Source organism: Bacillus sp. AP50, assembly GCF_040492675.1.
Taxonomy (GTDB): domain Bacteria; phylum Bacillota; class Bacilli; order Bacillales; family Bacillaceae_G; genus Bacillus_A; species Bacillus_A cereus.
The window spans coordinates 1-57,671 of the sequence record NZ_JBEUTW010000146.1 but is presented as its reverse complement, the minus strand read 5'-3'; the positions used below and the strand labels follow the sequence as shown (position 1 = coordinate 57,671).

Sequence of the window (57,671 nt, the reverse complement as noted above, 5' to 3'; positions counted from 1 at the left end):
ATGCGTGAAAGAGTAGAATTAGTTGGTGGAACAATTAAAATTGTAAGTAGTAATAAACGAACGAGCGTAAAAGTAAATGTACCATTATGATGTGAAAATGAGGGAAGTTTGTGAAAATAAAAGTATTGTTAGTTGATGATCATACAGTCGTTTTAAAAGGATTAGCATTTTTCTTAAGTACACAGGAAGATTTAGAGTTAGTTGGAGAAGCGAATAATGGGAAAGAAGCGTTAGTGAAAGTAGGAGAAACAACTCCCGATGTTATATTAATGGATTTATACATGCCTGAAATGGATGGTGTTGAGGCGACGGCATATATTAAAAAAGAGTATCCAAATGTGAAAGTAATTGTATTAACTAGCTTTTCTGATCAGGCGCATGTGTTACCTGCATTAAGGGCTGGAGCAAGTGGGTATATTTTAAAAGATGTAGAACCAGATCAGCTTGTTGAGGCTATTCGAAGCGCATATAAAGGTAATATTCAATTACATCCGGATATAGCAAATGCTCTTCTCTCTCAAACGTTACCTGTAGAAGAAAAGGAAGAAGAACCTTCTATTCAAGTGGATGTGCTAACAGCGAGAGAAAATGAAGTATTGCAGCTATTAGCGAAAGGGATGAGCAATAAGGAAGTTGCATCTGTTTTAGTTATTACAGAAAAGACGGTTAAGGCGCATGTAAGTAGCATTTTGAGTAAGTTGAATTTATCTGATCGTACGCAAGCGGCATTATATGCAGTGAAAAATGGAATTGTATAAGACGAAAGTCGTAAGACCAAGTTCGCCTTTGGAAGGTGGACTTTTTTTATGGAAAAATACGTCTATGTGAGGACGAAATTGTCATTATATAAAGATAAAATATGTTTGTAAGCAACAAAACAACAATTACAAGGGATACCTTTTTTGAAAGCATATAACAACATAAGAGTGAGTACTAGGAGGAATAAATAATGGCAACAGTTTTATTCGTTAAAGCAAATAACCGTCCAGCGGAACAAGCAGTTAGTGTAAAATTATATGAGGCATTTTTAGCAAACTATAAAGAAGCACACCCAAATGATACAGTAGTAGAACTTGATTTATATAAAGAAGAATTACCATATGTAGGCGTAGATATGATTAATGGTACATTCAAGGTAGGTAAAGGATTTGATTTAACAGAAGAAGAGGCAAAAGCAGTAGCAGTTGCTGATAAGTATTTAAATCAATTCCTAGAAGCTGATAAAGTTGTTTTCGGCTTCCCATTATGGAACTTAACGATTCCAGCAGTATTGCACACATATATTGATTATTTAAACCGTGCTGGTAAAACGTTCAAATATACGCCAGAGGGTCCAGTTGGCCTAATCGGAGATAAGAAGATTGCATTATTAAATGCAAGAGGCGGCGTATATTCAGAAGGTCCAGCAGCTGAGGTAGAAATGGCTGTTAAATATGTAGCAAGTATGATGGGCTTCTTCGGCGCAACAAACATGGAAACAGTAGTTATTGAAGGGCATAACCAATTCCCAGATAAAGCAGAAGAAATCATTGCTGCAGGTCTTGAAGAAGCAGCTAAAGTAGCAAGTAAATTTTAATTAAAAGTATAATCGTCACTCGAAAAAACAGCATTAACATGTAAACGTTAATGCTGTTTTTTTATATTTTTAGTTCATCAGCAAGTTTTTCTAATGTATTTCGATCTTGTATATAATATGTTCGGCCTTCTTTTCTTAAATAATTTTGTTGGCAAAACTGATTTAATACATATAAAAGATGACGGTAGCTGACATTTAAATATTCCGAGGCCTCGGTATGCTTTTCTATATAACAATTATTTTGCTCTGTTAATAAAATAAAAGCAGCTAATCGATTTTCAAAAGGATAACTATAGTTTTTTGCGTGATTTTCAGTGCGAGTAATTGTCTTTTCTCCAATAAATTTACATAAGTGCTGTAAAAACGTTGCATCTTGTAATAAAAGTTGCTGACAATCTTTAAGAGGAAGTGTCAAACACACACAATCTTCTAGTACTTCAACGGACTTAGTAATATTTTCTACTCCTATTAATCCTAATTCCCCGATAAAAGATGGTGCTTGAATAAAATTAATTAATGAAACCTTCCCGTTTTTATGACTCATATATATTTTTGCTTTCCCAGAAATTAAGTAATAGAGATAAGGGAGAGCATTTCCTTCGCTACATATCATCTCTTTCGTTTGAAAAGAATGCAGCTCTACATATGGCAAGACATGAAATGAAAATAGGGTATGGAATTGATGGATTCGCATGTATTGATAAATTTCTTCCTCATTTTTGCTGATTTTCATATTTTCACCCCCATGTATAGTATGAGATATCTCCTATTATCTTTACAAGAAGGAATGATACGATTTATGTAAATTTGTTTTTGTAGAAAAGAGAGTGTGATGAATTTATGAAAAAATATAAAACATTGTTATTTGATGTAGATGATACATTACTAGATTTCCAAAAGGCTGAAAAAGTGGCTTTACGGGTGCTTTTTGAAGAGAAGGGAATCCCTTTAACAGACGAGATAGAGGCTCGTTATAAAAAAATAAATAAAGGTCTTTGGGATGCTTTTGAAAAAGGAGAACTATCACGCAATGAAGTTGTAAATACAAGATTTTCTCTGTTGTTTAAAGAGTATGGAGAAGAAGTAGATGGAATATTATTGGAAAATAATTATCGTAACTACTTAGAAGAAGGAAATCAACTCATGCAAGGTGCGTTTGAATTTATAAATCAAATTCAAGGAGAGTATGAATTGTATATAGTGACAAATGGTGTTTCTAAGACGCAAGATAAACGTTTGCGTAATGCAGGTTTACATTCATTATTTAAAGATGTTTTTGTTTCGGAAGATACAGGTTTTCAAAAACCGATGAAAGAGTATTTTGATTATGTTTTTGAACGGATTCCTAACTTTGCACCTGAAGCAGGGCTGATTATTGGGGATTCATTAAGCGCTGATATGAAAGGTGGATATGTAGCGGGAATTGATACTTGTTGGTTTAATCCAGAAAGGAAATTAAATGATAGTGGGATTATACCGACATATGAAGTGCATAATTTTGAGGAGTTAGAAGCGTTATTAAAGCAGCATGTGTAATAAAAAAATAGGCAGTGGAGCTTTCATCCCCACTGCCTATTTTTATTAATTTTTATTTTCGTTATGTTTTGGGAGCGGAAAGGCATTCCCGATAGCAGCTGCACCAAGCATGGGCAATAGTAAATTAAGCGGGAAAAACATAAGTAATAGTAATGTTATAGCTATTGGCTTTCGTAACGCATAGCTTGAAATTGCTGTCGTTACGATGGCAACAGATGCTACTGGATCTATAGGAAGAATAGATGCTACAGCGTATCCGATACTTGACCCGGAAAATATAATTGGGAAGATATGTCCACCTCGCCACCCTGTGTTCAAACAAACGGCAGTAATGCACAACTTTAAAATCCCTGAAAGAAGTAGTATCCAAAAAGATAAATGGCTCCATTCAACAACTAATTCTTTTAATTGATGTTCACCTGAAAATAATGTGTACGGAAGAAAAGTTCCCGCAATTCCTAATAAAATACCACCGATAATTCCGAGTGTCAGTTTGTATTCCCTAAAAGGGTGAATTAACTTCTCTAATGTGAATTCTAACTTGAAATAAAAGAAACCAACTATAGCACCGATACTAGCAAGTGGAAGAAATGCGATCCATTCATTGAAAGAAAGTGCACCTTCCCCGAAATCAACAATAAAGGATCCACGATTATCGAGTTTACTCAGTAGTAAATAAACAGAAAAACCTGCGAAAGTAGTAGCTAAGTATACAATCGCCTTTTTTCCTTTAGAAAAAGCAGCAATTTGTTCCCCCTCATTTTCATTTGGTGCTAAATAACCGAATAATGGTGCGTTAAAAATGACACTTAAAGTAGCTCCAATTCCGATCTCGGTTAGCTCATTCATACTCTTTAAGGCAAATTTAAAGCGATCCCCTACCCATGTGCACAGTCCGCCTATAATTCCAACTAGTGCGGCTTCTGGACCAAGACTAGCACCGAAAATTAAAACAATAATCGCTGTTAAAGTAGCCTGATGGACAAAGCGATATTCGATTCGACCAGTTTTTTTATATTCAGCCATCACTTCAGGCATAAGGCGTGGGTATGTACCGAAATGTTTTTGTGATAGACCAACAAGGACCCCGCCAATTATTGTTACGCAAAGGGTGTAATAAGAGGGAAAAGAGAGAACTTCAGGCAAGTATCCCCAAATAAAGTGGATTCCAATATTTATTGTGACTAAAAATAACCAGACTGTAGCTCCTACTATAGATCCTAGAAGAATGCCATATAGAGCAAGTATGTACTGCATATCTTTTTTATTTGTCATGTTATACCTCCGTTATGTAAATCTTAGTAGGTAAAAAAGTGAAATATACTAGTGAAAAATGGATTGAATATATATAGTATCTTTTTGAGAAGATGGCCTATTCAACATATAGGCTAACTTTAGGGGAATTTGAATTTATAGGTTAAATTACTTATTTAATTTTATAGACTGATTTGAGGTTTTTAAAGGTCTTTTTTGAAATAGACTAGAATATATTTCTTTTGTTGCTTTATATGAAACTGTTAACATTTATTTTAGAACATTCAGAAAAACCGTTTGACATTAGGAAATTATTGCTATAAAATCAACGGTAATTGCATAGTCTTATCAAGAAAAGGTGGAGGGACAGGCCCGATGAAACCTTGGCAACAGCCGTATAACGGAATTGTGCCAAATCCTGCAGGTAGTAATCCTGAGAGATAAGAAAGAGCCTTTAGAGCGTGTTTTCAAACTGCTCCTTTCTTGTTTTCAGGAAAGGGGCAGTTTTTTATTTTGTATAAAAGAAAGGAGAATGAGAGATGGGAGAATCATGGGGAAAAGGAACAATTTGTGTGCAAGGTGGCTATACGCCAAAAAATGGTGAACCACGTGTTTTACCACTTTATCAAAGTACAACATATAAATACGATACTTCAGATGATTTAGCAGCCCTATTTAACTTAGAGGCAGAAGGATATATTTATACACGTATTGGAAACCCTACTCTAGCCGCATTTGAGCAGAAGTTATCAGATTTAGAAGGCGGTGTAGGAGCTGTTGCAACGGCTTCTGGGCAAGCAGCTATTATGCTCGCAGTTTTAAATATTTGTAGTAGTGGGGATCATTTACTTTGTTCTTCAACGGTTTACGGGGGAACGTTTAATTTATTTGGAGTGAGTTTGCGTAAACTGGGCATTGATGTTACGTTCTTTAATCCAAATTTAACGGCAGATGAAATTACGGCGCTTGCTAATGACAAGACGAAACTTATCTATGCAGAATCGTTAGGAAATCCAGCGATGAATGTTTTAAATTTTAAAGAATTTTCAGCTGCTGCTAAAGAATTAGAGGTACCTTTTATCGTTGATAATACATTAGCAACTCCTTATTTATGCCAGGCGTTTGAACATGGGGCAAATATTATTGTTCATTCTACGACGAAGTATATCGATGGGCATGCGAGCTCCTTAGGCGGTATTGTAATTGACGGTGGAAACTTTGATTGGACAAATGGAAAGTATCCTGAACTTGTTGAACCAGATCCAAGTTATCACGGTGTAAGTTACGTTCAAAACTTTGGTGCAGCAGCGTATATTGTGAAAGCACGTGTTCAGCTATTAAGAGATTATGGAAATTGTATGAGCCCATTCAATGCATATATTAGCAATATTGGCTTAGAAACATTGCATTTACGAATGGAACGTCATAGTGAAAATGCTCTTGCAGTTGCTAAGTGGCTTGCTAATCATGAACGTATTGAATGGGTGAATTATCCGGGCTTAGATAGTAATGAAAATTACTCATTGGCACAACAGTACTTGAAAAAAGGTGCTAGTGGTGTTTTAACTTTCGGTATTAAAGGCGGATTAGAAGCAGCAAAAGAATTTATCGCAAATGTAAAACTAGCAACTCTTGTAACACACGTAGCTGATGCACGAACTTGCGTTATACATCCTGCTAGTACGACGCATAGACAATTAAATGCTGAAGATCAGCGTTTAGCTGGTGTTACATCTGATTTAATTCGTTTATCAGTTGGTATAGAAGATGTTTCTGATATTATTGCAGATTTGGAAGCAGCTCTAGTTGGGGGCAAAACACATGCCGATCATAATTGATAAAGATTTACCGGCTCGCAAAGTGTTACAAAAAGAAAATATTTTTGTAATGACGAAGGAGCGAGCGGAAACACAAGATATACGCGCTTTGAAAATTGCTATATTAAATTTAATGCCAACGAAGCAAGACACAGAGGCACAATTACTTCGCTTAATTGGAAACACACCGTTACAATTAGATGTTCATTTGCTTCATATGGAATCACATCTATCTCGTAATGTAACGCAAGAACATTTAACAAGCTTTTATAAAACGTTTCGTGATATTGAAAATGAAAAGTTTGATGGGCTCATTATTACAGGAGCGCCAGTGGAGACCCTTGCTTTTGAAGAGGTAGATTATTGGGAAGAGCTTAAACATATTATGGAGTATTCAAAAACGAATGTAACATCTACGCTCCATATTTGCTGGGGAGCACAGGCTGGCTTGTACTATCATTATGGTGTTCCAAAGTATCCCCTTAAGGAAAAAATGTTCGGTGTATTTGAACATGAAGTTTGCGAGCAACATGTGAAATTGTTACAAGGATTTGATGAATTGTTTTTTGCTCCGCATTCTCGTCATACAGAAGTACGAGAGAATGATATTAGAGGAGTGAAAGACTTAACATTGTTAGCAAACTCTGAAGAAGCAGGTGTTCACCTTGTTATTGGGCCAGAAGGAAGGCAAGTGTTTGCCCTTGGACATAGCGAATATAGTTGTGAGACGTTAAAACAAGAATACGAACGAGATCGTGACAAGGGATTAAATATTGATGTGCCAAAAAACTATTTTAAACATAATAATCCAGATGAAAAGCCGCTTGTTAGGTGGAGGAGTCATGGTAATTTATTGTTTTCTAATTGGTTGAATTATTACGTGTATCAAGAAACCCCTTATATATTGTAAAGAAGGATTGTGTAACACGTGGCAACGTTTTCCTTGTAAAGATTAACCTTTATTTTTCCGAATGTTCAAAATACATTGTTTTTCAGATTTTTTACTCATATAATTTCATCTAAACACAATTTTTGAGGGGTGGACAGTACTATGAAAGAAATTCAAGTTGGGTTATTAGGTCTTGGGACAGTTGGCAGTGGTGTGGTTCGTATTATTACGGATCATCAAGAACGACTCATACACCAAGTAGGTTGTCCAGTGAAGGTAACGAAAGTATTAGTGCAAAACATTGAGAAAGAGAGAGAGGTAGAGGTACCTTCTACTCTATTAACACAAGATGCAAATGAAATTTTAGATAATCCAAATATTGATGTTGTCATTGAAGTGATGGGTGGCATTGATGATGCAAAATCATATATTTTACAAGCTTTAAAAAGCGGAAAGCATATTGTAACTGCAAATAAAGACTTAATGGCATTACATGGAGCTGAATTATTAGCGACAGCAAAAGATAATAAGGCTGATTTATTCTATGAGGCGAGTGTGGCAGGGGGAATTCCAATTTTACGCAGTATCGTAGAAGGACTTTCCTCAGATCTTATTACGAAAGTAATGGGAATTGTAAATGGAACGACAAATTTTATTTTGACGAAAATGTCAGACGAAGGGAGAGCATATAACGACGTGTTAAAAGAAGCCCAACAACTTGGATTTGCAGAAGCAGATCCAACATCAGATGTAGAAGGTTTAGATGCAGCAAGAAAAATGACGATTTTAGCTACTCTCGGTTTCTCTACAAATGTAGAGCTTGGAGACGTGAAAGTAAAAGGGATTACCTCTATTACAGAGGAAGATATTGAATATAGTAAGAGCTTAGGTTATACAATTAAATTAATCGGTCTTGCAAAACGAGATGGTGAAAAATTGGAGGTTACAGTTGAACCAACTTTACTTCCAAATACACATCCTCTTGCGGCAGTACAAAATGAATATAACGCTGTGTATGTGTATGGTGAAGCAGTTGGGGAAACGATGTTTTATGGACCAGGCGCAGGAAGTTTACCAACAGCGACAGCTGTTGTTTCGGATTTAGTTGCTGTAATGCAAAATATTAGATTAGGGGTAACAGGAAATAGTGCTGTAGTCCCACAATATCAAAAAGTATTAAAAGAGCCAGACGAAATTGTCGTGAAAAAGTTTTTAAGACTGCATGTAAAAGACGAAATTGGTGTATTTGCAAAAATTACTTCATTGTTCTCTGAGCGCGGAGTTAGCTTTGAGAAAATTATTCAAATGCCGCTTGAAGAGAAAGGAAAGGCTGAAATTGTAATTGTAACGCATCGTGCGTCTCTTGCTGATTATGATTATATTCTACATACGTTGCAAGGGTATGAAGAAATAGATTGTTTGAAAGCGAACTATCGAATTGAAGGGGATGCTAAGTAGTATCCTTACCATAAAACAGAAAGAGCCTATTAAGCAGCTTGCTTAATAGGCTCTTTTCTATTTAAAATCTGCGTACCAACTTGAATAAATGCTTGGATAATCCAGCCTGTTGTAAAGGATAAGATGATTGTTCCAAAATAGATAGGTCCGTCTAATAAAAAGCTTAACGTTAAAAATAAAAAGGCTAATGAAATCTCTGTTCTTCTAAACGTCCATTTTTTCTTCTCAGCAACCGTTAAAACGAAAGCTTCTTGAGGCGCTGCGCAAAGGTTTGTAGAGACGTAAAGACCAATTCCAGCTCCAACGAATAGATTTCCGCAAATAAGTGTTATATATTTTGGAAGAGAGCGGATAGCGTCCATAATAGTTGTAATGGAACCAATCCAATCAACAAAAAGAGAAATAAGAACCATCGTTACAATTGTACCGATTGTAATTTGTTTTTTATTCCAAAAGAGTACGATAAGTGTAAAAGCAAAGTTAATCATGAAAATCCAAAAACCAATACTTATGCCAAAATTTTGATATAGTGCAATAAAGAAGGAATCATAAGGGCTAAGTCCAAAGGAAGTAATTGTCGTCATCATATTAATACCGATGGCAAGAATGAGTAAACCGCCAATGAAAAATATATATTCTAATTTGAATCGAAGCATAGTTGTATATCCTTTCTAAATGTATTTGCTAGGAAAGGATATATTGTGGAAAGCTTACCAGGTCAAGGGAGAATTTTTGTGAGAAGGGGAAAATGAGATGACAAATATAAGAAAGATTGCTGAACTTGCTGGAGTATCTGTTTCAACTGTTTCACGTGTACTAAATAATCATCCGTACGTAAATGAACAGAAACGAAAAGAAATTTTAGCGATTATAGAAGAATTAAATTACACGCAAAATGTGAATGCAATTCATTTAGTGAAAGGAAAAACGAATGTAATTGGCGTTTTATTGCCACACGTAAATGATCAATATTATAGCGCTATTATCGAGGGGATATCAAAAGAGACAGCAAAGAATAATTATAATATGATGCTTTGCCAGACGAATTATAGCGAAGAAAGAGAACTAGAAATTTTAAATATGTTAAAAATGAAAAAGCTTGATGGGGTTATTATTTGTTCTCGGGCAAATAGTAAGGAGAAGCTTGAAGAATATACAAAATTCGGCCCGATTGTTATGTGTGAAGAAATAGATTCAAAATGTATTTCAAGTGTCCATATCGATTACTACAAAGTATTTTCACTTGGGATGAAAAGCTTAATAGATGCCGGTCATACACATATTGGATATTGTATTGGAAGAAGTAATAGTGTTAATAGCCAAAGACGAAAGAAGGCATATGAAGATTCGCTTCAACAGAGTATCGTAACACCGTTAGAGACCTGGAAATTTGAGGGTTGTTTTACAGTGGAAGATGGACGCAATGTAATTAGAGAATGGGCTCATATGTCAGTAAAACCGACGGCGTTCCTTGTATCTTGTAACCATATTGCAGCGGGGATGGTTACAGAAGCAAAAAAACAAGGAATTCGTATTCCAGAGGATATTACGATTATCGGGTGTGATGATCAAGAGGTGGCAGATATATTGGGTATAACGACGATTTCGCATTCTAGTAAAAACGTTGGAGTAAAAGCGTTTGAATTATTATATGAAAAGATTAATGAAGAGAAATTAGATGTGAAGCATATAGAGTTATTACCAGAGTTAGTAAATAGAGAAACGACGTAATTGAGAAGGTGTGAAAATCGCTTTTCAAAATTTCGTTTGGTATAATTATGGACAATCTATGAGGGCTAAAAGGGGTTTTGATATGAGATCAAAAGTAGTAAAAGTAATTCTACTCATTACAATTGCATCTTTCTGTTTATTTGCATATGGCTTTGTTTCAGGTGTAAATGATGTATTAAATCCGAAAGCTTCAAATTTAATTAAAAAGACCGATGTAGTGGCAAAAGAGAAAAAGAAAACGGGAACGTTACAAATCGTTAGTTTAGGTGATTCATTAACGCGTGGCGTTGGTGATAAAGAAGGAATTGGCTATGTTGGGCGAATGAAAGAGGATTTACAAAAAGATTATAAGCAAAAAATTGCATTAACAAATTTAGCAGTTAGTGGTGCAAAAATGCCCGATTTATTAAAACAAATTGAAAGTAATGGCGCTCAATATTCAATTAAGCAAGCAGATGTAATCGTGTTAACGATTGGTGGGAATGATTTGTTCCCAGGCTGGGAATCGCTTGGGAAAATAGATTTAGAGACGTATCGTCCTGACACAGAAACGTTTCAAAATGAAGCAAAGAAAATTATAGAAGAAATTCGTAAATTAAATACAGATAGTCCGATTTTTTGGCTTGGTTTATACAATCCTTTTGAAGATGTAGAAGATTTAAAAGGGTCTTCAAACATTGTTGTGGACTGGAATGCATCTTTAGAGAAGTTAGCGCTAAACGATAAAAATGTGTATATTACACCGACATTTGATTTATTCCAAAACCGTGGGAAAGATTTATTATACTCTGATCATTTTCATCCGAACGAAGTAGGTTATACGTATATGGCAGAACGTTTAGTTCAAAATGTTGTAAGTAAATTAAAACTAGAACAAGGAGGGGTAAAATGACGACGATACTTTCCGTACGAGATTTGAAGAAGGTAATTGGAAAGAAGACTCTTGTAGAGAATATTTCCTTTGATGTAAAGCAAGGAGAAGTGTTCGGGTTCTTAGGACCAAATGGTGCTGGAAAGACGACTACCATTCGAATGTTAGTCGGATTGATTAAGGCGACAGAAGGTACGATTTCTATTGGTGGTTATTCGATTAAGGAAAATTTCAGAGAAGCGATGCGTCAAATTGGGAGTATCGTTGAAAACCCAGAGTTGTATACATATTTAACGGGATGGGAAAATTTAAAGCAATTTGCTCGTATGTTAGGTGATATATCAGATGAACGTATTATTGAAATTGCTGAAATGGTTCATTTAGATGAAAGAATTCATGACAAGGTAAAAACGTACTCACTTGGTATGAAACAACGCCTTGGAATTGCGCAGGCGCTCCTTGGGAATCCGAAATTGCTCATATTAGATGAGCCAACGAATGGTTTAGATCCAGCAGGGATTAGAGAACTTAGGGAATTTATACATAAGCTTGTAAAAGAAGAAAATATGAGCGTGTTTATTTCAAGTCACTTGCTAAGTGAAGTGCAAATGATATGCGATCGCGTTGCTATTATTCATAAAGGAAAAATGATAACAGTTGCCAAGGTTGAAGAATTAATTAAAACAGCAAGTGATCGTGTAGAATGGATTGTTACACCAATTTCTAAGGCGAAAGATATGCTAGAAGCGGCCGAAGAAGTAAGGGAAGTGAGTGTAGAAGGCGATCGATTACTATGCCGCATGGATATTGCATCTATAAGTAGTTGGAATAAACACTTTGTCGAAAATGAAATAGATGTACATAGCGTTAAGGAGCTTGTATTTACGCTAGAAGATTTATTTATTGAACTCACAAGGGGTGAGCAGCATGCGTGAATTTGCGAATCTAGTTTTAAATGAATCAGAAAAGATTTACCGCAAGAAACGTATTTTTGTTGTCATGCTTATTTTAGCAATCTTGATCCCGCTTTTTGTGTATGCGCAGTATCGTGAAATAGAAACGACACAAAAAAGACTCGGTACAACTGATTGGAAGGTTTCATTGCAACAGCAAATTGTTGATTCTCAGAACCGGTTGAACAATTCTAGGTTGCCAGAAGAATGGCGTGATTGGTTAAAGGTAAGAGTTGAGCAACAACAATATTATTTAGATCATGATATTAATCCGATGGCACCGGGTGCACCGACTTTTGTCAGAGCATTTATTGAACAAGGAATTACATTATTTATTCCGCTTCTTGTAATGATTGTAGCCATTGATATCGTTTCAGGAGAACGAAGTGATGGGACGATGAAGATGTTACTTACGCGGCCAATTCGGCGTTGGAAAATACTCCTTAGTAAATACGTGACGATGTTATTTTTCATTTCGCTCATACTGTTTCTTGTAGGTTTGTTTGCTTACATATTATCAGGGCTTGTATTTGGATACTCGGGATGGAATTTACCTGTTTTAACAGGATTTGTTATTGATAAGGAAACGCTAAATACGAACTTTGTGCATCTTATTCCGCAGTGGCAATACATCTTAATGGCGTATGGACTAGCATGGTTTGTTGCTATCGTTGTCGGAACTATATCATTTATGGTCTCTGTTTTAATTCGTAATACACCAGCTGGTATGGGCGTTATGCTAGCTGCATTAATTGCAGGCGGTATTTTAAGCTCGTTCGCAACATCTTGGGAAGGCGCCAAATATATTTTTAGTGTGAATTTATCATTAACGGATTATTTATCAGGAAAATTACCTGCATTACAAGGTTTATCGATGGGATTTTCTTTGATGAATTTAACTGTTTGGGCAGTTGTTTCTCTTGTTATTTCGTTCGTAGTATTTACAAGACAGGATATGGTGAATTAATTAGACAGGAAGTGACAGTATGGAAAATGTTTTAAAGAATGATTGGGAGCCACTATTGGCACCAGAATTCGAGAAAGAGTATTATCTTACTCTATCCAGTTTTTTGACAGAAGAATACAGCACGCATGTTGTTTATCCGAAGGTAGAAGATATTTTTAACGCTCTTCAGTATACAAGTTATGAAAATACAAAGGTTGTTATTTTAGGACAAGATCCATATCATGGACCGAATCAAGCGCATGGTTTAAGCTTTTCTGTGCAACCTGGTGTTAAAACACCACCGTCATTGTTAAATATGTATAAAGAACTTCGAGATGAATATGGTTATGAAATCCCGAATAACGGTTATTTAGTAAAATGGGCGGAACAAGGAGTATTATTACTAAATACCGTATTAACAGTTCGTCAAGGCGAAGCAAATTCTCATAAGGGAAAAGGATGGGAGCACTTTACAGATCGTGTAATTGAACTGTTGAATGAACGTGAAAAGCCAGTTATTTTCATATTGTGGGGGCGCCATGCGCAGGCGAAGAAGAAGTTAATTACGAATCCGAATCATCATATTATCGAATCTGTACATCCAAGCCCATTATCGGCAAGACGTGGTTTCTTTGGTAGTAAGCCATATTCTAAAGTAAATACGATTTTAGCTAATATGGGCGAAAGAGAAATTGATTGGGAAATTCCAAATTTATAAATAGAAAAGGTAGTTAACAGTCGTTAACTACCTTTTTATTATTATTGTTGCTCGTTCTTTAATTTTGCATCTAGTACAAAAGTGCCAAATGGGATAACTGATGAAACAAATGCTCCAAGTGCCCATAAAATTGATTTACGGTGTACGATTGTTACTTGAATTACTGCAAAGATGAATAGAATAAATAGAACACCATGAGCCATGCCTGTAATTTTAACAGCTGTTGCAAATCCTGCGAAATATTTCAATGGCATTGCTACAAATAATAGTAATAGGAAAGAAATACCCTCAACTAGTCCAATTGCTCTTAATCGTCCGATTGGTGTAGATAACATAAAGTAGCCTCCTTTAACGTATGCTTGTATATAGTAAATTTGTATTCTTTTTCAAAATAAAATAGTCTATTTTGTTTCATTATATACAAAAAGAAAGTTTACACTACGAGAATAGTGCAAAGTTCAAAATATAGTCACAAAAGCATGAGAATTTAAATAAAAACCTATTTGAAGTATTTGACTTCAAATAGGTTTTGTGAATGAAAATATTAAACAAGTACATCCGTTTTTAAAACGAATTTCTCTACAACTTTTGCAACACCATCGTTCATATTTGTATCTGTTACGTAGTTTGCAATTTCTTTAATATCATCAGGTGCATTGCCCATTGCAACGCCAAGACCAGCAAATTCAATCATCGCTTGGTCGTTATAGCTATCGCCCATTGCGATAACTTCTTCACGCTTAATGCCAAGCTTTTGGATCAGTTTGTTTAAGCTCGTTCCTTTTGTAACACCAGCTTCAGTAAATTCTAAGAAGAATGGTTTCGAACGCATCACGCTTAATTGGCCTTCTAGCTGTTTTTGTAGTTTTTTTTCAACTTCAACAAGGCGTTCAGCTTCTTTATTCATTAATACTTTTACTACAGGCTCTTTAACTGCAGCTTTAAAGTCATCTACTACAACAATTGGCATACCAGTAATATCGCCCTCAATTTCAGTATAAGGATTATTTTCTTCCGTTACGATATCATCGCCCATATAAGTATGAATCCATACATCTTCAGTTTGACTAATTTCAAATAGGTTGTGAACGATTTCAGGAGATAGTGTACTACTAAAGATTTCTTCGTTTGTTTTACAGTTAATAATTTTTGCACCATTAAAAGATAAAATGAAACTGCCGTATTCTTCTAAACGAAGTTCTTTCGCTACATTGCGCATACCGAACGTTGGACGTCCAGAAGCAAGTACAACCTTTACGCCTTGCTCTTGTGCAGTCATTAACGCTTCTTTCGTACGAGGTGAAATAGTATGGTCATCACGTAATAAAGTATCATCTAAATCTAAAACAATCATTTTATAAGTCATATAGAAAATTCCTTTCTTTAATTGAAATCAAAATACATGTTCATGAAGAGATTGAGGAATAATAGTAAGACATCAAACCTCTTTGAAAAGAAGTAGATAAATTATTATGAGTGTGTTGCTCATAATATTGGTTAATAATCATTGGGGATGAATAAAACCCCAATGATTAAAGTTTGATTTTATCGTAACAACTCTAAAGGTAGAGTGCAATAATGGAAGTTTTCCAATTTAAGATATTTGTTTTGCTGTGGAACGAGAAAATAGTATTTCTAGCAAGATTGCCATTACAGATCCAAGAACGAGACCATTACTTAAAAACGATGCTAGAAATGGTGGAAGTGTGGAATATGCTCCTGCTGGAACAAACATAACTCCGACTCCCGTAAAGATTGAAAGACCGGCTACTTTAAATAATCGTTCTTTATCCTGGACAGTTTCGTATTCTCGAAAGGCGAGGCCAATCATGCTTGCGAATACAGGATAAATAGCGGCATAACCAACTGCAACAGGGATTGCTGCAAAGAATGAAGTAATCTTTGGAAATATACTAACGACAATAATAAAGCTTGACCCTAATATAAACGGGAGACGTTTATAAATATTAGTCGTTGCAATAAAACCTGCTGATCCAGAAATAGCGACAGGCCCAATAGCTGAAAATAGGCCGCCTAGCAATTGGTTGATTCCTGTTATAATGCCAGCTTGTTTAAAACGATCTGATGCAGCGTTTTCTTCATATTTAGAGACAACCTTTTGTACAACGCGAATACTTGCTAACATATTTGTTAGAAGTAAGAGCGTAACGAAAATGACCGTAATTACCATGTTCCATTCAACACGAGGCATTCCGAAAACAAATAAGGATGGAAAACGGATTATGTCTGTCACTGGTGTTATTGGATTAGATAATCCGAAGCATGCGAATAATATCCAGCCGCATACGATACTGAAAAGAACGGAATATTGTCCAATAATAGGTAGCTTCATGATGAAAAAGGATAGTAAAATAACAATGAGTGAAAGAATAAATACGTTAGGTTGTACTTCTGTATGTTTTCCATCAAGGCCAAACATTCCCTTTAAGAAGGAGCCACTAAGCTGCGCGACAAGAAGAAATAAATACGTTCCAATGACTGTCGGTGTAAAATAGCGAACGAGTTTATCAATAAGTCCAAAAACGCTAAGAATAATACAAATAATACCACTTAATAAGAAAGCATATTGAAGAACTTTAAGTGTCTCATTATTTGATCCAAATAGTACGACGCCTAAACTTGCGTAAAGGGAGAAAATTCCCCACCAAAGGCCAGCAGGACCTTCTTGAATAGGAAGTTTATGCCCAAATATAGCTTGCAAGAGACCAGCAAAACCTAGAACAAATAATGTTCTTTGTACAAATGCGATGGCTTCAGCGCCATTAAGACCATAACTAGTTGCGACACTAATTGGTACAATAAGGCTTCCAGCTAAAATAAATAGTGCCCATTGTAAGGCGGAAAGAAATGTCTTCATTATATCAACCTCTTTCATAGATTCCGTATCTAGTATATACGTATTTTATTTCCACTGGCAAAGATTGTAGATAGAGAAAAGAGTTGAAACACAGTATGAATGCACGTAAGCAATTATGGATAGCAGTTATATGTATGACTTTTGTTGTAATTCTAGGAACGATAGGATTTATGACGATTGAAGAGATTAGTTTGTTTCAAGCATTTTGGATGACAATGATTACTGTATTGACTGTTGGATACGGAGATGCCGTTCCTGTAACGCAAACGGGGAAAGTATTTGCGCTTCTTATTATTCCTGTTGGCGTAGGTATTGTTACGTATGCAATTGGGGTAGTGGCAGCTATGATTATTGAAGGGAATTTATTTCATGCAGTACGGAGGAAGAAGATGGATAAACAAATAGCGCAGTTGAAAAATCATATTATAGTATGTGGTTGCGGTAGAGTGGGGCTTCAAGTTGTACATGAATTGCAAGAAAAGAATATTCCATTTGTCGTTGTTGATAAAGATGAAAGTATATTGGAGCAGGAAAAGCTTTTATTTGTACATGGAGATGCAACGGAAGATCAAGTATTACATAATGCCGGAATTTTAAAAGCAGCTGGTTTAGTTGCTATTGTTGCAAATGATGCCGAAAATGTATTTATTACATTAACAGCAAGAGGGTTAAACGATACGATTAAAATTGTGGCGAGATCTGAAAAGCCAGAAACTGAAGAGAAATTAAGGCGTGCTGGTGCAAATAAGGTTATTAATCCATCTAGTATGGCGGGTATTCATATCGCAAAAGGTATTGCAAATCCATTAACCGTTCATTATATTGATACAGTGTTGTATGGAGTAGAACAGTCATTTGTCATTGAAGAAATTCTAGTTGGAAAAGATTCAATATTAGTTGGTAAATCGTTACTAGAGAGTAATGTAAGGAATCAGTTTGATGTAACAATATTAGCGATTTCAAGAAATGGGAATATTATACATAATCCGGCGGGGCAGGAAAAATTGAAAGAACGTGATATGATAATAGTATTTGGTTCAGTAGAAAAATTGGGACAATTCGAGAAAGAATTACAAAGTACGAGGTGATAAGGAATGCAAATATCTAGCGACAAGATTTTAAATAAAATGGCGAATGAAATTGCGAAGGCAAAAAGTAGTGAAGGACAAAAGTCAAAAGAACATTTATTAGTTGTGCGTGCTTTATGTGACTTATTATTAGATGAACAAGTTGAAACATCTACATATAGAGAACCGAAAATTCAATCGCAAGTAATTGGATCACAACCAGTAACAACTATGCAACCAATTGCACCTGTTTCTGGGGAGCCAGTATATATAAAAGAAAGTGATGCAAACGGTAATTCTTTATTTGATTTTTAGAAGATAAATCGTTTGGCTTATATGCAAAAATTGCTTATGATAAAGGTAAAAAAGGGGAATTAAGATGAAAATTTTCTTTTTACTAGGTTGTATTGCAGCGGGGCTATCTGTTGCGTTAGGGGCCTTTGGAGCACACGGTTTAGAAAATAAAATTTCTGCAAAAATGTTAGAAGTTTGGAAAACAGGCGTTACATATCAAATGTTTCATGCAGGTGGACTATTCGTAGTTGCTTTATTGATGGATAAGGTTCAATCATCACTTTTAACTACTGCTGGTTGGCTAATGGTAGCTGGAATTATTATGTTCTCAGGTAGTTTGTATGCATTAAGTACGACAGGCATTAAGTTCTTTGGTCCAATTACACCTCTTGGTGGTGTAGCGTTTATTGTGGCGTGGATTCTAGTAGGGACTGCAGTTGTAAAAGGATTATAAAAAAACAAAAGCTGGCATTTGCCAGCTTTTTTTATGGTCTTGGAGTATAAGTTGCTTGTTGACTAGGTAAATACGTAATTTCTTCTGGAAACTCTACGTAATCTAAGTAGATCATTAGTAGTAAATAGCGTTTTCCTGATTGCGGTTCACTAATAACAATATGGTCACGGCCAGCTGCTTCAATAATACCTGTATAAGATTGTGTACCAAGGGAACTGCCACGTTCATAAGTCATTACAACCGTAGCTTGCTTACCTTTGTTTAAACGAAGGATATTTTCAATATAGGATTGCTCTAGAGGTAACATGCCTTGAGAAATTGCATATTGAGCTTGCGCAGCTTGAGCTGTTTGTTGTTGCATCGCTTGCTGCTGTTGTTGAGTCATTTGTTGCGGTTGTACATAAGTTCCAGATGGTTGATAAAAACCTGTTCCATAGTACGGATTTTGTTGCTGTGCCATTCAAAAATCCCTCCTCATTTTTATTCCTTAATATACGCTAGGGCAGTCTCCAGCAGATGGCTGGAAGAAGCAGTGCTTTTTAAAGCGACCAGAGTTTTGTTGGTTATACCAAGTTGGTGGACATGCCCCTTCAGGTCTAAAGAACCATAAGGCAAAGTTGGCAGGCCAAAAACGTTGCCCTTGAATGGTCCGTCTTGCTAGGGCAATATCTTGTTCACGTGCCCGTTGATAAAAGTATCCTTTTTGCGTTGCTTCAAAACCGCCGGGGTTTTGATAAACCATTTGACGTAAATTACGAATGCTTTTAAAGTCTAAACAATTTCCGCGGACACGATTTACCCCAACGTTTCCGACCATTAACATTCCTTGTTGTCCTTCTCCTTCGGCTTCAGCACGCATCAGTCTAGCTAACAACTTTACATCTTCTTCGTTATAAGCAATAACTCCCATTATGTGTCACCTCTCTTTTTGGAATACCTTTTGGAAAGAGGTTTATCTCTAGATGAAGTGTGTAACAATTACTAGTTCATACGTATGAGGAAAAGGGCTCAGATATGACAACCAAACGAAGTTTTACATTGAGAGTGGAAAATAAAAAAAAGCTAGCGTGAGCCAGCTTTTTTATTAAAAAACTTTAGACCATAAGTTTGAGAAGAAATTACCAATAGAGCGCATTGTTAACACAAACCAATTTGCTTTTTCAACTTCCTCTGTCGTTTTTGCAGTAACTTTCATACTTTTACTACCGTCTAAGAAACCATATTTATCAGTTGATTCTAAAGTAATTGAGCCTACTTTGGCATCTTTCTTAATAGGAGCAACTAAATGTCCATCTTCAGCAAGAGATTTATCTAATTCAGTCCCAATTTTATAAGGTTCTTTGCTACCTTTTTTCGCAATTACTGTTATTTCTTTTTCGGGTGCAACAGTTACTTGGTCTTCTTTCCCTTTTACTACAGAGATTGTATTGTTCTTATTAACTTTTAGTTTTTGTTTTTCAAAGTTATTAAATCCATATTCGATTAATTCACGAGATTCTGTGAAACGTTCATCCATTGATTTTGTTTTAATAATAACCGAGATAAGACGTACATCACCACGTTTAGCAGTAATAGTAAATCCGTATCCAGCTGTATCAGAACTTCCAGTTTTTAAACCATCAGTACCTTCATAAGCGAAAGCAGCTCCTGGTAACATCCAATTCCAGTTTTCCATACGAATTGGTTTTGGGTGATTGTCTGGGAAGTTTCTAAATCTTTGTTTTGTATCCTCTAGCATTTCTGGATACTTTGTAATCATTGCTTTTGAAAGCATACCCATATCACGAGCTGACATAGAGTTTTCTGCATTTGGATCAGTACCCTCAGGATGTTTTCCTTTTAAGTCAGCGTTATTTAAGCCCGTAGCGTTTACAAATTTATATTTCTTTAATCCTAGCTTTTTAGCATGTTCATTTGCAAGATTTAAGAAGTTTTTCTCACTTCCTGCAAGAAGTTCTGCTAAAGCGATACTAGATCCATTTGCAGAGAATATAACAATAGAATGATATAATTCTTTTACAGTATATTGACGTCCTTTTTCGAACGGTACATTAGAGAATTCATTATTACGAGAGACTTCATAAGCGTAATCAGAAATATTTACTTTCGTATCCCATGTGATTTTTCCTTCTTTAATTGCTTCTAAAACAGCGTAAACAACAATTAATTTCGACATACTAGCAATAGCTAGCAATTCATCTGGATTTTGCTCGTGAAGTATTTTTCCTGTATCTGCATCAAATAAAAGTGCAGCGGCTGCCTCAATATGTATTTTTTCTTCCGCATGGGATGTTGTTACTCCTAAGGAAGAAATTGACAATACAAGCAATAGTAAAATAGACAAAATTTTTTTCATATAGATTATCACCTTCGCATCGTTATTTAGCATATAGCTCGTATCATTTTAGCATATCTTTACATATAAAAAGGTTACAATTTTACAATAAATTTGAAAAAATGTCGGTTTTTCTTCAAAAGTGCAGAAAAAAGGGGATTTTTGAGGATAAATATAGAGAAGAATAAAAAAAGGAACGAATTTCGTTCCTTTTCACCATTTATATGTGTAAAAATTTCTCTACTTTTTCGTCTGGTAAAATGTTTCCAACGAAGAATGTTCCAAATTCACCATAACGAGCACTTACTTCATCGAAGCGCATTTCATATATAAGTTTTTTAAATTGAAGAACATCGTCAGCGAATAATGTTACGCCCCATTCGAAATCGTCGAATCCGACAGATCCTGAAATCACTTGGCGTACTTTACCTGCGTATTGACGGCCAATTTTACTATGACTGTACATCATTTTTTTACGCTCTTCCATAGGAAGCATGTACCAGTTGTCATCACCTTGGCGACGCTTATCCATTGGATAGAAGCAAATATGATTTGCTTTCGGCAATTCAGGATATAAGCGAGCTAAAATTTGCGGGTTTTGGTATGGATCCTCATCAGCTGGAAGATAGTTGCTTAATTCAACAACAGATACGTAAGAATATGCAGGAACCATATATTCAGCTAAAGTTGTTTTATTCAATTCTGTCTCAATTTCATTTAACTCTTCCATTGTTGGACGTAAAATCATAAGCATAATATCAGCTTTTTGGCCAACAACTGTATACATTGCGTGACTACCTTTTTTCGCAGTAGCTACTTCGTTCCATTTTTCAACGACATTTAAAAATTCAGACACTGCTTGTCCGCGTTCGTCGCTAGATAATGTTTTCCATGCAGCCCAATCAATAGAACGTAAATCATGTAAACAATACCAGCCATCTAACGTTGTTGTTGCTTCACTCATTCTATTCACCTCAGTTAATGATAGTTTTACACGTTAACTATAGCATATATAGTTTTAAAATCATCTATATAAAACCTTGGCGCATAAAATTGTCACATTTAAGTGTTTAAGCAAGGTGAATTTAACGGCTGAATTTTATGAAAATATAATCATTTTTATTTTATCTATTTTTTGGGAGCTATAAGTTTAAAATATAGAAGAAAAGCAGTATTCTTAAAGATAGAGTTTTTTTAACATATGTAGGAGGGTTTATTCGTGAGCAACTTATTTACAACAGTAAAAGAAAAAGTTCAAGGAAAAGGCATTTCTATCGTACTTCCTGAAGGAACTGATGAAAGAATTTTAGGCGCTGCAGAGCGTTTAGCAAAAGAAGAGTTAGTAAAACCAATCTTAGTTGGTAATAGAGAAGAAATTAGCGCAAAAGCTGCTAGCATGAATTTAACATTAGCAGGCGTTGATATTTACGACCCAGCTACATACGAAGAAATGGATGCAATGGTAGCATCTTTCGTTGAACGCCGTAAAGGTAAAGCAACTGAAGAAGACGCTCGCAAAATCCTTAAAGACGAAAACTACTTCGGTACAATGCTTGTATACATGGGCAAAGCACACGGTCTAGTAAGTGGTGCAGCTCACTCTACAGCTGATACAGTTCGTCCAGCACTTCAAATTATTAAAACAAAACCAGGCGTTACAAAAACTTCTGGCGTATTCATCATGGTACGTGAAGAAGAGAAATATGTATTCGCTGATTGCGCAATTAACATTGCACCAAACAGCCAAGATTTAGCTGAAATCGGTATCGAAAGTGCGAAAACTGCTGAGTTATTCGGCATTGATCCACGCGTTGCTATGTTAAGCTTCTCTACAAAAGGTTCTGCGAAATCTCCAGAAACAGAAAAAGTTGTAGAAGCAACTCGCATTGCAAAAGAAATGGCTCCTGAGTTAACTTTAGATGGAGAATTCCAATTCGATGCTGCATTCGTACCATCTGTAGCTGAGAAAAAAGCTCCAGGTTCTACAATTAAAGGTGATGCTAACGTATTCGTATTCCCAAGCTTAGAAGCTGGTAATATCGGCTACAAAATCGCTCAACGTTTAGGTAACTTCGAAGCAGTAGGACCAATCTTACAAGGCTTAAACATGCCTGTAAATGACCTATCTCGTGGATGTAACGAAGAAGAAGTGTACAAGTTAGCTTTAATTACAGCAGCTCAAGCACTTTAATTCTATAATGAATTGAAATAAAGACCGTCGCTATTATAGCGACGGTCTTTATTTTTCTAAACCAAGTGCTTTATTATTACGATCAATAATACGTTGTAAATTCGTCTCATATAAAGGAATCTCATCTATTGTTAATTGAGATGGTGTTAACTTTGGAGCGAATTGCTGCAATGTTTTTAAAAGACGCATCATTAAATCTTGTACTGTAATGGTTTCACCAAGTAATTCTGAGAGTGAGGCCATCGTACTTGGTACAATTTCAGGGTACGTAAAGCGTGTTTCTTCCCCTTGAATTGCTAGGTTGTAGAAATCACGAACGAGTGCGGCACGCTCAGAGCCACTTCCGGTAGCGCAGAGATAGATTTGGACAGCGACACCTCCGCGAATACGACGTTGTGAAATACCAGCAAATTTTTGATCGCGAATACTTAAGTCATAACTACCAGGACAGTAAGAGCCGACAATTTCTTTTGCCTCGATAGTAACGTCGTAATCCTTTAACATCTCCTTAATCAAATGCCACATTGTATCGTATCCAAGGTCAATATCGATACCTTTTTCTGTTTCTTGGAATAAAAGTGATACGTTTAAAACACCTTCATCAAGCACGACCGCAAGCCCGCCAGAATTACGGACAATAACATTGAAGTTGTTTTGTTTTAAAAAAGAAATACCTTCTTCTAAATGCGGAAGGCGTGAATCTTGAATGCCAAGGACAATTGTATTGTGATGAACCCAAGAACGCATTGTTGCGGCTGACTTGCCATTTCCAATGCTTGTGCATAATGTGTCATCCATTGCGAATGACTGAAGTGCATGGAATGTTGGTCCCAAACTAGATTGATCTACAATGCGCCACTCTGGCTGAGATAAAATGGAACGGGAATTGCTCATATAACTAACCCCTTATCTTTAAAATGACAATCTCTATTATAGCAAAAAATGAAGAATGGAGTTTTCTCACATATAAAGGGGGAGCTTAGAGGTGAAATAATAAAAAGGATGCATTACATGCATCCTTTTTATTCTGCAATTTTTTCTAAATTACCGTTTCGGTCCATTCGGAAAGATGTTTGAGAACGTTCTTCGTCATCCATGACTGCCAATTTACGAGCTCGGTTCATAATGTTCATAAGTGTTTCGTAATCTTCTTGTACAGTATGAGATTGCTTTTCTAATTTTTCTAGTTTCTTTTCTAGTTCCTCATTTCGAAGGATTTGTGCTTTAATTTCTTGTTTCAATCTCGTATTCTCGTTTTCAAGAGCTGTCACTTTTATATTTGAAGATCCGACTGTTTGTAAAAAATAAATAACATCTTGCATTGTCATAGAGCTTCTTGCAGCAGGAGCAGTAGATTCTTGATATGGAATAGCTTCTTTATATTGTACGATTGATTCTTCTTGTACTAATTCTTCATAATCAGTTATCGAATCTGAAGCTGGTGGTGTATAAAGTAAACGTTTTTTCGCTTGTTCACCGCTTGCAGCACGCATTTTATCTTTACGATGTTTTTTTGCTAGTTGAAGAGCTTGTTCATAGCTATAGCGAACAACAGCATTCCAGCGGAAACCACAAGCAGCAGATGTACGATTTAACTGATCCCCTACTTCCTCAAATGCATTTAATTGCGTACTTCCTTCTCTAACATGACGAAGTACCGTTTCAGCAAGTAATAAATCATCCTCATCTGTCCAAGCATCTTGTCTTACTTTCATAGATTCAACTCCCTTTCTTTTTATGAACTTCCTATTTTTATAATGGGCAAAAAAATAAACTTTTATACAAAGCTTTTAAAAATATGGTAGATTTCGATGAAAGGTAAAAATTTTCCCATGAATGGTGAGCGCTTCTGTAGGAGAGGATATAAAATATGTAGCATTATGTAGAGAATAGGCTTTGTAGGGAAACTTGCAACGAGCTTCAAAGAGCGGTAAAATACCATTTAGTGTTTATTTTTAAACGTACTTGAGAAAAGTTTAAAATAGAGGAAGTGTTATATAATGGGAAACGAGTTTCGCGTGTGCGATGACTGTCAGGCAACGAACGTTAAAACGTTAGTTCCGAAGTTAAAAAAAGTAGATTCATGTGCAACGATTGAAGTTGGATGTCAGTCTTACTGTGGTCCTGGTCGTAAAAAATCATTCGCATTTGTAAATAACCGTCCAGTTGCGGCTCCAACAGAAGATGAGTTAATCGCAAAAATTGAAGCAAAGTTAAATAAGTAAGAAAAAGAAGAGTGAAAAGATTACTCTTCTTTTTTATGCCCATAAGAGGAATAATTTATTCTGCGAAAGTACTCTTGTGTGGACGAACGTTTTCTAAAGGATAGACACAACTTTTGTATTAAAATTCCAATTTGTATAAATTTATATTTCAAAATAATGGTTGACAGTCTTTTAAAGCGATAGGTAGAATAGAAGTGTCTGATTCTGAGAATCATTATCAGGAAAATAACAATTCACCTAATTTTTTTATTACTATTTGAGAATAAATTTCATTTCAATAAATATATGTTGTTAGTTAGGATGGTTGAGGGATGGAAGCGAGCGCAAGCAGTATAGAACAGCAAGAAGAGAATGTTAAAGAGATTAAGAGCAGACCGCTTATCGCTTCTATTATTTTAGTAGCGGGTACAGTTTTGTTAGCTTTAAGCATGGCAGTTTCTATTTCTTTTGGGGCTGCAGATATTAGTTTAAAGACTGTATGGCAAGCTGTATTTCAGTTTGATGGATCTATTACACATCATAATGTAATTCAAGAGCTTCGCATGCCTAGAGCAATAGGGGGCGTAGTTGCAGGTGCCTTTTTAGCGGTATCAGGAGCAATTATGCAAGGTATGACGCGAAATCCACTTGCTTCACCATCGTTAATGGGGATTACAGATGGGGCTGTATTTGGAATTGCAATTATGTATGCATTTTTTCCTAATTCACCTTATTTAATGTTTGTTATCGCATCTTTTATTGGAGCTGCGTTTGGTGCAAGCATTGTATATGGAATTGGGTCTTCTTCACCAGGTGGATTAACACCTGTGAAATTAGCTTTAGCAGGTGCAGCTATTAGTGCTTTATTAGGGGCAATTTCATCTGGAATCGCATTGTATTTCAATCTTGCCCAAGAGGTAAGCATGTGGAATGCAGGCGGGGTTGCTGGAGTGAAATGGCAAAGTATTAATATGTTAGTGCCAATTGGCCTTGTTTGTCTTTTTATCGCAATTATGATGTCGAGATATATTACAATTTTGAGCTTCGGTGAAGAAATTGCAATTGGACTTGGTCAAAATACGACATTAATTAAATTTATCGGAACAGTACTTGTTCTTGTTTTAACGGGTTCCGCAGTTTCCATGGCAGGATCAGTTGGATTTGTTGGTCTTGTAATTCCGCATATGACTCGTTTTCTTGTAGGCTCGGACTATAGATGGGTTATTCCATGTTCTGCGGTCTTAGGCGGGCTGTTAATTGAATGTGCAGATATGTTATCTCGCGTTATTAACCCGCCATTTGAAACGCCAATTGGAGCAATTACAGCGCTAATTGGGGTTCCATTCTTCCTCTACTTAGCACGTAATGAAGGGAGAGGAAAGATGTGAGGACGAGTGTCTTAACAAAAAAGAACATTTCTATATTAATGATTTTAGTAGGACTAATCGTTTCTATATTTCTTATTAGTTTAAATACAGGAACTTTTAAAATCCCGCCAATGGACGTATTAAAGTCATTGGTTGGACTAGGGGCTGAAGATCAGTCTGTTATTTTATTTGAATTCCGTATGCCGCGTATGGTAATTGCTATACTAGTCGGATCTGCTTTAGCTATGTCAGGTGCGATTTTGCAAGGTTTATCACGAAATCCGCTTGCTGATCCAGGTATTATAGGTATTAATGCTGGAGCGGGATTAACAGTTGTTATATTCGTCTACTTCTTCTTCGGGAAAGTAGGGACTGGTACATTTTTATCTGTATTCATTCTTCCATTCTTCGCACTAGTTGGAGCGATATTAGCAGCGGTAATTATTTATTTACTAGCATGGAAAGACGGCGTTTCATCGACTCGATTAATACTTGTCGGTATTGCCGTTGCAGCTGGATTTGGAGCTGTTAGTTTAATTTTCTCTATGAAGATGACATCTAACGATTTTCGTTTTGCTACGATTTGGCTGGCGGGAAGTCTATGGGGTACAGATTGGAAATTCGTATTAAGTGTACTTCCATGGATGGTTATTTTCTTACCGCTTGCTATAAGTAAAGCACACATATTAAATGTAATGAACCTAGGCGATTCTACAGCAGTTGGCCTTGGTGTAAACGTAGAAAAAGAAAGACGTAAATTATTATTTATTGCAGTTTGTTTAGCAGGTGCATCTGTTGCTGTTGCGGGCGGAATTGGCTTTATCGGTTTAATGGCCCCGCATTTAGCAAGGCGCCTTGTTGGTGGTAAACATCAAATTATGTTGCCCACCGCTGCGCTAATAGGAACGTTTTTACTTTTATTCGCAGACGTAATTTCAAGAAGTGTATTAACAACTTCAGAAATACCAGTCGGTCTTGTTATTTCTGTAATTGGTGCACCATATTTCATTTATTTACTTATGAGGACAAAATAAAGGGAGGCTTTTCGTATGGCAACTTTAGCGGTGGATGCGGTATCTGTTGGCTATAATGAAGGTTTAATTATTGACGGGTTAACAGTTGAAATTCCGGAAGGGAAAATTACAACAATTATTGGACCAAATGGTTGTGGGAAGTCCACATTATTAAAAACGGCGTCTCGTATTTTGAAGGCAAAGCAAGGTACTGTTTATCTCGACGGAAAAGCAATTGAGAAACAGCCAACGAAAGAAATTGCAAAGAAAATGGCGATTTTACCACAAACTGCAGAAGTGCCAACGGGTCTTACTGTATTTGAGCTTGTGTCATATGGAAGATTCCCTCATCAAAAAGGGTTTGGCACGTTGAAAGAAGAGGATTATCGCTACATTAACTGGGCACTTGAAGTGACAGGAATGAAAGAATTTGCGAATCGTCCAGCAGAAGCGCTATCAGGTGGCCAACGTCAACGTGTTTGGATCGCAATGGCTCTTGCACAAGGAACAGAATTACTTGTATTGGATGAACCAACAACGTACTTAGATATGGCTCATCAATTAGAAGTATTAAACTTATTGAAAAAGTTAAATGAAGAAGAAGGTAGAACGATTGTTATGGTTATCCATGACTTAAACCACGCTTCTCGTTTCTCTGATCATATGATTGCATTAAAAGCAGGTAAGTTAATGAAACAAGGAACGCCAGATGAAGTTATGACAAGTGAAACACTTCGTAACGTATTTGAGATTGAAGCTCAAATCGTTCCATGTCCAGTAAACTGTAAGCCAATTTGTTTAACATATGATTTAGCGATGATTAGTAATCAATTGCGTAAAAAAGCATAAGTAGAACCCCCTCTTGAAGAGGGGGAATTCTAATGGACGTTGAGCTTCTTATATAAGAATGGGAAGTTGAACGCCCGTTAGAATGGGTTGTTAACAACAATTAATAAATATATATTAATTAACTGTTATATTTGTTTCTTATAGTTCATTGTAACTTATAAGATAAATACAGCTAGAAGGAGTGGGAACATGAAGAATTTTAAAATGGCACTATTAGCAATGGTACTAGTTGTGACTTCTGTACTATTTGCAGCTTGTTCTAACAAAGAAGAAGAAAAGAAAGCAGATGCAAAGACTGAAGAGCGCACTGTAAAACATGCAAAAGGGGAAATTAAAATTCCTGCAAACCCAAAGAAAATTGCTGACCTTAGTGGTTCAACAGAAGAATTATTAATTTTCGGTATGAAACCGGTTATTACTGCTAATACATCTCAAGAAAAAATTGATGCACATATTGAAAAGAAACTAAAAGACGTTAAACCAGTTGGTTCTGCTTGGGGCGATAAAATTAACATTGAAGCAGTAGCTGCTGCAAAACCAGATTTAATTCTTGTAAATAATCGTCAAGAAAAGATTTATGATCAATTATCTAAAATTGCACCAACAGTTATGTTAAACACTCCATTAGATCAATGGCGTCCAAAATTCGAAGAAGTAGGTCAAATCTTCGGTAAAGAAAAAGAAACAAAAGAATGGTTCAAAAAGTATGATGAAAAAGCAAGCAAATTACATGACAAAATCGTCGCTAAAACTGGTGAAGCAACATTTATGAAAATGGCTGCATATCCAAATGCTTTCCGCGTATATGGTGATTACGGTTACGGTAGCGTAATCTTTAATGATTTAAAACTACCAGCAGTTAAAGGTACACCAACTGATAAACCGTTAGTACAAGTACAAAAAGAAGCTTTAATCGATTACAACCCAGATTACTTATTCGTATTTACAACTGGTGACGGTTCTCAGCGCTTAAAAGAATTCCAAGAAGAATCAATTTGGAAAAACATGAACGCTGTTAAAAATAACCACGTATTTACAATTAAAAATGAAGACTTAAACAAAGGTTACTTCCCACTAGGGAAAGATATGATCTTAGACGAAGTTGCTGAATTCGTTTTAGGTAAATAATGTATAAAGGAAATCACTTTTACTTCGGTAAAGGTGATTTTTTCTTTTTATAAAGGGAATTAATACAGTCTTTCATTTCTTTCTGTTTCTCATTTCGTTTATAATATAAAGTAAGAATGTAGTAAAGAAAGGGGGATGTCGAAAAGTGGTATATTTAAACGACAAACTCAGCGAAACAAAAGTGTTTAAAGACCCAGTACATAAATATGTGCACGTGCGTGATCGTGTTATTTGGGATTTAATCGGAACGAAAGAATTTCAACGCTTGCGCCGTATTAAGCAGCTTGGAACGACATTTTTTACATTTCACGGTGCAGAGCATAGTCGCTTTACTCATTCGTTAGGTGTATACGAAATTATTCGTCGTATGATTGATGATGTGTTTGATGGCAGACCAAATTGGAATGCTGAAGATAGATTGTTATGTTTATGTGCGGCATTACTTCATGATGTCGGTCACGGCCCATTTTCTCACTCGTTTGAAAAAGTATTTTCATTAGATCATGAGAAATTTACGCAAAAGATTATCGTAGGCGATACGGAGATTAATGATGTATTAAGTCGTGTTGATAAGGAGTTTCCACAAAAGGTAGCAGATGTAATTGCAAAAACATCTACTAATAAATTAGCGATTAGTATGATTTCGAGCCAAATTGATGCGGATCGTATGGATTATTTATTAAGAGATGCTTATTTTACAGGCGTAAAGTACGGAAACTTCGATATGGAACGTATACTGCGTGTAATGCGTCCGTATGGGAATCAAGTAGTCATTAAAAATAGTGGTATGCATGCTGTTGAGCATTACATTATGAGTCGTTATCAAATGTATTGGCAAGTATATTTCCACCCGGTAACGCGAAGTGCAGAAGTTATTTTAACGAAGATTTTACACCGTGCGAAATCACTGCACGAGAAGTATTATACATTTAAAAATCATCCTGTTCATTTCTATTCTTTATTTGAAGAAGAAGTAACAGTAGAGGATTATTTAAAGTTAGACGAGAACGTTATGTATTACTACTTCCAAGTATGGCAGGAAGAAGAAGATTCAATTTTAAGCGATTTATGCCGCCGTTTTATGAATCGAAATCTATTTAAATATGTAGAGTTTACAGATAAACACGGTTTAGATAATTGGATGGAATTAAGTAGTTTATTTAAAAAGATTGGACTTGATCCGGAGTATTATTTAGTAGTTGATTCAACATCAGACTTACCGTATGACTTTTATCGTGCAGGAGAAGAAGAAGAGCGTCTACCAATCCTACTTCTTATGCCAAACGGAGAGCTTAGAGAGCTTTCACGTGAGTCAGATATTGTTGAGGCGATTACAGGTAAGAAAAGAACGGATCAAAAGCTATTCTATCCACATGATTTAATCTATGAAGATGGAAGAAAAGGAAAATATAAAGAGAGAATTATTGAGTTGTTAGAAGGAAAGAAATAAGAAGCAGCTAATGGCTGCTTCTTATGAAAAAACTTGAAATTATTTGTCACTTAAGCGTTTTCCGCCAACTGCATAATGGTTTTTAGACATTTCTTCGATGAAAACAACGATGTTTTCTTCAGGAGCACCAGTTGTTTCGCTTACTGCTGCTGTTACTTTCTCAGCAAGAGCTTTCTTTTGTTCTTCTGTGCGTCCTTCTAGCATTTTCACTGTTACGTATGGCATGTACAATCGCTCCTTTTATGTAAGTTACACTCTTATTATAGCGGATTATGGGGAAGAACAATCGAAAAAACAAATAATTTCTTTTTTTGACATATGGAAGAGGAGATGAAGCATGGATCAGTTATTTAGATACCCGTTGCACCAAATTCCTTTGGTAGCAATGGCCATTATTATCGCATTATCAGTTCATGAATTTGCACATGCATATGTAGCATATAAATTTGGAGACGATACAGCAAAGAGACAAGGCCGTTTAACGTTATCACCGATGGCACACTTAGATCCTATAGGTTTGATTGCAGTATTAATTCTTGGATTCGGTTGGGCAAGACCGGTTCCTGTTAACCCATATAACTTTAAAAGACCGCGTCTTGCAGGTATATTAGTTTCAATTGCAGGGCCGATTAGTAACTTAATTTTAAGCGCAATTGGTTTAATTATTTGGTATAGCTTAGTAAAATTTGGTGTATTATACTCAATTCCATCTGCAGTAGCAGATACGTTAGCTCAATTTTTCCAGATTTTTATTATGCTGAATATCGTTTTACTTGTATTTAACTTATTACCGATCCCGCCACTTGATGGGTATCGAGTTGTGGAAGATTTAGCGCCAGCAAATATTCGCGCGAAAATGACACAGTATGAAAAATACGGGGCAATTGCGTTATTAATTCTCGTTATTACACCGCTTAGTAATTACACAATTCAACCTATTTTCCAGGTAGTTATTCCGCATGTATTTGTATTTTTAGATAGCATCATTGCGCCTATTTTTGGCCTTTTATAATTTTTAAGTGAGGAGGATTTTACATATGACAGAGAAAAAGAAAAAAATCGGTTTTAATATTGTGAAAAATGATTCAACAGATGGACATGGTGGATTTGGTGTTGGGGCATTAAGCTTAGAAAACATTTCACCTGTATTTGTTGATGTACTAGAGAAAACTGCATTCGTTGATATTGGTGCGATGCACGCGCGTAGTACAGTAGAAAAAGGTATTAAGTTTTTAACAAATAAAGATGAAGTTCCAAACGGAAAACCATTTTGGCTTGTTTGGGTAACGATTGAAAGAACTGCGACAGGTGCGTATTATGCAGGTGTAACAGCTTGTGAAATGACAGTAGACCGTGAAATTCGCCGCGGATATAAATCACTTCCAGAGCACGTAAATAAAATGGATAAATCATTGAAGCGTCACATTATGGTTGACCATATGGATGAATCATCTAAAAAGGTACTTGGTACGTTCTTGAAAGAACATAATGAATCTATTTGGAACGAATCTAGTGAAGAATTGCGCCGTGCATTATTAAGTGAATAAAAAATAGCTGACGGATGCCCGTCAGCTATTTTTTTTACCAAGGAAGATATTTTTTCCACCAACTTGTTTTTTTCTTTTCTTCAGTCGTTTTTTCAAATTCTTCTTTATCATCGACGTGATCCATACAATATTCAGTCGGTTCGGTACCTTTAGCGAAATACATTTTCACAGAAATAGGACAATTTTTTGTAGCAATTTTACCGTTCTCTGGATTGATATTAACCGCTACGACGTCACTTGGTTGTTTAAATTCTTTTTTTGGTTGTCCCTCTAACCCTTTCTCCATCGTATCAGTCCATATTTTCTTCGCATATCCTTGTTCTGCTACGTTTGAAATAGATTTAGGTTGATCATATCCGACCCACACACCAGTTACGATTTGCGGAGTAAATCCGATCATCCAACTATCCGTTTCAGTAGAACCAGATTTGCCGGCATATGTTCTTGATAGTTTGGATAACATCGATTGACCAGTTACAGCAGCATAGCTGCTTAGTTTCTTATTAAACATACCAGTCATCATTTCTTCCATTACAAACGCTTTGCTCTTGTCGAGAACTTGTTTACTCTCTAAATGAGCATCGTATAATATATTTCCTTCATGATCCATAATGCGGCGAATGAAAGTAGGTTTTACTTCTTTTCCACCATTTGCGAACATGCTATAAGCGTTAACCATTTCAATTGGTTTTACTGGTGATGTACCAAGAGCTAGAGAAGGCACATCTTTTAATGCACTTTTAATTCCAAATTGTTTCGCTGTTTTTGCAAGCGCGTCATCGCCTAAAAACAAATTCGTTTTCACAGCATATATGTTATCAGAGACTGCGAGAGCTTGTGCCATCGTTACGAAATCATCTGCATAATAATCTTTATAGTTCTTCGGTTTATACTTTGAAACGCCGTCACCTAAGGTGAATACAGTATATTCGCTTTTTAAGCGCGTAGCAGGCGTGAATCCTCGTTCTAATGCCGCATAATATAGAAATGGCTTAAATGTAGAACCAGGCTGACGAATGGCTTGTGTAGCCCTGTTAAATTGACTCGTAGTATAATCAGTTCCACCAACAAGAGCAGCCACTTCACCTGTCTTTGGATTCATAGAGACGAGAGCAGTTTGTATGTTTGTTGTGTCAGGTATGTGATCTTTTACAGCTTGTTCTGCTACGGCTTGTAGTTTAGGGTCTAGCGTTGTATAAATTCGCAAGCCACCCCGTTGTAAAGCTTGTTCGTCTAATCCAACATCACGAAGGAGCGAAGCTTGTACAGCATCTTGGAAATATGGTGCGACCTCTGCTACTTTTTTCGTATCTAATGAGGCAAAAGTTAGTGGCTCTTTCTTCGCTAAGGCTGCTTGTTGCTTCGTAATATATCCTTGTTCTACCATTTCATCTAATATGAGAGCTTGTCGTCCTTTCGCACGATCCTCTTTCAAAAAGGGAGAATAGACACTTGGCCCTTTCGGGATACCTGCGAGCATACTAGCTTCTGCTAATGTTAACTCTTTTGCCGTTTTATCGAAATATAGACGGGATGCAGCTTCGATGCCATAAGCGCCATGTCCGTAATAAATTGTATTTAAATATCCTTCTAAAATATGATTTTTATTATAATTCACCTCAAGGCGAATTGTGTACATTGCTTCTAATAGTTTACGTTTCCACGTTTTATCATGATCTAAGTAAAGGTTACGAGCATACTGTTGTGTAATCGTACTAGCACCTTGGACTTTTGCCATCGCTTTTAAATCGGCAACAATGGCACCAGCAATACGTTTCATATCAAAGCCATGATGTTTGTAGAATCGTTGATCTTCAATAGATAGTGTCGCCTCTTTTACATAAGGTGAAATTTCATTAAGAGATACATTGTAACGTTTTTGCATTTCATTACTTTGTCCTATAACAGTGTCATCATTTGCGTAAAAGACGCTTGTTTGCGGGACCGCAACAGGAGGAGGTCCCATAATTTTTGCAACTATAATAATAACAAAAAAAGAAAAAACGAAGAAAAGGACGCAAGAAAACATTGCGGTGAAGAAAAGACGTTTATATTTTTTAAGTTTTGGATTCATAGTTTGATCCATCTTTTTTCAGCCCCTCATTAATACAAGCGTTATTGTATTAGTATTGAGGGTTTTCATTTATTTTAAACAATGAAATTTCGAAAATAAAAAAGCCCCTTCCATTAAGAAAGGAGCTCAAAGGCACGTGCTGGCCAATCAGTAATGATGACATCTACACCATAATCAATCATAGTTTGTAAATCTTTGTATTCATTAATTGTATATGGACGGAAAACATACCCTTGCTCTTGTGCTAACTGCACAAATTCTTTCGTTAATAACTGGAAGTTTGGATGTAATCCATTTGCTTCTCTATGTTTTGCTTCGGCAATTGGATCAGAAAGTGGTGTATCATATAAAATTGCTCTTGGGATTTCAGGAGCAATTTCTGCTAATAATGAAACAGAGTCATGGTTAAATGATGAAAATACAATTTGATTAGAAAGATGATATTCACGCACAAGTGCAACAGCTTTTTCCTCAATATTTGGGTAATGAATAACATCTGTCTTTAATTCAATATTTAGTTGTAAGTTCGTTGTGGAAAGCCAAATGAAAACCTCACGCAACGTTGGGATTTTTGCTTCATGGAAAGAAGGGTCTTTATAGCTACCAGCGTCCAATGATTGTAGTTCCTCTACCGTTTTTTCCGAAACAAGTCCAACGCCATTTGTTGTACGATCGACGGTTTCATCGTGAATTACGACAAGTTCACCATCTTTTGATAAGTGGACATCGAGTTCAATTCCGTGAGCGCCAATGCGTTCTGCTTCTTGGAAGGCAATCATCGTATTTTCGGGATGTGTTCCTTTTACTCCGCGGTGAGCGAAAATAAGTGGTTTACTCATGTGAAATTCTCCTTATTATCTCTTTTCTTTCATTATGAAACTGCTTTAGGGAAAATACAATTGAATATGACAAACATTTACAAAAGTCTAACAGTTGCACAAAAGTTAACGTTAACGTAAAATGTAATAATCAAGTGAAGGGAGGAATAAACATGTATAAAATTGATGAAGTAACAAAGCAAGTTGGTTTGACAAAACGTACACTTCGTTATTATGAGGAAATTGGTTTAATTCATCCCCCTGAACGTAGTGAGGGGAACATTCGCCTGTATACAGACGGGGATATCGCCAGAATTAAAAAAATTGTGGAAGCGAAAGAAGTGTTAGGAATTACGCTTCAAGAGATGCAGCATTTTTTATCGTTAAAAGAAAGAATGGAGCAAAGAAGAAATAGCGAAAACCCTCGTGATCGTGAAGTGATTCAAGAAATTAAAGATATGCTTGAAAAACAAGTGGAAACGCTAGACGAAAAAATGGAGCAAATGCAACGTGTAAAGGCAGAACTAGAAGATAGTTTACATCGTGCAGTAACATTTTTAGAGAACACAAAAGGAGAGTAATCAAAATGGAGAGCAAACAAAAACTAGGGAGATTGATTACAGTGGTGGCTACCTTCCTTGCCTTTTCGGGTATAGGGGTAGTTGACCCAATTTTGCCAATTATTGCTGAGAAAATCGGTGCAACGCATTGGCAAGTTGAAATGTTATTTACCGCTTATATTTTAACGATGGCAATCATGATGTTACCAGCTGGTATATTTGCATCGAGATTTGGTGATAAACGGATGATGACAATCGGTCTTGCGATTGTGACTGTATTTGCGTTTATATGCGGTATATCGCAAACGATTGCTCAATTATCTCTTTTCCGCGCTGGATGGGGATTAGGAAATGCGATGTTTTTTGCTACAGCAATGACGCTATTAATAGCATTAAGTAAAGAAGTTCATGAAGCAGTAGGATTATACGAAGCAGCTATCGGTTTAGGCATGGCTGGCGGACCATTATTAGGCGGGATATTAGGTGGTCATTCTTGGCGTTATCCGTTTTTCGCGACAAGTATTTTAATTTTCTTAGCATTTATTTTAGTATTCTTTTTTGTAAAAGAACCGGAGCGAAAAGTGGAGCGTAAGGCTGCTGGGGTAGGAGAATTACTTAACCTGGTGAAGTATAAACCGTTTATGCAAGGTGCGATTTCAGGAATGTTATACTACTACGGATTTTTCGTTGTGTTAGCATATTCACCACTTATTATGCATTTATCAGCTATTCAATTAGGCTTTGTATTTTGCGGATGGGGGCTCGCGTTAGCTTACGGTTCTGCAATTTTAGCACATAAGCTAGAAGGGAAATATGAACCAAAAACATTATTAAAGGGTAGTTTACTCGTATTTGCGATTTTCTTAATTGCACTATTCTTTGTGAAAATTATGTGGTTACAAATTACTCTTATCGTTTTATCAGGATTGGCATCTGGCTTAAACAATGCATTATATACAAGTTATGTAATGGATATTTCACCTTATGAAAGATCTGTTACGTCAGGTGTTTATAACTTTGTTCGTTGGTTAGGTGGTGCGATTGCTCCAATTTTATCAGGAATTATCGGTCATACTGTTTCACCACAAAGTCCGTTTTTAGTAGGTGGAATTGTTGTGTTAGTTGGTTGTATTATGATCCTAATTCCAATTCGTAAACCAGTAGAAATAGAGACAAAAGCCCTTTCTTAAGAAAGGGTTTTCTTTCCTTTTGCGGTGCAAACCCTTTCCGCACATATGTTAGAACCCTCTGACTAAAATATATTTTCGGTATTTTTGTACTTTTAACTATACATTTTGGATGTTTTGTTTTATTTTTGTTAGGGGACATTAATGATGTCCCTATTATAAATTTGCATTGAAAGGCGTGATTGTACGATGGAACTATGGTTCACTGAAAAACAAACAAAACATTTTGGGATTACGGCGCGTATTAACCGCACATTACATACGGAGCAAACAGAATTCCAAAAACTTGATATGGTCGAAACGGAAGAGTTCGGAAACATGCTTATTTTAGATGGCATGGTTATGACAACAGAAAAAGATGAGTTCGTTTATCACGAAATGGTAGCACACGTACCTTTATTTACACATCCAAACCCTGAAAACGTATTAGTTGTTGGTGGCGGTGATGGTGGTGTTATTCGTGAAGTGTTAAAACACCCAAGTGTAAAGAAAGCAACTCTTGTTGAAATCGATGGAAAAGTAATTGAGTACTCTAAACAATACTTACCATCAATTGCAGGCGCATTAGATAATGAGCGTGTAGAAGTAAAAGTAGGAGACGGTTTCCTACATATCGCAGAAAGCGAAAATGAATACGATGTAATTATGGTAGATTCTACTGAGCCAGTAGGACCAGCAGTAAACCTATTTACAAAAGGCTTCTACGCTGGAATTTCAAAAGCGTTAAAAGAAGATGGTATTTTCGTTGCACAAACGGACAACCCTTGGTTTACACCAGAACTAATTACAACTGTGTTTAAAGACGTAAAAGAGATCTTCCCAATTACTCGTTTATACACAGCAAACATTCCAACTTACCCAAGTGGTCTTTGGACGTTCACAATTGGATCTAAAAAACATGATCCATTAGAAGTAAGTGAAGAGCGTTTCCACGAAATCGAAACGAAATACTACACAAAAGAATTACACAATGCAGCATTCGCATTACCGAAATTTGTTGGGGATTTAATTAAGTAAGAGAATTGTATCAAACAAATAAAGTGTAAGTAGCTCATTTAAGGTGTTTGTCCAGAAGACTTGAACATGCTAGCTACTTACACTTCTGTAGAGAAAATCGTCTTCTTGTTGTTAAAAAGAAGACCCGGTAAATCGAGAAAGAGGAGCAATTCGCTCCAAATTTGAGAAATAGTGAAAGGTTGGGATACCTTAAGTTCCACATAAGGAGGAAAAGAATATGCGTTTTGATGAAGCTTATTCAGGTAAAGTATTTATTAAAAGTCATCCAAGTTTTGAAGAGTCAAAGGTAGTTATTTATGGGATGCCTATGGATTGGACAGTAAGTTACCGTCCGGGATCTCGTTTTGGCCCTGCACGTATTCGTGAAGTATCAATCGGTCTTGAAGAATATAGCCCGTATTTAGATCGTGAACTAGAAGAGGTAAAATATTTTGATGCGGGTGATATCCCATTACCATTCGGAAACGCACAACGCAGCTTAGACATGATTGAAGAGTATGTATCAAAACTTTTAGATGCCGATAAGTTTCCACTAGGTCTCGGCGGTGAGCACCTAGTGTCTTGGCCAATTTTTAAGGCAATGACAAAAAAATATCCGGATTTAGCAATCATCCACATGGATGCTCATACTGATTTACGTGAATCGTATGAAGGGGAGCCTTTATCCCACTCTACACCAATTCGTAAAGTGTGTGATTTAATTGGTCCGGAAAACGTATATTCTTTCGGAATTCGTTCTGGAATGAAGGAAGAATTTGAATGGGCGAAAGAAGTAGGTATGAACTTATACAAATTTGACGTATTAGAACCGTTAAAAGAAGTATTACCGAAACTTGCTGGCCGCCCAGTCTATGTCACAATCGACATTGATGTATTAGACCCAGCTCACGCTCCAGGAACAGGAACGTTAGAAGCTGGCGGTATCACATCTAAAGAATTATTAGATTCCATCGTAGCAATTGCAAATTCAAATATAAATGTAGTTGGAGCAGACTTAGTAGAAGTAGCTCCAGTCTACGACCATAGTGATCAAACACCAGTCGCAGCAAGCAAATTCGTGCGGGAAATGCTGCTCGGTTGGGTGAAATAAAAGTGAAGCCGACTGTTTAGACCCGGTGACTAAGGTTCTTTCCTGCAAAAGGTGCTTTTTACCTTTTGGCAGGGAAGGTTCTTAGACGCAAGGGTCTAGGAGGCGTAACTGGATAGTAATAAAAGCGGAGGCAGCTCGCTCAGAATCGCAGGTCATTGGAACGCTCGACCGAGAGTGTGAAATGGCTGGAGATTCTAGCCGCTGCAGCTAGATAAAATAAGAGCCCTCTATATGATTAGAGGGCTCTTATTTTGTCGTTATGTGTCGGTAAGTCGATATATTAAAAAAATCGCTGATATAATTCGAGTTGCGCCGATATATTAAAAAAATCGCCGATATAATTCGAGTTGCGCTGATATATTTAAAAAACCGCCGATATAATTTCATTTACCGTTACGCAACACAAAAAAAAGCTATTCTCAAACGATGGGAATAGCTCTTTTTCTTATGCAACCTTCTCTTCCGAAGTAACTCCGCGAATTTCATCAGCAGAGCGGATTGGATATTTACGGAACACAATAGATCCAATGTATCCGACAATAGTGGTAACGATTCCACATAGTACGGCAGCGATCGTTACTTTTATAACGTCATTAAATCCGAATAGGACAAGAAGACCTGGAATTGGTGATGCTGTTCCTGGTGCATTATTAACAAGCTGGAATAGCGATGTAATAATACCGGCAAGTGCACCGCCAACGAAATTTGTCATATAGATTGGAATTGGATTTGCTGAGACAACATCGGCTTGTGTTAAAGGTTCGATTGCTACAGCAATTGTATCTTTCTTTGAACAAATTTTTAATCGTTTAAAGAAAATAAAGTTCATCGGGGCTGAGGCCGCAACGGCAAGACTACCAATTGCCATAGGTAAACCTGTTAATCCAAGCATTGCAGTTAGTGCCATAGAACTTAGTGGAGAGGTAGAAATAACTGTTATTAATCCACCAAGCATAATACCCATAATGATAGGGCTTTCTGTAGTTGCAACTGAAATCATAGAACCGATTTTACCGAGTGTTGCGTTAACGAGCGGATCCATAAGCATTGCCATTCCGCGTGAGATTGGTGCAGCGATAAATAGGATTGCTAAAAATTCCACACCAGCTGGTAATTTCTTTTCGAGAAATTTCACGACGAAGGCACAAACGTATCCAGCGAAAAATCCTGGTAAAATACCGAATCCACTAGTAGCGATACCAATTAAAACAGCGTATACGGGGGAAACACCGATTGCTAATGCGACTAAAATCGCTGCTGCGACACCGCTCATACTACCGGAAGCTTCTCCTACTGATTGTAAAAAGTCATTATGAAACATTTCTCCACCTATATAACGGTGAAATGCTTCAATAAGAAAACTTGCAATTGCTGCATTAGCTAAAGCGCCCATCGCCTTCATTCCGTAAGGCGCACGGTAACTGAAAAGTGTAAATAGACAAAGTACAACAAGTAATAGTGCTAAACCTTGCAAGATAGCCATTTGAAAACTGTCTCCTTTGATTTTTGTAATAAAAATTCGTATCATTCAATAATAATATAAAAGTGTATGAAACGGAAAAATTTTTTCTTTGGAACTTGCTGTAAGAAAAAATCCCTTACAATAATGTAAGGAAAGTGTAAGACTTTTAGATAGAGTATAGTATGCTCTTTTCCGTATAATACAAGTATAGATATAATACTAGTGAGAAAGAAGTGCAAACAGGAGGTTCATGTATGAAATTGGTAATTAAAGTTTTAGCTGTATTCGCCATTATTCTAGGTGGAACAGCGTATTATTTGAACACAAAAACAGAAGGTGTACATGCTTTTGTAGACAACTTCTTTTCAAATAAAGAAATACAAGATTATTATGCGGTTATAGATAAAGGTGAGAAAAAAGACGGAGAATACTTGTATACTTTTAAAGGGTATACAGAAGATGGAAAGTTACAGGTTATTAAAAGAATGATGAACCGTGAATTGCATAAAGGGGCGTTTATAAAAATTTATGCAAAAGGTATGCAAGGAAAAGGATGGGCTGAAATCCCGAAAGAATCCATTCCGCAAAAAGCGTTGGAAAAAATAGAAAAACCATAAAAGGAGCGACTCATTCGCTCCTTTTTTAGTGCGTTAAAATAGTGATAGATGTTTTTTTCTTGTTAGAAATAATTTTTGCACGTCCACCAATTGGGAAAGTGAAAATCGGGGTTGTATGCCCGAAACTGGCGTTTGCAATGATAGGAATATGTGCAAGTTCAGGTTTTGAAGCAATCATTTCTTGAATGTCTTCTATCGTACATTCTGCCCCTTTTTGCATCTTTCCTATAACGATGCCCTGTATGTATTCAAAATCTTGCTGCTGCATAAGGGAATGTAAATAACGATCAAAAGTTTTAAGAGTAGATGTTCCAGTTAAACTATCTTCTTCAATAAATAAAATTCTGTCCTTTAAATTTGGCATATATGGTGTACCTTGCAGTAAGTTAAATGTGCTCATATTGCCACCGATAATATCTCCCGTAGCTTCTCCTTCTTGAATTGAAACGTATCCTTCATTTTTAATAAATGCTCGATTTTCCTGATCTATATACCAAGAATCATCGCTCCATGTTTCAGATGGCAGGACTTCAATAGGCCCATTAGAAGTTAAGCACTTTAAAAAGTAATCGGTTGTATACCCGAGCCCTTTCTCCATTCCAAACGAAGAGAAATGGGGTCCTGAATATGTAACAAGCCCTGTTTTTGCGTAAATTGCATTATTTAAGGCAGTAATATCAGAATAACCACAGAAAAATTTCGGGTTTTCACGAATTAAATCATAATCGAGATGTTTCAATAAACCATTTGAGTTGTATCCGCCAAGTGTAGTCAAAATAGCTTTTACATTAGGGTCTCCAAATGCTTCATGGAGGTCTTGAATGCGGGAAGAAATAGAGGAGGAAGCAAATCGATCTATCTCATCAGCATATTTTGAGAATGTAACTTGAAAGCCCATGTCAGTTAATCTTTTTATAGCAAGTTTTCTATTTTCATTTGAAACAATACTTAAACTACACGATGGTGAAATCACTCGTATTTCATCACCCTTTTTTAACTTTGTTGGTATCACTATATTCACCTCTTTAATTGAAAGAATATTTAGATTTAAAAAATATTTTATCATATGAAATAAAGTAGAAGTGGATTATTTTTTGAAATGGAGTTTTCCTGATTTTTCAGCAGACAGACAGAGTCTTTTTTTGATATGATAGGAAAAGTGATTTATTATAAGTAGTATTTAATATCTATAACATTTGAAAGGTGTGCAAGACGTGGAGAAACAACTTGCAGGCTTGCCGGTACACGTTCATTTCGTAACAGAAATCCGTGAAGGGGCGAGGAAGGAAACCGTTGCTTTTGAAGCAAATGGTCAATACTATGTAAAAGGTCAAGGTACATATGTAACATTCCAGGAGCCGAACGAACAAGGCGAAGTGAAAACAATTATTAAAATTCAAGATGAACAAGTTCTCATTATGCGTTCAGGTGCTGTTTCTATGCGTCAGACGCATGTGAAAGGTGAATGGACAACTGGTACGTATACGAGTGAACTTGGTACGTTTGCATTGCAAACAAAGACTGATAACGTTCTTTTTAAATGGTCGGATGAAAAGAAAAAAGGACAACTCTTCTTAACTTACGCATTGCTTCTAAGTGAACAAGAAGCTGGCAGATATACTATTACAATTAATTTGAAGGAGGCAAAATAATGAATTCCTTAGAACAAGTAAAAGGATTGATTAAAGAAGAAATTCAGGCTGCTGTATTAAAGGCAGAATTAGCGACAGAAGAACAGATTCCAAACGTTGTATTAGAATCTCCAAAAGATAAAACAAATGGTGACTTCTCTACAAATATGGCAATGCAACTTGCACGCGTTGCGAAAAAAGCACCTCGTATGATTGCAGAAGAACTAGTTGCAAACTTCGATAAAGCAAAAGCTTCTATTGAAAAAATCGAAATCGCTGGTCCTGGTTTTATTAACTTCTATATGGATAATAGCTACTTAACAGATTTAATTCCAACAATCGTAAACGCTGGTGAAGCTTACGGTGAAACGAATACTGGTAAAGGTGAAAAAGTACAAGTTGAGTTCGTATCTGCTAATCCAACAGGTGACCTTCACTTAGGACATGCACGTGGTGCGGCAGTAGGTGACACTTTATGTAACCTATTAGCAAAAGCAGGCTACGATGTATCTCGTGAGTACTACATTAATGATGCTGGTAACCAAATTCATAACTTAGCTCTTTCTGTTGAAGCTCGTTACATGCAAGCTTTAGGCTTAGATAAAGAAATGCCAGAAGACGGTTACCATGGTGCGGATATCATTGGAATTGGTAAACGTTTAGCAGAAGAATTCGGCGATCGTTATGCGAAAGCTGATGAAAAAGAAAGCTATGAATTCTACCGTGAGTACGGTTTAAAATATGAATTAGCAAAACTTCAAAAAGACTTAGAAAGCTTCCGCGTTAAATTTGATGTATGGTTCTCAGAAACATCACTATACAAAAACGGAAAAATCGATCAAGCTCTTGCTGTATTAAAAGAGCGTGAAGAGATCTTTGAAGAAGACGGCGCAACTTGGTTCCGTTCAATGACTTACGGCGATGACAAAAATCGTGTATTAATTAAAAACGACGGTTCTTACACATACTTAACGCCAGATATCGCGTATCACCGTGATAAATTAGAGCGTGGTTTTGATAAGTTAATCAACATTTGGGGTGCTGACCACCACGGTTACATTCCTCGTATGAAGGCTGCTATTCAAGCACTTGGTTACGATAAAGACACGCTTGAAGTAGAAATCATCCAAATGGTACAACTATACCAAAATGGTGAAAAAATGAAGATGAGTAAGCGTACGGGTAAAGCAGTTACACTTCGTGAGCTTATGGAAGAAGTAGGCGTGGACGCAATGCGTTACTTCTTCGCAATGCGTAGCGGTGATTCTCATTTAGACTTCGATATGGACTTAGCTGTATCAAAATCTAATGAAAACCCAGTATACTATGCACAATATGCTCATGCTCGCGTATGCAGTATCCTTCGTCAAGGCGAAGAATTAGGATTAGCTGTAGATGGAGATGTGAACTATAAACTTGTTACTTCTGAGAAAGAAGTAGAGTTACTGAAAAAACTTGGTGAATTCCCAGCTGTAGTTGCGGATGCAGCACAAAAACGTCTGCCACACCGTATTACAAACTATGCATTTGAATTAGCAGCAACATTACACAGCTTCTACAATGCAGAAAAAGTATTAAACCAAGATAACTTAGAATTAAGTAAAGCTCGTTACGAGTTAATGAAAGCAGTACGCACTACACTTCAAAATGCATTAGCAATCGTAGGAGTATCTGCACCAGAAAAAATGTAATGAAGAAAAGCGGAAGCGGCTCGTTTAGAATAGGAGGGGGATGGAGCTCCTGACAGAGAGGTGTACTTTGCCTCGGAGGAAGGCGCGAAGCCACCGAGTATTCTAGCCGCTGGAACTGGACAATAAAGAAAAGCGGAGCCGACTGTTTAGTCCCGAAGGCTAAGGTTCTTTCCCACAGAAGATGCATTTTATCTTCTCGTGGGGAAGGTTCTTAGACAGAAGGGGCTAGGAGGCAGAGCTGGACATAAAGAAAAGCGGAGCCGATTTTTCGCTTTCAGTAAAAGGCAATCACACAATGTTGTGATTGCCTTTTTGTATGGAGATAATAAAAAAAATTATCAAACAAAAGGGGAATTTGCGTCGTCTTATATAAATGACAGGAGGCTTATGATGGAAGAAAAGATAGAAGAATTAATTGATATATATAAGCAGCAAATATATTCCTTATGCTATAAGTTAGCGAAAACGAAAGAAGATGCGGAAGATATTTTTCAAGAGACGTGGATAAAGATTTTTTCATCAAGGCACCAACTTTTTTATGTGGATAATTATAAAAAGTGGATTACTACAATTTGCGTTCGTACATTTTATGACTTTTACCGCAAGAAGAAAAGATGGAAAGATCGCGTCTTAGATTTATTTCATAAAGAAGATGGTGGAGAAATAGATTTCGCAGATGATGTGAATATATCAGAAGAATTTATTCAAAAAGTGGAAGCGGAAATGATACGGGAAGTTATACAGCTATTGAATGAAAAATATAAAACCGTGCTCGTACTCTACTATTATGAACAATACTCTTATAAAGAAATGAGCGAAATATTAAATATACCGATTGGTACAGTGAAATATCGCCTTAATTATGCGAAGAAGCAAATGCGAGAACATTTGGAGGGGTTCGTTTATGACAGAAGATAAATTTGAACAGAAGGTAAAGAGTAGCTTAGCAGAAGAGATAACTCCAAGCGAAGAGCTAATAAATAACACGAAGCAGGGCGTGCGAAAGGCTCAGAAGTTAGAGAGGAAATGGATGATTTGTATTCACACCATTTGGATTGTTTTGTTAACAATTGTTATAGAACAATTTGTCACACATTTGGATTATAAAATTCCTATGTTGATAGCCATTGTGATTATGATGCATGTATACATTCCGATATATGTTGTAATACAGTCATTTTTAAAGAAGGAGTATAAATTACATGAAAGAGTTCGCTAATCCGTTTGTACTATTTGAAGTAGCTGGAGTGACGATGTTTTTAGCTGTTATAGCACTTTTAATATGTGTTGCATCATGGGTATATACAGATGCTAAAGTACATCAAATGAGTAAAGGATGGAGTGTCTTAGCGGTTATATTTCCATTTTTTATCGGTTTTTTGTTATATATGGTAAGAAGAAGTAAAAAGAAAGTTGAAGGAGAATATAAGATGAACTTTGTTAAAAAACAGAAAGTAACATTAGTTGCGATATTGGCAAGTACAATGTTTGTATTACTTAGTGGTTTTACTTTTGCACAAACGTTAGATGATGCGTGGAGAGCAGGAGATATATATTTAGAAAATGAGAAGCAAGGGAAAACAAGTTACGAGGCAAAATTCTCATCATGGGATATTGCCGGTAAGGATATTGAATTTCAGTATGAAAAGGATACACAAGTGATATTTTCTTATGAGACAGATGCAAAACGAGGAAACTTATGTTTTAGTGTGTATGAAAGACAAGGAGAAGGTATAAAAGAGTTAAAGGAAATTTGTGAATCGAAAAAAGGTACTTTTACAGTTACTTTAAAAGCAAATGAAGAATATGTATTGAATATAAGCGGATTAACAGTAAAAGATGGATTTGTAAAAGTGAATTGGCAAGAGAAATAAAAGGGGCCCTATAAAGGACCTCTTTTTTATTGAATAGTATAAGTAACAGAAAAACTAACAGGACTATAGTAAACGTAAGGTGCATGAAATTGAACATACATATTTCCATCTGTTTTTGCAGTGAAAATTCGGCCGTAACCATCAGAATAACGTCCAATTAGGTTATGATTTGAGTCATAAACACTGTAACTAGGAGTTTTGCTGTTAGGATGAATTGTTAGTTCTTGTCCTTTTTGAAGGAAAATAGGTTCTTGTTCAGAACTACCTCCAGTTTGCAAAGAATAAAATTTTGTAAAGCTTTGTTCTTGAGCGGCAGCAGCGACTTTTGTTTCAGGAATAAACGCAGTAGCTCCAGTAATTCCTGCTAAAGTTAATGCACCTGCTAAAATCATTTTTTTCATAATAGAAAAAGCCTCCTTATTAGTTGTAATCAGTTTTGTTACAATTAATATTGTATACGATAATGGGTAGGATAAAATATGCTTTTATGCATATATATTTTTTCTCAATAAAAGACCACCGATAAAATCAGTGGTCTTTTAAATGATTAAGCAGCTTTCTGTTCAGTTTGAGGAACAGGTTTTTGAAGCGAGTTATAAACTCCTGTTCCGATAACGTCTAATGCCATTCTCATTCGTTCAGGTGAAATGTTTTCTAATACGTTATCTTGAGGTGTATGGTATACCTTCTCAATATGATAGATTAATGGATTCCAACTATCGACACCCATCCAAATGAATAGAGCAGCAGGAATACCTGCTTCAGCAAATGGAACATGATCACTAGAACCGAATTTACCTTGTAGGATGAGGTTATTATTTAGTTGTTTACCTGCTTGCAAGGCAGCGTCTGTTACAAAGTTTGTAGAGCCATCAGGTGTCATAGCATATAAATTCTTTGCTTTATCATAATTTGTTGCAACCATGTCGGCGTTAAAGACACCTAAAATACGGTCGCGTTCTTTTTGGGATAGACTATTCACGTAATAATCCGAACCAAGTAATCCAGTTTCTTCAGAACCAAAGGTAATAAAGCGAATTTCTTTATCAGTTTCTACATTTTGAAAAGCACGAGCTAGTTCTAATACTAATCCAGTTCCAGAAGCATTATCATTTGCGCCAGGTGCTCCGACAACACTATCATAGTGCGAGCTTACAACGACTGCTTTTTCATTACCTGTACTCTTCTTTGGTTTCTTTTTGGCGATAACATTTAGAGATGTTAATTTAGATTCATGTCTCGCTTTTAGGGAAAGAATTGTTGTCCCTTTTTTAGCGATTTCTTCTTTAAATGCATTTCCTTGCGCATAAGCAAGACCAAAGACAGGGATAGATTGCTTTTTCATTAGGCGGGGATTGAAGGTTTGTCCATAATTTCCGCGTCCGCCAATTAAACTGTATAAAAGAACACCTTTTGCACCTTTGCTAACAGCATTTTCAACTTGTTTATTATAGTCGGTAACTGTCGTTCCTCTTTCAAATAAAACAATTTTACCGTTTACTTCATTTGGAATATCTTCTAATTTTGTCCCACCTTGAACAAAGATAAGGGGAGCTGTAACAGCTTCTGTAGAAATTAGTGCATTAGGAGCAGCACCAGCTTGCCAATTACGTTTTGTTGATAGGGGTGATTCAATGAATCCAACGTATTGATCGGGCACCTGAAATGGTTGATATTCTACTTCATAGCCCATTGATTTAAGCTGCATACCAATGTAACGAGAAGCCCATTCTTCGGATTTTGTTCCACCGGGGCGAGGACCAATTGTTTCAGATAAGAAACGAACATGTTCAATCGCGCGGTTTGGATCAATCTGTTTTGTAATAGATGGAGTTTGTGTAACCTCTGACGTGGAATCCGCTTTTGCTTGCCCAATTGGAGCTAAGCTAACAGCAAGTGATACAGCAAGCAAAGAGCTTACTATTTTTTGTTTCAATGATTTTCTCATTTTTTCCTCTCCTATTCTTCTATTCTCTCTGACTGACAAAAGAAGACGGATAATGACTTTATTTTACCTTCACACCTTTTATTTTTCAATATTCTGACATTGAGAAATAAAAAAACGATATATGCATATTTGCATATTTTTGAGGGAGATATGTATGCTATCATTTTAAACGAAGGTTCGCTTTCTACTCTGAAAGCTCCTACATTGCATGAATCTAGTGTACCCAAACTTTAGATTATGTAGAGGAATGGAACCACTGTAGGGTTTCATTTCTCATGTTTGAATCAGTTGATGGTAATTATGTTTCCGCATTTCATAATTATTATCAGTGATATATGTAAGGCATCCATATGAAAATAAGAGGCTGTTCAAAGGTTTTCCGTACTTTTGGGCAGCCTCACCCCGTTAAAAGGACGATACTTTATGTATCGTCCTTTTTGTATAAAAAAACATCCAATCAATTGAGAGATTGATTGGATGTGAAAAAATTATTAATAATTTTTTTTGCGTTTTGTAGCTAAAATACTTAATAATCCAGCTAGTAGAAGAACAATACCTACTGTTTGTGTAGGGTCTTCTTTATGACCTGTATTTGGAAGGTGCTTATCCGTATTTCGATCATCTTGCTGTTTGTTATCTGTTTTATTCGATGTTTCTTCGGAAGTTCCGTTTTCGTGTTTCTCAGGTGTTTCATTATTTTGTTCTTCAGAAGTTCCGTTTTCGTGTTTCTCAGATGTTTCATTGCCTTTGTTATCTTCTTTATTTGGAGGAGTAATTGGCTTGTCATCTCCACCTGAAGAAGATTCAATTTTTTTATTTGAAACTGTAATTTGTAGTGGCTTAGCTTGGGCTTTATCAATTGTAAAGTTTATTGGTGATGCATCTAATTGATAGCCTTTAGGAGCCTTTGTTTCTACTAATTGATAATTACCAGGTTTCAAATCATTTACGATTACTTTTCCGTGTTGATCTGTTTTTAAACCTTTTCGGATGACTTTTCCATCTTGGTCTAAAATATTGAAAATGGCACCTTCAAGTGTTCCGTGGTGATCAATATCAACTTTAGTTAACTCAATTGAACCTGTTGTTAAACTATTTAAGGCTGTAACAGAGGTAACCTGAGATTGTCCTTTCGTAATTGTGAAAGGAATTGGTTTAACGTTTAAATCATAGCCAGTTGGAGCTTTCGTTTCAATGAACTGATAATCTCCCGGACGTAAATCAGAAACTGAAATCTTCCCATCTTTATCAGTAGTTAAATCAGTGCGAACAATTTTACCTTTCGCATCGATGATGTTAAACACTGCATCAGAAAGTTTTGTATCTGGATTTATATCATCCACTTTTATTAATTCTACAGCACCCTCAGTTAAGCTATTTGTAGCAGTAACTTGGAGCTTTTCTTTTTGGCTTTTCTTAATTGTAAACTTAATAGGTGTACTATCTAATTTATAGTGTTCAGGAGCTTTCGTTTCAATAAACTGATAGTCCCCAGGACGTAAATCAGAAACAGAAATTTTTCCATGTACATCTGTTGTAAGTTCAGTGCGAATGTCGTTACCATTCATATCAGTAATTTTAAATATCGCATCTTTAAGAGCAGTACCATCTACATCATCTACTTTAGAAAGTTCCACAGTGCCTTTCGTTAAGCTATTTGTAGCTGTAACGGAGATAGGATCAGCTTGGCTCTTTGTGATTGTGAATGGAATTGGCTCTTTGTTTAAATCATAGTGTTTCGGAGCCGTTGTCTCGATGAATTGATAATCACCAGGACGTAGGTCAGAAACGCTAATTTTACCTTGTTGATTCGTAACAAGATCTTTGCGAATTACAGTGCCATTCATATCCACAATTTTAAATACTGCGCCTTCAAGAGTAGTGCCATCGACGTCATCCACTTTAGAAAGTTCCACGCCGCCTTTTGTTAAACTATTTTTCATAGTAACGGTAGCAATATCTTTTTGGCTTTTTTCAATTGTAAATATAATTGGTTTTTTGTCTAAATCATAGTGTTCAGGAGCCGTTATTTCAACGAATTGATACGTACCAGGACGTAAGTTTTCGATAACGATTTTACCTTCACTGTTTGTTTTTAAATCTGTTTTAAGTACTTTGCCATCTTGATCTAGTAAATTAAATACCGCATCGGCAAGTTTTGTTTGAGTGTTTAAATCATCAACTTTAAGTAATTCGATACTACCTTGTTTTAAGCTATTTGTAGCAGTTAAAGAAATAACTTTCTTCTGTCCTTTTTCAATAGTGAATTTGATTGGTGTTTCATCTAAAACGTAATGCTTAGGAGCTTTCGTTTCGATGAATTGGTAATCACCAGGACGTAGGTCGTTAATTTCGATTATTCCTTGTTCATTTGTAACAAGGTCTTTATGAACTACATCACCGTTCATATTAACAATTTTAAATACTGCATCTTTAAGAACAGTGCCATCAATATCGTCTACTTTAGAAAGTTTAACTGCACCCTTTGTTAAAGCATTTGTAGCAGTGATATGAAGAGTTTCAGTTTGGCTCTTTTTAATTGTAAATACGATAGGTTTTTTATCTAAATCGTAATGTTCAGGAGCAATTGTTTCAACGAATTGATACGTACCAGGACGTAGATTTTCAACAACAATTTTACCTTCAGCATTTGTTTTTAAGCCCTCTTCAACTAGCTCACCGTCTGCATCTAATAAATTAAATACGGCGTTAGAAAGTTTTGTATTTATATCAATATCGTCAATCTTTGTTAGTTCAACGCTACCTTTTTTCAAAGCATTTTTGCCTGTAACATTGATCTCTTTCGTTTGACTTCTTTCAATTGTAAATGGAATCGTTGTTTCATCTAATACATAGTGCTCAGGAGCTTTTGTTTCAATGAACTGATAGTCTCCAGGGCGTAAATCAGAAACAGAAATTTTTCCGTTTTTATCTGTAACAAGATTCGTATGAACTTCCTTACCATTCATATCCACAATCTTAAAGATTGCACCTTCGAGCATCGTACGATCGATGTCATCAATTTTTGTTAATGTTACTGCACCTTTCTTTAAACTGTTAGTAGCGGTAACAGTAATATTCTCTTTTTGACTTTTTTCGATAGTGAACGGAATAGGGTCTTTGCTTAAGGTATAGTCTTTTGGAGCTTTTACTTCAATAAATTGATAGTCTCCAGGACGTAAATCAGAAGCAGTAATTTTACCGTTTTTATCAGTCGTTAAACCTTTTCGAATTACCTTTTTAGTATCATGAGCGTCAACGATTATAAATTCTGCACCTTCAAGAGTAGTGCTATCAACATCATCAACTTTTGTTAAAGTGACGCCACCTGTAAGTAAACTATTTTTTACAGTAACAGGGATAGGAAGATCTTCCTTACTACCTTTTTTAATTGTGAACTTAATAGGTGTTTTGTCTAATTTATAATGTTCGGGGGCTTTTGTTTCGATAAATTGATAATCCCCTGGTGCTAAATCAGGAATAACTAATACTCCGTGATCATCTGTTGTTAAATCTTTCATAATTTCTTTGCCAGTTGCGTCTTGCAATGTGAATACAGCGCCGGCAAGAGCTTTACTACTTTCCACATCATCTTCTTTAATAAGTTTAACTTTTCCTTTCGTTAAACTATTTTTAAATGTAAGTGGAAGGAGTTTTTGTTGTCCTTTTTCGATTGTAAATTCAATTGGTTCTACATTTACATCGTAATAAGTTGGAGCCTTTGTTTCGATAAGTTTATAGTTACCAGGACGTAAGTCATCTACAACTAGCCTTCCTTTACTATTCGTAACAAGGTCCGTACGAACATCTTCATTAGTATCTCTATTAACGATTTTAAATACTGCACCTTCAAGTGTTTCCTTTTCATCTGCAGCATTCACTTTTGTTAACTCAATACCGCCTTTTGTTAAGCTGTTTTTAGCGGTAACAGTAGCCTGAGTTGTTTGACTTTCTGTAATCGTAAATTTAATTGGTTTTGTATTTTTGTCGTAATACTTCGGTGCTGTTACTTCGATAAATTTATAATCGCCAGGGCGTAAGCCAGTAGCGATAGCTTTACCATCCGCACCAGTTTTTACATTTTCGCGAATGACTTTCTTTTCATCATTAGCATCAACAATTTTAAATACAGCACCTTCAAGAGCTGTACCATCGATATCATCAACTTTTGTTAATTCAACATCTCCTGGTTTTAAAGCATTTTCAGCTTTCACAAGTAGAGTTTCTTTCTGACTTCTATCGATTGTAAATTCAATAGGTTCTGCTCGTAAAACGTAATGTTCAGGAGCAGCTATTTCAATAAATTTATACGTACCAGGACGTAGGTTACTAACTTTAACTTTACCGTGTTTATCAGTAGTTAAGTTAGTGTAAGGGGAAACGTCATTATTATTTGTATCGACAAGCTTGAATACTGCACCTTCAAGTGGTTTTTTCTCACCAAACTCATCAACTTTTAATAATTCAACTTCGCCCGTTTTTAAGCTGTTATTTGCCGTAACAGTAGCAAGAGCTTGTTGGCTTTTATCAATTGTAAAATCGATAGGGTTTGTACTTAACGTATAATCCTTAGGAGCTTCTGTTTCGATAAATTTATAAACACCAGGCTCTAGATCTTTAACGGTAACTTTTCCATCTGAACCTGTTTTTATATTTTCACGAATTACTTGTTTCTCGTCATTCGCATCGACAATTTTAAATACAGCACCTTCAAGGGCAGTGCCATCGACATCATCGAATTTCGTTAAAGTGACACCACCTTTAATGAGGTGATTTGTCGCGGTAACAGTAAGTGCTTTCTGTTGGCTTTTTTCAATTGTAAATTTAAGCGGTTTTTTATCTATTTCATAATGTTCAGGTGCTTTCTCTTCAACAAACTGGTACTCTCCAGGAAGTAAATTTTTCGCTTCGATTTGTCCGTTACCATTTGTCGTTAATTTGGTATAACCAGGAATTCTTTTGTTATTTTGGTCCCGTACACTAAATACAGCACCTTCTAAAGTATTACCCTCTTTATCAACTTTTGTTAGGATAGCTGAGCCTCTAATTAAGCTGTTTTGGGCCGTTTTATTGATTACTGTTGTTTGATCTTCCTCGATTGTAAATTCAATAAGTCGATCATCTAATTGATAATGCTCAGGAGCCTTTATTTCTTTTAAATAGTAAGTTCCTGGTTTTAAATTATCTACAGTAATTTGTCCTTTATCATTTGTTGTTAATTTTTCGTGTTCTGAAATTATTTTTTTATCTTTATCAAGTAGTGTGAAAACGGCACCTTGCAGTGTGACGTTTTTATTCAGGTCATCAGACTTTGTTAAAACTACTTTACCGACAAACTTCTTATTTGCAAGTTTATATGTTGTAGTCTCTTGTGTACCAAGTTCAACAATTTTTCCTTGTTTTAAATCCCAGCTAATTACATAGCCTTCAGGAGCCTTTGTTTCTTTTAATAAATATTTATCGCGTTTTAAATTATTAAATTTAGCGATACCGTCTTTGTCTGTTGTAATTTTACGGATAACAGTTTTACCTGTACGATCGTATAAAGTAAATTCTGCCCCAGCTAATAGTGCGTTTTTATTGTCGTTATCTACCTTTATAATTTCAAGGTTTCCACGGCCTTTAGTAGCAGATCCTCCGCCTGAACCAGAAGACATTCTCACTTCAATCGTTTCAGTAGTTTCTGTGTTTTTAACTGTCAACTTATTGCCTGTGATTTTCGCTTTATTACTTACTTTTTCTTTATCGTCTGCATTAATAAGTGAGCGATATTCTAAAATATAAGCTCGATCAATTTTTTTCAAGAAGGCAATTTCGAAATGTTGCTTTCCGGTATTATTGTCTGTTGTTATTTTGAGTTTATAGTCTGTTCCTTCTTTTAATTCGTTTACTGTATCTTTTGTTAAATTTCCATATGGATCAACAGTTGTAGGATATAAGTGGAATGAATCTTCCACAATTACCTGATTTTCGGTTGGGTCATCTGTTACAACGGCATCTGCAATGGTTGATTGGCTTTCGTTAATTGCGATACTCCAATTAATATAGTTGTCGTCTTGCACAGCTTTTTTAGTAACAAAGCTGCCACCTTTATTTACTTGAGTGTCACCTGTAAGGGTGTTTACAATTTTAGAGCCATCTTTTAAATCTGCCTCGTTTTTGTAGGTACCTTGGATAAGTTCACCATCAAGGCTTGTTTTAAAGATAATATAGTAAGGTGAATTAATTGATTGTTTGAAATGAACCTTTAGGGTGTTTTTATTGTTCTCTGTAGGTTCTTCAAGTTCATATTGCTCAGTTGGTACAGCATTACCAGGTTGTGCATTATTAGGATTTCCATTTAAAATCATATCGCGCACTTCAATGGATCCAGGCACTAACTTTTGTTTATCTTGTATGACGTCTATAACATAAGGATCTTTAATCTCAACATTATTATAGTTAAAGCCTATTATCCAAGTAATTTCCTTCGTTTGGGCGTTATAAGAACCGTATTTATAACCATTTGCTTTTGTGAAAGTATCAGGATCAAAATTAGCTTCAACTTTATTTGATTGTGGATTAGAATCCGTATCTATCCAAGATAGGTTACCTGTATTTTTAAATGAAGTTTTACCACTTTCTAGCTTTGTATAATCAAAGTCTGTCGTATATTTTACAACTAATGTCTTTGTCATATTAGACTGATATGTACCTATAAGAGTAATTTTGAAGCCTTTATCTGTTGCATCTAAAACATAGTCAGTCCCAGCTTGAAGGGTATAATTTCCATCTTTAATTTCTAGTTTCTTATCTTTTAATTGTAATCCACCATGATTAAAGGTATCCGTAATGATCGCGTTGTTTAATGGATAGTTGTTATTATTTACTATAATTGTCCAAGTTGTTGTTTTGTCTTTATAATTTGTTTCAGCTTTATTATTAGATTTAATAATATTTTGCTGCTTGAAGCTAGCTTCATTTTCTTTACTTGAATCATTATCAGCTGTAACTTTATTTTTTACTTTTCCATCTTCTATAACTTTATTAGTTGGCTTGGTTTTATAGGTAATCACATAAGCACTATTAATATCATCATTAAACTGTAAATCGAATCCATTCTTCTTGTTACTTACAGTGTAATTATTAACAGCGTCTCCTGTTACAAGCGTTCCTTGTTCATTATATGAAGCGTTTTTCACAACAATAGAATTTGCATCTAGTTCGTGTGTATCGTCAAAAATATCTTTTAAAATCGCATCTGCTTTTTTGATCTCTCTTTGATCACCATTGTAAGTAATTGTCCACTCAATTGTTTGCGTCTTTGGATCATATTTACTTGTTTTATTTAAGTGTGTACCACGAGAAACCGTTACAGTAGAGCTTGCGTTTTGTTGCTTTTGATTATCACTCGTTATCGTAACGTTATTTCGGAAACTTTTAATATTTTCATCAGTAATTTTTGTGGCATATTCGATTTGATATGCTTTATTGATAGAATCCTTGAAAGCAATCTCCAATTTTGAGCCATCTGATGAAATAATATTGTAATCTGTTGGCTCAGCTTCTGCACCACGCGTTACATTCCCATTAACATCAACTTCTAAATAATAAACTTTAATAGAATCTTTATTTAAGTTTGTACCTTGTGGAATGTTATCTTTAAAAATAGCGTTTTTAAGGGTGTCTTGCGTTTTGTTCATCTCTACTTTCCAATTAATTTCATTTGTATTAATTGGTCTATCAGGTAATCCTTTTTTATTCGTAGCTGTTTGTACATTAGGCTTAAAGTCAACTGTAATAGAAACATCCTTATCTTTAATAGGGAAAGGAATTTCTTGTGTTGTTGTACCTTTAATTTCAGCTTTATTAAATTCTGTCTTTAATTGTAGGTTACCAGCAACATCTGGATGCTCTTCAACATAATCGTTGAATGTCATCGTGACTTTTCCATCTTTTGTAACAGTAAAATTACCAATTTGATGGTTTTCACTATCATATAAAGGACTGTTAATTGTATTGTAAATCTTAAAATGTTTAGGAAGATCAAAAATATAGTAATCTCCATTTTTCACATTCATTGACTTTAAAAATTCCCATGTAAACTCAATATTGGCAGGGGAATCTGTACTTGGACGGTTATCCTCTGTAAATGGTTTTCCGTCTTTATCCGTCAACTTTACACCGGTTAAAATGTTTGTTGTTATTTGCTTTGGACCTGAATTTGTATTCTCAGCAGGGTCGCTTGATAGCTTTTGTTCTGGATTGTCAGTAGCAATTTTAGCTGCTAGGTTTTGTTCCGGATTATCAGTGGCAGTTTTAGCTGCTGGGTTTTGTTCCGGATTATCAGTGGCAGTTTTAGTTGCTGGGTTTTGTTCCGGATTATCAGTAACAGTTTTAGTTGCTGGATCTTGCTCCGGATTGTCAGTAACAGGTTTAGCTACTGGATCTTGCGCTTGTTTATTAGTATCCTGTTTGGTGCCATCTTCTTTAGAGTTTTCTACTTGAACAGGAACTGATATAGGCTGAACCATTGTTCCTAAAGGAAAAGCGATTTGAACTGATTTTTCCCCAGGTTTTAAAGTTGAGTTAAACACGGTATCAACTTTAATTTTTCCTTTAGCGTCTTTCAAATTTTCTACTTGATCATTAAATATTAATTTTAGTTTATTATCTTTAGCTGTTATAAAATATTGACCAATATTTTTTTGATCTGTTACTAAATCCCCTTGCAAATCTTTAGATACTTTTAATGCAAGTGGTATTTGAACTACTGCTGTATCATTTGCGTGTGCAACTTGTTGATCCTTTATTGACCAAGCGTATTCTACTTGAATGGTTGATCCTATCTTTATTAAATTGTTAGGATTTTTTGCTTCGTCAATAATATGATTCGTCGCATCTTTCATTTCAACAGTGTCAAATAAGGAATCTCCTGTTAAGGTTTCCGCTTTTACTTGATTGTATGGAAAACTAGCAAGTTGCGAAAATAGTACGAATACAATTAAACATACATTAAAAAGTTTTTTCATTTTTCCTCCTCTGAACATTCATTTGTCCATTGGGGACTTATTCCACATGAACAAATGGAATATTAAAAGTATTTGTTATAAGCTATTTATTTTTGTTATCCCTCCGTTTCTATACGCGTTCTCAGACAAACAGAATTATGTTCAAAGCAATATTATTTAACGTAA

54 protein-coding genes and 1 riboswitch (1 of these 55 running past the window's edge) are annotated in these 57,671 nt (G+C 35.9%); of the genes, 34 read left to right on the top strand and 20 right to left on the bottom strand.

The genetic code is table 11. The features are described from left to right. From ABWK52_RS13005 to ABWK52_RS12995, 3 genes are all read left to right on the top strand, one after another. Positions 1 to 90 carry the end of a GAF domain-containing sensor histidine kinase gene (locus ABWK52_RS13005; protein WP_025966827.1) on the top strand. It extends 1,482 nt beyond the left edge of the window, so only the last 90 of its 1,572 coding nucleotides appear in the window; its start codon lies off the left edge, out of view; it ends in the stop codon at positions 88 to 90. A gap of 20 nt (positions 91 to 110) precedes the next feature. Then, positions 111 to 758 (top strand): response regulator, encoded by a 648-nt coding sequence (locus ABWK52_RS13000; protein WP_000695813.1) that lies wholly within the window; start codon positions 111 to 113, stop codon positions 756 to 758. Between the two features lie 191 nt (positions 759 to 949). After that, positions 950 to 1,576, top strand: coding sequence for an FMN-dependent NADH-azoreductase (locus ABWK52_RS12995; protein ID WP_000246735.1), 627 nt, complete (start codon positions 950 to 952; stop codon positions 1,574 to 1,576). A gap of 61 nt (positions 1,577 to 1,637) precedes the next feature. Here ABWK52_RS12995 and ABWK52_RS12990 read toward each other — a convergent pair whose 3' ends face one another. Next, a complete protein-coding gene (locus ABWK52_RS12990; RefSeq protein WP_098507835.1) occupies positions 1,638 to 2,309 on the bottom strand; it encodes a transcriptional regulator YeiL in 672 nt (223 codons plus the stop codon). Positions 2,310 to 2,416: 107 nt separating this feature from the next. Here ABWK52_RS12990 and ABWK52_RS12985 point away from each other — a divergent pair, with 107 nt between their 5' ends. Then, positions 2,417 to 3,112 carry a YjjG family noncanonical pyrimidine nucleotidase gene (locus tag ABWK52_RS12985; protein WP_000760192.1) on the top strand — a complete coding sequence of 232 codons (696 nt, stop codon included), beginning with the start codon at positions 2,417 to 2,419 and terminating at the stop codon, positions 3,110 to 3,112. A 45-nt stretch (positions 3,113 to 3,157) separates the two neighbouring features. Here the strand turns inward: ABWK52_RS12985 and ABWK52_RS12980 are convergent, their stop codons facing one another. Then, positions 3,158 to 4,387 (bottom strand): chloride channel protein, encoded by a 1,230-nt coding sequence (locus ABWK52_RS12980; RefSeq protein WP_000182468.1) that lies wholly within the window; start codon positions 4,385 to 4,387, stop codon positions 3,158 to 3,160. A gap of 321 nt (positions 4,388 to 4,708) precedes the next feature. Further along, positions 4,709 to 4,813, top strand: a riboswitch (SAM riboswitch). A gap of 92 nt (positions 4,814 to 4,905) precedes the next feature. Between ABWK52_RS12980 and ABWK52_RS12975 the strand changes: the two genes are divergently transcribed. The 3 genes from ABWK52_RS12975 (at position 4,906) to ABWK52_RS12965 (ending at position 8,530) form a co-directional block, all read left to right on the top strand. Further along, positions 4,906 to 6,204: a bifunctional O-acetylhomoserine aminocarboxypropyltransferase/cysteine synthase gene (locus tag ABWK52_RS12975; protein ID WP_000504780.1), complete on the top strand. Its 1,299-nt coding sequence runs from the start codon at positions 4,906 to 4,908 to the stop codon at positions 6,202 to 6,204. After that, on the top strand, positions 6,188 to 7,093 hold the full coding sequence (gene metA / locus ABWK52_RS12970; RefSeq protein ID WP_001121538.1) for a homoserine O-acetyltransferase MetA: 906 nt from the start codon (positions 6,188 to 6,190) through the stop codon (positions 7,091 to 7,093). Before ABWK52_RS12975 ends, metA begins: the two co-directional genes overlap by 17 nt. Positions 7,094 to 7,234: 141 nt before the next feature. Next, positions 7,235 to 8,530 (top strand): homoserine dehydrogenase, encoded by a 1,296-nt coding sequence (locus tag ABWK52_RS12965; RefSeq protein ID WP_000659107.1) that lies wholly within the window; start codon positions 7,235 to 7,237, stop codon positions 8,528 to 8,530. Positions 8,531 to 8,559: 29 nt separating this feature from the next. Here ABWK52_RS12965 and ABWK52_RS12960 read toward each other — a convergent pair whose 3' ends face one another. Further along, complete coding sequence (locus ABWK52_RS12960; protein WP_000943411.1) at positions 8,560 to 9,186, bottom strand: YczE/YyaS/YitT family protein; 627 nt, start codon at positions 9,184 to 9,186, stop codon at positions 8,560 to 8,562. Positions 9,187 to 9,283: 97 nt separating this feature from the next. Here ABWK52_RS12960 and ABWK52_RS12955 point away from each other — a divergent pair, with 97 nt between their 5' ends. The 5 genes from ABWK52_RS12955 to ABWK52_RS12935 are packed head-to-tail and all read left to right on the top strand — an operon-like array spanning position 9,284 to position 13,749. Further along, entirely contained in the window at positions 9,284 to 10,261 is a 978-nt protein-coding gene (locus ABWK52_RS12955) for a LacI family DNA-binding transcriptional regulator (RefSeq protein WP_000181959.1), read from the top strand. A 10-nt stretch (positions 10,262 to 10,271) separates the two neighbouring features. Then, entirely contained in the window at positions 10,272 to 11,153 is an 882-nt protein-coding gene (locus ABWK52_RS12950; protein WP_002022849.1) for an SGNH/GDSL hydrolase family protein, read from the top strand. Then, on the top strand, positions 11,150 to 12,067 hold the full coding sequence (locus tag ABWK52_RS12945) for an ABC transporter ATP-binding protein (RefSeq protein ID WP_000207719.1): 918 nt from the start codon (positions 11,150 to 11,152) through the stop codon (positions 12,065 to 12,067). Before ABWK52_RS12950 ends, ABWK52_RS12945 begins: the two co-directional genes overlap by 4 nt. Then, positions 12,060 to 13,052 carry an ABC transporter permease subunit gene (locus ABWK52_RS12940; protein WP_001206477.1) on the top strand — a complete coding sequence of 331 codons (993 nt, stop codon included), beginning with the start codon at positions 12,060 to 12,062 and terminating at the stop codon, positions 13,050 to 13,052. The genes ABWK52_RS12945 and ABWK52_RS12940 overlap by 8 nt, the downstream gene beginning before the upstream one ends. A gap of 19 nt (positions 13,053 to 13,071) precedes the next feature. Continuing rightward, the gene (locus ABWK52_RS12935) at positions 13,072 to 13,749 is read left to right on the top strand and encodes a uracil-DNA glycosylase (protein WP_000432520.1); all 678 of its coding nucleotides are present in this window, start codon (positions 13,072 to 13,074) and stop codon (positions 13,747 to 13,749) included. A 41-nt stretch (positions 13,750 to 13,790) separates the two neighbouring features. Here the strand turns inward: ABWK52_RS12935 and ABWK52_RS12930 are convergent, their stop codons facing one another. From ABWK52_RS12930 to ABWK52_RS12920, 3 genes are all read right to left on the bottom strand, one after another. Further along, positions 13,791 to 14,084, bottom strand: coding sequence for a DUF3817 domain-containing protein (locus ABWK52_RS12930; RefSeq protein WP_000953396.1), 294 nt, complete (start codon positions 14,082 to 14,084; stop codon positions 13,791 to 13,793). A 209-nt stretch (positions 14,085 to 14,293) separates the two neighbouring features. After that, positions 14,294 to 15,115, bottom strand: a complete 822-nt coding sequence (locus tag ABWK52_RS12925; protein WP_000221395.1) for a Cof-type HAD-IIB family hydrolase — start codon at positions 15,113 to 15,115, stop codon at positions 14,294 to 14,296. Positions 15,116 to 15,343: 228 nt separating this feature from the next. Next, the gene (locus tag ABWK52_RS12920; RefSeq protein ID WP_000847044.1) at positions 15,344 to 16,627 is read right to left on the bottom strand and encodes a purine/pyrimidine permease; all 1,284 of its coding nucleotides are present in this window, start codon (positions 16,625 to 16,627) and stop codon (positions 15,344 to 15,346) included. 95 nt (positions 16,628 to 16,722) lie between these two features. On the opposite strand from ABWK52_RS12920, the gene ABWK52_RS12915 reads away from it, so the two are divergent. The 3 genes from ABWK52_RS12915 to ABWK52_RS12905 all read left to right on the top strand — a co-directional run bounded on the left by ABWK52_RS12915 (position 16,723) and on the right by ABWK52_RS12905 (position 18,442). Beyond that, positions 16,723 to 17,715, top strand: a complete 993-nt coding sequence (locus tag ABWK52_RS12915) for a potassium channel family protein (RefSeq protein ID WP_000993988.1) — start codon at positions 16,723 to 16,725, stop codon at positions 17,713 to 17,715. Positions 17,716 to 17,721: 6 nt separating this feature from the next. Next, positions 17,722 to 18,009, top strand: a complete 288-nt coding sequence (locus tag ABWK52_RS12910) for a YwdI family protein (protein ID WP_001167349.1) — start codon at positions 17,722 to 17,724, stop codon at positions 18,007 to 18,009. 64 nt (positions 18,010 to 18,073) lie between these two features. Continuing rightward, positions 18,074 to 18,442: a DUF423 domain-containing protein gene (locus ABWK52_RS12905; protein ID WP_000688315.1), complete on the top strand. Its 369-nt coding sequence runs from the start codon at positions 18,074 to 18,076 to the stop codon at positions 18,440 to 18,442. Positions 18,443 to 18,473: 31 nt separating this feature from the next. Here the strand turns inward: ABWK52_RS12905 and gerQ are convergent, their stop codons facing one another. From gerQ to hemQ, 4 genes are all read right to left on the bottom strand, one after another. Further along, entirely contained in the window at positions 18,474 to 18,902 is a 429-nt protein-coding gene (gene gerQ / locus ABWK52_RS12900) for a spore coat protein GerQ (RefSeq protein WP_000068652.1), read from the bottom strand. A 27-nt stretch (positions 18,903 to 18,929) separates the two neighbouring features. Then, positions 18,930 to 19,352 carry a cell wall hydrolase CwlJ gene (gene cwlJ, locus ABWK52_RS12895; RefSeq protein ID WP_000538167.1) on the bottom strand — a complete coding sequence of 141 codons (423 nt, stop codon included), beginning with the start codon at positions 19,350 to 19,352 and terminating at the stop codon, positions 18,930 to 18,932. A 174-nt stretch (positions 19,353 to 19,526) separates the two neighbouring features. Beyond that, entirely contained in the window at positions 19,527 to 20,798 is a 1,272-nt protein-coding gene (locus ABWK52_RS12890; protein ID WP_098541777.1) for a serine hydrolase, read from the bottom strand. Between the two features lie 199 nt (positions 20,799 to 20,997). After that, the gene (gene hemQ, locus ABWK52_RS12885) at positions 20,998 to 21,741 is read right to left on the bottom strand and encodes a hydrogen peroxide-dependent heme synthase (RefSeq protein WP_001287595.1); all 744 of its coding nucleotides are present in this window, start codon (positions 21,739 to 21,741) and stop codon (positions 20,998 to 21,000) included. A 255-nt stretch (positions 21,742 to 21,996) separates the two neighbouring features. Between hemQ and pta the strand changes: the two genes are divergently transcribed. Continuing rightward, on the top strand, positions 21,997 to 22,968 hold the full coding sequence (gene pta / locus ABWK52_RS12880) for a phosphate acetyltransferase (RefSeq protein WP_000067225.1): 972 nt from the start codon (positions 21,997 to 21,999) through the stop codon (positions 22,966 to 22,968). Positions 22,969 to 23,016: 48 nt separating this feature from the next. On the opposite strand, the gene ABWK52_RS12875 is transcribed toward pta, so the two are convergent. After that, positions 23,017 to 23,862, bottom strand: a complete 846-nt coding sequence (locus ABWK52_RS12875; protein WP_000071949.1) for a lipoate--protein ligase family protein — start codon at positions 23,860 to 23,862, stop codon at positions 23,017 to 23,019. A 128-nt stretch (positions 23,863 to 23,990) separates the two neighbouring features. Beyond that, positions 23,991 to 24,683 carry an RsfA family transcriptional regulator gene (locus ABWK52_RS12870; protein WP_000868358.1) on the bottom strand — a complete coding sequence of 231 codons (693 nt, stop codon included), beginning with the start codon at positions 24,681 to 24,683 and terminating at the stop codon, positions 23,991 to 23,993. A 285-nt stretch (positions 24,684 to 24,968) separates the two neighbouring features. Between ABWK52_RS12870 and ABWK52_RS12865 the strand changes: the two genes are divergently transcribed. The 6 genes from ABWK52_RS12865 (at position 24,969) to ABWK52_RS12840 (ending at position 30,979) form a co-directional block, all read left to right on the top strand. Next, positions 24,969 to 25,193 carry a DUF1450 domain-containing protein gene (locus tag ABWK52_RS12865; protein ID WP_000526078.1) on the top strand — a complete coding sequence of 75 codons (225 nt, stop codon included), beginning with the start codon at positions 24,969 to 24,971 and terminating at the stop codon, positions 25,191 to 25,193. A gap of 311 nt (positions 25,194 to 25,504) precedes the next feature. After that, positions 25,505 to 26,560 carry a FecCD family ABC transporter permease gene (locus ABWK52_RS12860; protein ID WP_000388296.1) on the top strand — a complete coding sequence of 352 codons (1,056 nt, stop codon included), beginning with the start codon at positions 25,505 to 25,507 and terminating at the stop codon, positions 26,558 to 26,560. Further along, positions 26,557 to 27,573 (top strand): FecCD family ABC transporter permease, encoded by a 1,017-nt coding sequence (locus tag ABWK52_RS12855; RefSeq protein WP_098507833.1) that lies wholly within the window; start codon positions 26,557 to 26,559, stop codon positions 27,571 to 27,573. The genes ABWK52_RS12860 and ABWK52_RS12855 overlap by 4 nt, the downstream gene beginning before the upstream one ends. Before the next feature lie 15 nt (positions 27,574 to 27,588). Continuing rightward, positions 27,589 to 28,401 (top strand): ABC transporter ATP-binding protein, encoded by an 813-nt coding sequence (locus ABWK52_RS12850; protein WP_000212068.1) that lies wholly within the window; start codon positions 27,589 to 27,591, stop codon positions 28,399 to 28,401. Positions 28,402 to 28,590: 189 nt separating this feature from the next. Further along, the gene (locus tag ABWK52_RS12845; protein WP_000787724.1) at positions 28,591 to 29,529 is read left to right on the top strand and encodes an ABC transporter substrate-binding protein; all 939 of its coding nucleotides are present in this window, start codon (positions 28,591 to 28,593) and stop codon (positions 29,527 to 29,529) included. A 145-nt stretch (positions 29,530 to 29,674) separates the two neighbouring features. After that, the gene (locus ABWK52_RS12840; RefSeq protein ID WP_000262731.1) at positions 29,675 to 30,979 is read left to right on the top strand and encodes an HD domain-containing protein; all 1,305 of its coding nucleotides are present in this window, start codon (positions 29,675 to 29,677) and stop codon (positions 30,977 to 30,979) included. A 39-nt stretch (positions 30,980 to 31,018) separates the two neighbouring features. Here the strand turns inward: ABWK52_RS12840 and ABWK52_RS12835 are convergent, their stop codons facing one another. After that, complete coding sequence (locus ABWK52_RS12835; protein WP_001147171.1) at positions 31,019 to 31,204, bottom strand: 2-hydroxymuconate tautomerase; 186 nt, start codon at positions 31,202 to 31,204, stop codon at positions 31,019 to 31,021. A gap of 112 nt (positions 31,205 to 31,316) precedes the next feature. On the opposite strand from ABWK52_RS12835, the gene ABWK52_RS12830 reads away from it, so the two are divergent. Continuing rightward, the gene (locus tag ABWK52_RS12830) at positions 31,317 to 31,991 is read left to right on the top strand and encodes a site-2 protease family protein (protein WP_000372455.1); all 675 of its coding nucleotides are present in this window, start codon (positions 31,317 to 31,319) and stop codon (positions 31,989 to 31,991) included. A 25-nt stretch (positions 31,992 to 32,016) separates the two neighbouring features. After that, positions 32,017 to 32,526, top strand: a complete 510-nt coding sequence (locus ABWK52_RS12825) for a YwhD family protein (RefSeq protein ID WP_000136679.1) — start codon at positions 32,017 to 32,019, stop codon at positions 32,524 to 32,526. Between the two features lie 34 nt (positions 32,527 to 32,560). Here the strand turns inward: ABWK52_RS12825 and ABWK52_RS12820 are convergent, their stop codons facing one another. Then, positions 32,561 to 34,612, bottom strand: coding sequence for a transglycosylase domain-containing protein (locus ABWK52_RS12820; RefSeq protein ID WP_000372967.1), 2,052 nt, complete (start codon positions 34,610 to 34,612; stop codon positions 32,561 to 32,563). 101 nt (positions 34,613 to 34,713) lie between these two features. Then, positions 34,714 to 35,439: a glycerophosphodiester phosphodiesterase gene (locus tag ABWK52_RS12815; RefSeq protein WP_000042788.1), complete on the bottom strand. Its 726-nt coding sequence runs from the start codon at positions 35,437 to 35,439 to the stop codon at positions 34,714 to 34,716. Between the two features lie 152 nt (positions 35,440 to 35,591). Between ABWK52_RS12815 and ABWK52_RS12810 the strand changes: the two genes are divergently transcribed. The 4 genes from ABWK52_RS12810 to speB all read left to right on the top strand — a co-directional run bounded on the left by ABWK52_RS12810 (position 35,592) and on the right by speB (position 39,272). Then, on the top strand, positions 35,592 to 35,999 hold the full coding sequence (locus tag ABWK52_RS12810) for a MerR family transcriptional regulator (protein WP_000276578.1): 408 nt from the start codon (positions 35,592 to 35,594) through the stop codon (positions 35,997 to 35,999). A gap of 5 nt (positions 36,000 to 36,004) precedes the next feature. Beyond that, positions 36,005 to 37,168 carry an MFS transporter gene (locus ABWK52_RS12805; protein WP_098541779.1) on the top strand — a complete coding sequence of 388 codons (1,164 nt, stop codon included), beginning with the start codon at positions 36,005 to 36,007 and terminating at the stop codon, positions 37,166 to 37,168. A 186-nt stretch (positions 37,169 to 37,354) separates the two neighbouring features. Further along, positions 37,355 to 38,182 (top strand): polyamine aminopropyltransferase, encoded by an 828-nt coding sequence (gene speE, locus ABWK52_RS12800; protein WP_000424696.1) that lies wholly within the window; start codon positions 37,355 to 37,357, stop codon positions 38,180 to 38,182. A 217-nt stretch (positions 38,183 to 38,399) separates the two neighbouring features. Next, the gene (gene speB, locus ABWK52_RS12795) at positions 38,400 to 39,272 is read left to right on the top strand and encodes an agmatinase (RefSeq protein ID WP_098541782.1); all 873 of its coding nucleotides are present in this window, start codon (positions 38,400 to 38,402) and stop codon (positions 39,270 to 39,272) included. Positions 39,273 to 39,717: 445 nt separating this feature from the next. Here speB and ABWK52_RS12790 read toward each other — a convergent pair whose 3' ends face one another. Next, positions 39,718 to 40,755, bottom strand: coding sequence for a PTS sugar transporter subunit IIC (locus tag ABWK52_RS12790; protein WP_000996328.1), 1,038 nt, complete (start codon positions 40,753 to 40,755; stop codon positions 39,718 to 39,720). A gap of 233 nt (positions 40,756 to 40,988) precedes the next feature. Between ABWK52_RS12790 and ABWK52_RS12785 the strand changes: the two genes are divergently transcribed. Beyond that, positions 40,989 to 41,351, top strand: coding sequence for a YxeA family protein (locus ABWK52_RS12785; protein WP_048568669.1), 363 nt, complete (start codon positions 40,989 to 40,991; stop codon positions 41,349 to 41,351). A gap of 25 nt (positions 41,352 to 41,376) precedes the next feature. Here ABWK52_RS12785 and ABWK52_RS12780 read toward each other — a convergent pair whose 3' ends face one another. Further along, a complete protein-coding gene (locus ABWK52_RS12780) occupies positions 41,377 to 42,363 on the bottom strand; it encodes a S66 family peptidase (protein ID WP_098541784.1) in 987 nt (328 codons plus the stop codon). A gap of 202 nt (positions 42,364 to 42,565) precedes the next feature. Between ABWK52_RS12780 and ABWK52_RS12775 the strand changes: the two genes are divergently transcribed. The 5 genes from ABWK52_RS12775 (at position 42,566) to ABWK52_RS12755 (ending at position 46,547) form a co-directional block, all read left to right on the top strand. Continuing rightward, positions 42,566 to 43,003: a DUF1934 domain-containing protein gene (locus ABWK52_RS12775; RefSeq protein ID WP_000414867.1), complete on the top strand. Its 438-nt coding sequence runs from the start codon at positions 42,566 to 42,568 to the stop codon at positions 43,001 to 43,003. Further along, positions 43,003 to 44,673 carry an arginine--tRNA ligase gene (gene argS, locus ABWK52_RS12770; protein WP_001086446.1) on the top strand — a complete coding sequence of 557 codons (1,671 nt, stop codon included), beginning with the start codon at positions 43,003 to 43,005 and terminating at the stop codon, positions 44,671 to 44,673. The genes ABWK52_RS12775 and argS overlap by 1 nt, the downstream gene beginning before the upstream one ends. Positions 44,674 to 45,063: 390 nt before the next feature. Continuing rightward, entirely contained in the window at positions 45,064 to 45,591 is a 528-nt protein-coding gene (locus tag ABWK52_RS12765) for an RNA polymerase sigma factor (protein WP_141537381.1), read from the top strand. After that, positions 45,578 to 45,892 (top strand): hypothetical protein, encoded by a 315-nt coding sequence (locus tag ABWK52_RS12760; RefSeq protein WP_000133822.1) that lies wholly within the window; start codon positions 45,578 to 45,580, stop codon positions 45,890 to 45,892. Before ABWK52_RS12765 ends, ABWK52_RS12760 begins: the two co-directional genes overlap by 14 nt. Next, complete coding sequence (locus ABWK52_RS12755; RefSeq protein ID WP_098507830.1) at positions 45,876 to 46,547, top strand: anti-sigma factor; 672 nt, start codon at positions 45,876 to 45,878, stop codon at positions 46,545 to 46,547. Before ABWK52_RS12760 ends, ABWK52_RS12755 begins: the two co-directional genes overlap by 17 nt. Before the next feature lie 26 nt (positions 46,548 to 46,573). Here the strand turns inward: ABWK52_RS12755 and ABWK52_RS12750 are convergent, their stop codons facing one another. The 3 genes from ABWK52_RS12750 to ABWK52_RS12740 form a co-directional block, all read right to left on the bottom strand. Continuing rightward, a complete protein-coding gene (locus ABWK52_RS12750; RefSeq protein WP_000738221.1) occupies positions 46,574 to 46,948 on the bottom strand; it encodes a hypothetical protein in 375 nt (124 codons plus the stop codon). A 146-nt stretch (positions 46,949 to 47,094) separates the two neighbouring features. Then, positions 47,095 to 48,495 carry a M28 family metallopeptidase gene (locus ABWK52_RS12745; protein WP_001232226.1) on the bottom strand — a complete coding sequence of 467 codons (1,401 nt, stop codon included), beginning with the start codon at positions 48,493 to 48,495 and terminating at the stop codon, positions 47,095 to 47,097. A gap of 491 nt (positions 48,496 to 48,986) precedes the next feature. Further along, positions 48,987 to 57,506, bottom strand: a complete 8,520-nt coding sequence (locus ABWK52_RS12740) for a SpaA isopeptide-forming pilin-related protein (protein ID WP_353771948.1) — start codon at positions 57,504 to 57,506, stop codon at positions 48,987 to 48,989. Positions 57,507 to 57,671: the final 165 nt, after the last annotated feature.

Bases quoted from the DNA above. Each gene is read 5' to 3' on its own strand.
- ABWK52_RS12995 (WP_000246735.1), top strand. From the start codon at position 950: ATGGCAACAGTTTTATTCGTTAAAGCAAATAACCGTCCAGCGGAACAA.
- ABWK52_RS12990 (WP_098507835.1), bottom strand. From the start codon at position 2,309: ATGAAAATCAGCAAAAATGAGGAAGAAATTTATCAATACATGCGAATC.
- ABWK52_RS12985 (WP_000760192.1), top strand. From the start codon at position 2,417: ATGAAAAAATATAAAACATTGTTATTTGATGTAGATGATACATTACTA.
- ABWK52_RS12980 (WP_000182468.1), bottom strand. From the start codon at position 4,387: ATGACAAATAAAAAAGATATGCAGTACATACTTGCTCTATATGGCATT.
- ABWK52_RS12975 (WP_000504780.1), top strand. From the start codon at position 4,906: ATGGGAGAATCATGGGGAAAAGGAACAATTTGTGTGCAAGGTGGCTAT.
- metA (WP_001121538.1), top strand. From the start codon at position 6,188: ATGCCGATCATAATTGATAAAGATTTACCGGCTCGCAAAGTGTTACAA.
- ABWK52_RS12965 (WP_000659107.1), top strand. From the start codon at position 7,235: ATGAAAGAAATTCAAGTTGGGTTATTAGGTCTTGGGACAGTTGGCAGT.
- ABWK52_RS12960 (WP_000943411.1), bottom strand. From the start codon at position 9,186: ATGCTTCGATTCAAATTAGAATATATATTTTTCATTGGCGGTTTACTC.
- ABWK52_RS12955 (WP_000181959.1), top strand. From the start codon at position 9,284: ATGACAAATATAAGAAAGATTGCTGAACTTGCTGGAGTATCTGTTTCA.
- ABWK52_RS12945 (WP_000207719.1), top strand. From the start codon at position 11,150: ATGACGACGATACTTTCCGTACGAGATTTGAAGAAGGTAATTGGAAAG.
- ABWK52_RS12940 (WP_001206477.1), top strand. From the start codon at position 12,060: ATGCGTGAATTTGCGAATCTAGTTTTAAATGAATCAGAAAAGATTTAC.
- ABWK52_RS12935 (WP_000432520.1), top strand. From the start codon at position 13,072: ATGGAAAATGTTTTAAAGAATGATTGGGAGCCACTATTGGCACCAGAA.
- ABWK52_RS12930 (WP_000953396.1), bottom strand. From the start codon at position 14,084: ATGTTATCTACACCAATCGGACGATTAAGAGCAATTGGACTAGTTGAG.
- ABWK52_RS12925 (WP_000221395.1), bottom strand. From the start codon at position 15,115: ATGACTTATAAAATGATTGTTTTAGATTTAGATGATACTTTATTACGT.
- ABWK52_RS12920 (WP_000847044.1), bottom strand. From the start codon at position 16,627: ATGAAGACATTTCTTTCCGCCTTACAATGGGCACTATTTATTTTAGCT.
- ABWK52_RS12915 (WP_000993988.1), top strand. From the start codon at position 16,723: ATGAATGCACGTAAGCAATTATGGATAGCAGTTATATGTATGACTTTT.
- ABWK52_RS12910 (WP_001167349.1), top strand. From the start codon at position 17,722: ATGCAAATATCTAGCGACAAGATTTTAAATAAAATGGCGAATGAAATT.
- ABWK52_RS12905 (WP_000688315.1), top strand. From the start codon at position 18,074: ATGAAAATTTTCTTTTTACTAGGTTGTATTGCAGCGGGGCTATCTGTT.
- gerQ (WP_000068652.1), bottom strand. From the start codon at position 18,902: ATGGCACAGCAACAAAATCCGTACTATGGAACAGGTTTTTATCAACCA.
- cwlJ (WP_000538167.1), bottom strand. From the start codon at position 19,352: ATGGGAGTTATTGCTTATAACGAAGAAGATGTAAAGTTGTTAGCTAGA.
- ABWK52_RS12890 (WP_098541777.1), bottom strand. From the start codon at position 20,798: ATGAAAAAAATTTTGTCTATTTTACTATTGCTTGTATTGTCAATTTCT.
- hemQ (WP_001287595.1), bottom strand. From the start codon at position 21,741: ATGAGTGAAGCAACAACAACGTTAGATGGCTGGTATTGTTTACATGAT.
- ABWK52_RS12875 (WP_000071949.1), bottom strand. From the start codon at position 23,862: ATGAGCAATTCCCGTTCCATTTTATCTCAGCCAGAGTGGCGCATTGTA.
- ABWK52_RS12870 (WP_000868358.1), bottom strand. From the start codon at position 24,683: ATGAAAGTAAGACAAGATGCTTGGACAGATGAGGATGATTTATTACTT.
- ABWK52_RS12865 (WP_000526078.1), top strand. From the start codon at position 24,969: ATGGGAAACGAGTTTCGCGTGTGCGATGACTGTCAGGCAACGAACGTT.
- ABWK52_RS12860 (WP_000388296.1), top strand. From the start codon at position 25,505: ATGGAAGCGAGCGCAAGCAGTATAGAACAGCAAGAAGAGAATGTTAAA.
- ABWK52_RS12850 (WP_000212068.1), top strand. From the start codon at position 27,589: ATGGCAACTTTAGCGGTGGATGCGGTATCTGTTGGCTATAATGAAGGT.
- ABWK52_RS12845 (WP_000787724.1), top strand. From the start codon at position 28,591: ATGAAGAATTTTAAAATGGCACTATTAGCAATGGTACTAGTTGTGACT.
- ABWK52_RS12835 (WP_001147171.1), bottom strand. From the start codon at position 31,204: ATGCCATACGTAACAGTGAAAATGCTAGAAGGACGCACAGAAGAACAA.
- ABWK52_RS12830 (WP_000372455.1), top strand. From the start codon at position 31,317: ATGGATCAGTTATTTAGATACCCGTTGCACCAAATTCCTTTGGTAGCA.
- ABWK52_RS12825 (WP_000136679.1), top strand. From the start codon at position 32,017: ATGACAGAGAAAAAGAAAAAAATCGGTTTTAATATTGTGAAAAATGAT.
- ABWK52_RS12820 (WP_000372967.1), bottom strand. From the start codon at position 34,612: ATGGATCAAACTATGAATCCAAAACTTAAAAAATATAAACGTCTTTTC.
- ABWK52_RS12815 (WP_000042788.1), bottom strand. From the start codon at position 35,439: ATGAGTAAACCACTTATTTTCGCTCACCGCGGAGTAAAAGGAACACAT.
- ABWK52_RS12810 (WP_000276578.1), top strand. From the start codon at position 35,592: ATGTATAAAATTGATGAAGTAACAAAGCAAGTTGGTTTGACAAAACGT.
- ABWK52_RS12805 (WP_098541779.1), top strand. From the start codon at position 36,005: ATGGAGAGCAAACAAAAACTAGGGAGATTGATTACAGTGGTGGCTACC.
- speE (WP_000424696.1), top strand. From the start codon at position 37,355: ATGGAACTATGGTTCACTGAAAAACAAACAAAACATTTTGGGATTACG.
- speB (WP_098541782.1), top strand. From the start codon at position 38,400: ATGCGTTTTGATGAAGCTTATTCAGGTAAAGTATTTATTAAAAGTCAT.
- ABWK52_RS12790 (WP_000996328.1), bottom strand. From the start codon at position 40,755: ATGGCTATCTTGCAAGGTTTAGCACTATTACTTGTTGTACTTTGTCTA.
- ABWK52_RS12785 (WP_048568669.1), top strand. From the start codon at position 40,989: ATGAAATTGGTAATTAAAGTTTTAGCTGTATTCGCCATTATTCTAGGT.
- argS (WP_001086446.1), top strand. From the start codon at position 43,003: ATGAATTCCTTAGAACAAGTAAAAGGATTGATTAAAGAAGAAATTCAG.
- ABWK52_RS12765 (WP_141537381.1), top strand. From the start codon at position 45,064: ATGGAAGAAAAGATAGAAGAATTAATTGATATATATAAGCAGCAAATA.
- ABWK52_RS12760 (WP_000133822.1), top strand. From the start codon at position 45,578: ATGACAGAAGATAAATTTGAACAGAAGGTAAAGAGTAGCTTAGCAGAA.
- ABWK52_RS12755 (WP_098507830.1), top strand. From the start codon at position 45,876: ATGAAAGAGTTCGCTAATCCGTTTGTACTATTTGAAGTAGCTGGAGTG.
- ABWK52_RS12750 (WP_000738221.1), bottom strand. From the start codon at position 46,948: ATGAAAAAAATGATTTTAGCAGGTGCATTAACTTTAGCAGGAATTACT.
- ABWK52_RS12745 (WP_001232226.1), bottom strand. From the start codon at position 48,495: ATGAGAAAATCATTGAAACAAAAAATAGTAAGCTCTTTGCTTGCTGTA.
- ABWK52_RS12740 (WP_353771948.1), bottom strand. From the start codon at position 57,506: ATGAAAAAACTTTTTAATGTATGTTTAATTGTATTCGTACTATTTTCG.